Here is a 57,671-nt window from a genome sequence, read left to right on the forward strand (position 1 = left end):
ACCATTGTCGTCCGTATCATCATCACATCTTCCATTCGCTTCGGGCACACCCTTTGCCGATCAGGCATGGGCTGCGCCGGTCCGGTCAGCCAGCCGTCCTTCGACCGAGGCTATCCGCATTGCTGCACCTTGGTCACGGGATCAGGCGGCTGGCATTCGGTAACGGGGGGCGGCAGATCATCACCGGGATCAACACATCCGACAAGCGTCAGGCATATGGCGAGCGTAAAGGCTGTCTTGAGCATTTTCGATCCCGGTAGGTTTTGCCAATCCGCCTGACATATCCGCAGATCGCAATGGAATCCACGGCCATGGCGGCCCTGCCCCGCAAAGACGACGAAAGGCCGGACGTGCCATAGGGACGGGGTCAGTTCAGTTGCTCTTTCAACAATACGCGAACCGACTTGTCGAAGCTGCTCTGGTCATCCGCATCCGCGCCTTGCTCTGCGATGAACGTATCGCGCTTGTCGACAAGACCGGCCAGTTCGGTTTCCAGTTCCCGGCGCTCCTCGAGCTTCTGCTGAAGATGGGCCGCCCGTTCCTCGGTGCTCATGCCGCGCAGCGCGGGGGGCAGTTCCGCCTCCGCCACTCCGTCCAGCGTGATACTGCCATTGTCGATAGCGGCAACCAGATCGCCCCCGCCCGTCACGACCTCGCGCCCGGTCTTCTTGGCATAAAAGCTCGAATTGTCTGCCCGGACCGAAGCGGGTGCCTCGGCACGTTCGGCGATCTTGTCCTCCAGCTCCGATTGCTTGGCCGAGGAACCGTAGGGGACCACCGTCGCGTCGATACGAAGCTGGATCTGGTTGATCTGGTCGTCATAGGGGGTCTGGATCTGCACGACCTGGCCGCCATCCTGCGGGATCGGATGATATCGCCCGCCGCCCAACCGGGCCATCTCCTGCCAGTATTCCCGGGTTTCGGGATCGCTTCCCGCCTGGATCGTGTTGACGATGATGCCCTTGTCGCGCGCGGCGGCGATCACCTCGGCATAGCGGGGCGCGTTGGCGTAATCCATATGCGGAGGCGCATCACCGACAAGGAAGATGATGCGGCGGACGTGATCGCCCTCGGCCCAGTCCTGGCCGCGCACGGCGGCGTCGAGCGCCTCGTTCACGGATTCCGGGGTATCGCCCCCGCCGTCTGCGTTGAAACGGCGAAGCTTCGAATAGAGCCCCTGCACATCGCGCGTCAGGGGATGGGGCTTGACGACATATTCGTCGCCCCGGTCGCGATATCCGATCAGGGCCATGCTGATATCAGCATCGGGATTCACATCGAGGATCGTGTTGGCGATCGACCAGATCTTCTGTTTCGCCCCCTCGATCAGATCCGCCATGGAGCCGGTCGTGTCCAGCACGAAGGCGACCTGCACCTGCTGCGATCCGGTTTGCTCCGTTGCGGACTGATCCTGCTGCGCCAGCGCGCCGGCAGGAGCGAGCACAAGTGTTGACAGGGCGAATACGGTATTCCGGATGATCTGGCGCATAATTTCCTCCGTTTCAAATGCGTTCATGATGCCATGCCTGATCCGTCCATGAAAGCGATGGTTCGGATCATCGGAAGACAAACTCTTGAAAAGATTGTGATCGTGATGGTTAATGGGTGGAAGTCACGTTTCTGCTGCCCCGCCTGAACCAGGAGCCGTCACGAATATGACTGCAGCCATTCCGGCCCCGCCCTGCGACCGTCACGAGCAGGGACGCCGCCCAACCGGCGCGACGATGTCGCGTTTCAATCGAGGGAAGCGACCATGCGCCTTATGACGATGTCCGCCCTTCTTCTCATGGCCTCGCCTGCCGTGGCTATGTCTCGGGCGAGGGACATGTCTATGACGGCCTATGCAACGACAACGGGATCATCCTGGAATCCCGGAACCCGGTCACGCGTTTCATCGGTCAGGGCGCGGCAACCAGGCATCTGACCGGCAAGGAAACCATCTATCTCGGAAAAAGCTGCGACGCTTATTCAGAAGCTTCGGCGAGGGGGAATGGGGCTGGGCGAATGGCGGTTTTCTCATCAATCTGTCCGGCCACAGCATCGGGTTTCCCCGGCAGGAACCGTATTGCCCCGAGAATGGCCCGCAACCGGATTTCTTGGGTTGTCCGCTGCAATGAGTCGATGGACAGTCCCGGTTCGCAAACCGGGTGCCGAGAGAGATGCCGTCTCGTCCTCGGAGCGGCACCGGCCTTCGCCCTGCCATCCCTATCCCGGTGAACCCACTCAATACCGGATCGTCGCCAGTTGGCGCAGTTCCTCTGCCGTTGTCGTCGGATAGCCGAAGAACTCCAGATATGCGGGAATTTGTTCGAACAGCATGTCGGTGCCGATCTGGACCCGGCAACCCCTGCCCCTCGCGGCGGCCAGGAAAGCGGTTTCCTCGCGCTTCATGACCACCTCGCCGACGAAACTGCCCGGATCGAGACGCGTCACGTCCAGGGGCATCGGATCGCCTTCCTGCATCCCCATCGGGGTGGCGTTCACGACAATCTCCCGCCCCGCGGGATCGTTGACGCCTGTCGTGACCTCGATTTCCGGATAGGCCTTGCGCAGGCTGGAGGCCAGCCGTTCGGCCGAGGCGGGGTTGATGTCGTACAGGTCCAACCGTGCCGCCCCTGCCCCGGCCAGCGACGCCGCAATGGCCGAACCGACACCGCCCGTTCCGACCACGAGTACCGACGCCCCCGCCACCTCGCATCCCTTGCGAATGGCACCGCGAACGAAACCCTCGCCGTCGAACATGTCACCGATCAACCGCCCGTCGGGATCGCGACGAACGGCATTGCAGGCACCGCAGATGCGGACGGCGGTGCTGGCCTCGTCAAGCAGATCGACGGTCGCGACCTTGTGCGGCATGGTGACAAGCGCACCCGCGAAATTGCGCAGCCTTGCAACCAGGGGCAGGAAGCCCGCGAAATCCGCGGTTTCGCACCCCATCGGCACCACCACCGTGTCGATGCCCATCGCCTCGAACCATGGATTGTAGATCATCGGCGCCTTGAAGCTTTCGGTCGGCACACCGATATGGGCGATCACCCGAGTATGGCCGGAAATCATCGGTTCATCCTTGCAAATCAGTTGCGTGGCATATCCTTGCCGCGCGTCAGGCGCTTCAGCGCGGCGACGCGGAACGGCGCGTTCAGCGCTCCGTATCCGTCATATCCGCCACGGCGTTCCACGATTTCAAAGAACAGCCCGCAATGCAGGGGCCTGCCATAGAACTGGAAGAACTCGGCCTCGCCTTCAGCCTCGTAAAGGATGTTCCAGCGCCGCAGACGGGCGGCTGTGGCTTCGTCCAGCCCGTAACGGGCGCGCAGATCGGCATAGTAGTTCTCGGGGATCGGCAGGGTCTGGAACCCCGCGCCCGCCATCGCCTCGGCCGAAGCGAAGATGTCGCGTGACGCCAGCGCGATATGCTGCACGGCCGAGCCCATCGAATCGGTCAGAAAGCCCCCGGCCAATGTCCGGTGCGACTGCGCCCCGTTCAGGGTAATCCGGGTTCCGCGATCGGGCGTGGCGATGGCCTGGGATCGGATCAACCCGTCGGGATCGGCGACATCCAGCATCGGGCGCCGTTCCATCTCGAAGATCGAGGTGTAGAACAGGCTCCAACTGAGCATCTCGTCGTAATCCATCGTCTCGGCCAGATGATCCACGCATGTCAGGCCGAAATCGGGGGCCCGGTCTCCGGTCGGCGTGAACTCCACCTGCCACACCTCGTCAAGGCGGCTTTTCGCGTCGATGAAATGGAGGATCGAGCCGCCGACGCCGCGAATGGCCGGGATCTCCAACTCACCCGGCCCCGGGGGCTGGCTGAACAACGTGGCATCCAACGCACGCGCCCGCGTGACGGTAGCCTGCGCATCCGCGACTCGCAGCCCGATATCGCAGACCCCGGTGCCGTGATTGAGGAAAAAACTGTGCGCGAATCCGGTTTCCTCGACATTCACCACGATACGGATCCCGGCCTGACGCCAGACCGTAACCTGCTTGTTGCGATGCCGCGCCTCGCGATGAAAGCCCATCTGCGCCAGCGCCGTCTCGAGATTGGTAGCCTCTGAGGGGCTGGAGGCGAATTCGATGAACTCCACGCCCTCGACACCGATATTGGCAGGCAGATCCGGCAGATCGGCCCGTAATGCCGGCTCGGCCCGGCGGGTCTGGTCCATCAGCCAGATCAGCGAGCGGTGACCGTCACGGGCTATGGTGCCGGGACTGCCGCCGCGAAACTGGTCGTTGAAAATCTCGAGCGACAGCGGTCCGTCATATCCGGTTGCGGCGACGGCCCGGGTGAATTCCACCACCGGCAGATCCCCCTCGCCCGGCATATTGCGGAAATGACGCGACCAATACAGCAGATCCATATCGATCTGCGGCGCATCGGCAAGCTGCACGAAGAATATCCGGTCGCCGGGAATACGCCGGATCGTATCGGGATCGATGCGGCGGCCAAGACTGTGGAAGCTGTCGAGAACCAGCCCGAGCGCCGGATGATCGGCGCGGCGGACGATTTCCCACGCGTCGCGGTGATCACTGACATGCCGTCCCCATGCCAGCGCCTCGTATCCGATCCGCAGCCCCCGCTCGGCGGCGATCCCGGCCAGTTCCGCCAGGTCGTCGGCAGCACGGTCGATCCCCCCCATGGCCTGTGGATGAACCGACGAGCAGATCAGCATCAGATCCGCCCCCAGTTCGGCCATCAGGTCGAACTTGTGCCGGGCGCGGTCGAAGGCACGGGCCCGCAACGGCCCGGGCAGGCCCTCGAAATCGCGGAAGGGCTGATACAGCATGATCTCCAGCCCGTGATCGCGGATCATCGCCCCGACCTCGCGCGGGCTGGCGGCGTCTTGCAGGAAATCCTGCTCGAAGATCTCCAGCCCGTCGAAACCGGCGGCCGCGATCGCCGCCAGTTTCTCGGTCAGGTTGCCCGAAATCGAAACCGTCGCGATCGAGGTTTTCATGGCTTGCTCTCCAACCCCAGCTTCCCGCGAACGCCCCGCCACAGCGGCGTCTGGCTGACGAAGATCAGCACGACCGCCGCCAGCAGCACCAGTGACAGGGGGCTGGTCAGCATGCCCTTGAACAAACCGGCGATGCTGTCCTGTTCGGATATGATCGCCCGGCGCCAGTTCTCGTCCAGAAGCCGCGACAGGATCACGCCGAGGATCACCGGACCAAGCTGGTAGCCGTAGGATTTCATGAAATAGCCCAGCACGCCGAAGCCCAACATCCAGTAGACATCGCTGATCGAGTTGTTGACCGCATAGGCGCCGACGATGGACAGCAGCAGGATCAGGGGGATCAGCACCGCGCGGGGCATCTCGACGATCTTGGTGAAGATGCGGATGCCGGTCAGGCCGAAGATCAGCATGAAGATATTGGCCAGCACCAGCGCCCCGGTGATGAACCAGAACATCTGCGGCTGCTCGATCATCAGCATCGGACCGGGGTTCAGCCCGTGGATATAAAGCGCCCCGATCATGATCGCCGTGACCGCATCGCCCGGAATACCCAGTGTCAGCATCGGGATGAAGGCGCCGCCGACCGCGGCGTTATTCGCGGTTTCCGGCGCGACCAGCCCCTCTTTCGCACCCTGACCAAAGGGGACCTCGGGATCGCGAGTGACGCGCTTGGCGTGATCATAGGCCATGAGCGCGGCGATATCCCCGCCCGTGCCCGGCAGTGCCCCGATGAGAACGCCGATGCTGGACGTCTGCAGCGACAGCGGCAGATACCGGCGGATCGAGGACCAGTTCGGAACGATCCGGCTGATCTTCTGCTTTACGGCGGCCTTGTCCACATGATGCAATTGCATCAGCGCCTCCGAAACACCGAACATGCCGATCATGACAGCGATGAAGCTGATACCACCCCATAGCCCGGTGAATCCAAAGGTGAAGCGTTCCTCGGCGGTCAATGGATCAAGCCCGACCGTGCCGATCAGCAGCCCCACGGAGCCCGCGAAAATGCCTTTCACAAGGCTTTCGCCCGACAGCGAGCCCACCAGCAGGATGCCCAGGACCGCCAGCAGCATGTAGTCGCGCGGCTGGAACACCAGGGCGAATTCGCTGACGGTCGGCGCGGCGATGGCCAGCACGACGATGCCGATCAACCCGCCCACGAAGGACATCACCGTGGAAAGCCCGATGGCCTCGCCCGCCAGCCCCTTTTGCGCCAGCGGATAGCCATCCATCGCGGTGGCGATGGCCGAGGGTGCGCCGGGGATGTTCAGCAGGATCGCCGTGCGCGAACCGCCATAGACGCCGCCCATGAAGATCCCGACCATCAGGCACAGCGCGGGATAGACATCCCAGGTAAAGGTAAAGCCGATCAGGATCGACACCGCCATGGTCACCGACAGGCCGGGGATGGCGCCGACATAGACGCCCGCGAACGTGCCTGCGGCGACCAGGAACAGCAGTTTCAGATCCAGCCACGGAATCAGGAAATATTCGAGCGCCTGCATCACTGGCCTCCTCCGAAGATTTGACCGATGGCGGCGAGAAACTCTGCCTCGGGCACGATCCCGGCGGGCATCAGCACGGTGAAGACGAGCCGGAAGACGATATAGACGAGGATCAGCGCCAGCAGCGACACGGAAACCGCAAAGACCACCCCGCCCCGGCGCAGATAAAGGATCGACAGCACCAGGAAGATCAGCGAGACCGGCAGGAAGCCCAGGGGCACCAGCAGCAACGCGTAGCCGGTGATGAACAGCATCATCACGATGACGGCCGGAGGCAGGATATCCCGCAGGAAGCGGGTCCGGTCACGCTCGGCCTTGCGCCAGCAATCCAGCAGGATCAGGCCCGAGCTTACGGCCATGACGAAGGCCACCGCCATCGGCAATGCCCCGGGCGAACTGAGTGATGAGAAACCCGAAATCCCGTATGATGCCCATAGCAGCACCAGGCTGATGACGAATAATGCGGCATTGAAGACGAGTTCGCCGGCACTGCGGATATGATTGCCATGCATGACCGATCCTCCCTTTGATCTGAATGGTTCCGCTCCGGCAGCAAGGCCGGAGCGGGCGGCCATCACGGTTTCGGGATGCCGAATTCCTCGGGCGACGCCTTGGTTTCGCCGGCGTCATGTAGCAGCCAGGTCGTCAGCGATTGCCATTTCGTCAGGAAATCCTGCGCCTCCTGCCCCGACAGGCTTTCGACGATGTAACCGCGATCCGCCATCAGCTTGACGAAATCCTCGCTTTTTGCACCCTCGGCATAGGCCTCCGTCAGCTTGGCGACGACATCATCGGGCGTGCCGTTCTTGACGAACACGCCGAAGAACGGACCCCAGGGGAAGTAATCGGCATATTCCGGATGCGTCTCGCCCAGGGCGGGCAGGTCGGGCAGAACCTCGGTCGGCTTGTTGTCGATCAGCGTGATCGCCTTGATCCTGCCGCCCCGGATTGCCTCGATGGCGGCGCCCAGCACCGCGGGCATGACATCGACCGCGCCGCCCTGCAGCGCCGTCAAGGCCGGGCCATCGCCGTCATAGGGCACCTGCGTCACCGGCAACTCGGTCTTCGAGGCGATCATCGAGGTCACCACCGATGGCAGCCCCCCCGGTCCGGTCGAGCCGAATTTCACCTCGTTCGGATGGGCCTGGATATATTCGACCATTTCGTCGAACGTATCGAAGGGCGCGTCATTATTGGCGACAAGGATCGGAACGCCCCGCGCCAGGATATTGATCGGCGTGAATTCCGAATAATCAATGTCGCCCAGCCCCATCACCTTGTAAAGCAGCGGGTTCTCGGCCCCCATCAGCAGGGTGTAGCCGTCGGGATTCTGCGCATAGACGAATTTCGTGGCGATCGCGCCGACGCCGCCGGTCATGTTCTTCATGACCACCTTGCCGCCCAGAACCTCTTCGGCATGCGGCGTGACGGTCCGCATCACCGTATCGGTCGAACCGCCCGCGCCCCATTGGATGATACCCTGTATTTCCTTGCCCGGATAATCCTGCGCGAATACCGCGGTGCCCAAGGCCGTGCCCAGTGCCGCCACGGCAGCGAATTTGACAAAAGTTTTCTTCATGATGCTCCTCCCTTGCTCCGGGCGAATCCCGGAACTCCCAAGCTGCATCATCCGGCCATAATGCGTTTACGGCAAATACAAATCCGTCGCCTTCATTAACATGATGTTAACATGCCTGCCTCACCTTGCCTTGCGCTGCTCCCATGGACGCGACTCCGTGGCACGCACCAGTTCCCGCCGCAATTGCTGAATCGCGTATTCGGCGAAACCGGAAAGCACGCGCCCCGACTTGGTCACGACATAGATGGTGATCGGCGCATTCTCGATCAGCGGCAACCTGACGACACCGGGCATATACAGTTCCGCCACGGAGAATTCGTCGATCACCGCCACCCCAAGCCCGTGGCGCACAAGGCTGACCACAGTTTGCGCGAAACGGCCACGCATCGAATACCGTATCGGCAGCCCGGCCTCGCGCAGCGGGGCGGCACAGACCGCGCCGTAGGGATCGTCCGGATCCACACCGATCATCGGGTATTTCACCAGGTCATGGATCGACACCCGCCCGAAGCCCGCCAGCGGGTGATCTTCGGGGACGATGGCCGCCAGCCGGCCCTCGGCCGCGATCTCGTTGCTGATCCCGGCATTCTCTATCGAAGTGCTCATCATCACGAATTCACCGCGTTCCAGCATCAGGTAATCGATGGTCTCCTCGATCTTGAGGATATTCAGGTCGATGAACAGATCCGGATAGCGCTGCCGGACCGTCCGCACCGCCCTCGCAGCAATGAACTGCGCGACGGAGGGCGCCGAGGCGAAGGACAGGTCCACCGCCTCGCCCCGCTGCATGGAGGCGACGGCCCGGTTCAGGTTCTCGACATTGCCGAAGACCCTGCCGATCTGGTCGAAGATCGCGCTGGCCTCGACCGCCGGCAGATAGACACCCCCGCGCCGTTCGAAAAGCCGCAGGCCCAGGGCCTCCTCGGTATGCTTGACAAGCCGGCTGATCCCGGGCGCGGACACGTTCAGCATCCGCGCGGCGCCGCTGATGGTTCCGGTCAGCATCACGGCGCGGACGACTTCGATCTGGCGCAAGGTCAGTTGATGCATGAACCGGACCGCCCGTTGCAGTTGATTTCGACCGGAACCAGCAGGCCAGATTCCCGCCTCGCAGTCCATAGCCGATCATCATCCGGATCGCAGCGAAGCCGGTTTCCCGCAGGTAAATCCCGGTCGGGGTCGCGCTTGCACCATGGGCTGAACCCAGGTCCAGGCAGCCTGCTACATCGATCTGCCCACGGTGGTCCTTGGCGGAGGCAATCATCCGGCAGTTGCAACATCACCTGTTGCGCAATCGTCACGTGATCCCGGATTGGTGACGATATCAGGTTGAACCCGACCATTCATCAAGGCTAACCGGCCGGGATCAGAACACGACGCCCCATCTGACGGGGTTGTCGCATAATCCAGCCAGCCACCAAGCCCATACAGGCAAGGCAGTCAGCTTTCCGGACACTCAACCTGCCTGGGGCTGCATGACTCGACTTATCTTCTCGCCGAACCGGCGCATCCTCCACAACACGACATCCCTGCCATTCCTGGCTCTTTGCGGAATCATGATCTCTCCGGCGGCTGGCCAGCAGGTGCCGGAACAACTGGCCGAGCCGGCGAACAGCGAAGAGGTGATCGTGCTCGATCCGATCGTGCTCGAAGCGCTGCGTCAGTCGCATCCCGTCGCGGCCGTTCCCAACGCGGTCACGATCATCGATGAACAGAACCTGGATAATGAGCTCGCCGTTGCAGGCGACATGTCCACGATCCTGGGAAATCTGGTTCCGGGATATTCCCCGAGTCGCCAGAAGCTGACAAATTCCGGCGAGGCGCTGCGCGGACGCAGCCCGCTTTATCTGGTCGACGGCGTTCCGCAGAGCAATCCGTTGCGGGACAGCTCGCGGGACGGCCAGACCATCGACCCGGATCTTCTGGAGCGCGTCGAGGTCGTCAACGGGTCAAGCTCGATCCAGGGCATGGGCGCGTTGGGCGGGATCATCAATCTGCAGACTCGCGATCTTGCGAAATCCGAGAACTGGGAAGGCCTCTACCGCCTGCGGGTGACCGCGCCGGACAACTTGGAAAAGGAGGGCTTCTCCTACAAGGGCATCTACATGGCCGGGCGCACATACGGCGATCTGGACCTGACCTTCGGGATCACCGCCGAAAAATCCGGCATCTATTACGACGGGGCGGATAACATCGTCGGGCTCGACTGGAGCCAGGGCGACATGGCCGACTCGCTGAGCCGGGATTTCTTCCTGAAAGCGGGCTATGCGATCAGCGACGACCAGCACCTGCAACTCATGATCAACGATTACAGGTCGCGCGGCGATGGCGATTACATGGCCGTGATCGGGGACCGGGCGACCAACCGCTATGCAAGCGCGACCAAGGGGCGCCCGGAAGGGGGCATAGCATTCAATGACGTGACCACGGCTTCATTGGATTACACCGATGACGACCTGTATGGCGGGCAACTGCGTGCGCAGCTCTTTTATCAGGATTTTTCGGCCCTGTTCGGTGGCGGTCGGCTTGAAACGTTCCAGGATCCCAATATCGCCCCGATCGGCGAACTACACGACCAGTCGCAGAACGAATCCCGCAAACATGGCCTGAAACTGACATATAGCCATAGCGACCTTGGTATCCCCGGCTTCTCCGCCGTGGCCGGTATCGACATCCTGAACGACCAGACCCAACAGGTTCTGGCCCAGACCGGGCGTGTCTGGGTGCCCAAGATGGAATACAAGAACTGGGCCCCCTTCGTTCACTTCAATCAGGAACTGCTGGACGACCGGATCACGCTCAGCGGTGGGCTGAGATACGAGAATGCGCGCCTGGATGTGGGCGATTATACCACCCTGTATACCTCCGGCGGTGGAGTTCGGGTCAAGGGCGGATCCCCCGAGTTCAACGAGGTGCTGCCCGATCTCGGTGCAACTTTCAAATTATCCGACAGCCTGACCGCCTATGCCTCTTATTCGAAGGGCTTCACCATGCCCGATGTGGGCCGCGTCCTGCGCGGGATCTCGGAGCCGGGACAGGACGTCGACAACCTGATCAAGCTGGAGCCGGTCATCGCCGATAACCGCGAGGTCGGGATCGATTACGCGGATGGGCGGCTGACGCTTCACGCGGCATATTTCTGGTCCGATTCCGATCTGGGAGAGCGTATCGAGGAAATCGGTGGCGCGTATTTCACCACGCGGGAGCGCACCGAGATCGAGGGTTTCGAATTGTCGGCAGCCTATGACATGTCGGACAGCCTGCGGATCGGCGGCCTCTATTCCCGTCCTCGCGGCAGGTACGATTCCGATGGCGACGGCTCGGTCGATACCGATCTTGGCGGCAACAACATGAGCCCCGACCGCCTGAACCTCTTCGCCGAATGGAACGGAACCGCGGAATTGCCGAAGATCGGGACGACGCCCCTGACCGGGCGGGTGCAGGCTTCGCATTTCTTCGACCGGGATTTTGATGGTCCCGCCGCGCCCGAAGGCCAGGATTTCGACGGTTATACGCTTGTCAGCCTCTCGCTCGGCGCGCAGACGCAGGTCGGAGATTTCACCCTTGGCATCGATAACCTCTTCGACGAGGAATATGTCACCTATTATTCCCAGACCGTGACAACCAAGGATGACCGCTTCTTCGCGGGACGAGGACGGACATTCACCATGACCTACGAGAAACGGTTCTGACCTGGTCTGAAGGGAGTGAAGATCCTTTACAGGTGATATTGGGCGTGCCGTGTTTCGACGCGGCGCGCCTTGCCATACCGAGATCTTCCAATCCAGTTGTCAGTTTCAAACACCGGCATTCTTGATTGATTAAGTCAACTTCTATAGTCGCATCCCCGGGTCAACATCATCGCACCGGACAGGAGTCGGCTTTGAGCGCACGAGACAGTATCCGCCTGGAGGCGCAGGCCTTGTCTGCCGGATATGGCGGTGCGTCGATCCTGTCCGATATCGACCTGACCGTTCCCGCGGCAAGACTGACCGTGCTGGTCGGGGCAAACGGTTCCGGAAAATCGACGCTGCTGAAGACCATGGCCCGGATATTGCGCCCGAACTCGGGCTCGGTCCTGCTCGACGGCAAGTCGGTTCACCGGATCAAGACGAGGGAAATAGCCCGCAAGCTGGGCCATCTGCCGCAGGGTCCGGTCGCGCCCGAAGGGCTGACCGTGCGCGAACTGGTCGCCCAGGGGCGCTTCCCGCATCAGGGATTGTTGCGCCAATGGACCAGCGAAGACGAAGCCGCCGTCACTGATGCGATGGAAACTGCGGATATCGCGGGCTTTGCCGACCGGCCGGTGGATTCCCTGTCAGGCGGACAGCGGCAGCGCTGCTGGATCGCCATGGCGCTTGCCCAGCAAACGGAATTGCTGCTGCTGGACGAGCCGACGACATTTCTCGACCTGAAGGTGCAGGTCGATCTGATGGAACTGCTTGCCGGGCTTGCACATGAACGCGGGCGCACGCTTGTTGTGGTTCTGCACGAATTAAGCCTTGCCGCCAGCTATGCCGATTACCTCGTCATGATGAAAGAGGGCCGTATCGCCTGTGCCGGAACGCCCGGAGAGGTCTTTACGGCCAGCCATATCAAGGACGTGTTCGATCTTGACGCCAAGGTGATCCATGACCTCGACACCGGGCATCTGGTCTGCGTGCCGACCGGCACCCATGCACAACGCAAGACCGTGGAGCAAGTGGCGTGACCGTTCTGGCGGAACAGGCCGGTGTCCGGAGCCGGACGGCAGCCCTGTCAGGCGCACTGGCCGTGACATTCCTGCTTTTCGCCCTGCATGTCGCGGTAGGCAGCAAGACCCTTTCACCCGCGACATTGCTGGAAGCGATCTTTTCCCCGGATGAGAAGGCTTTCGAGCATATGATCGTCTGGCAGCTACGCCTTCCCCGCGCCCTGACCGCGATGAGCGTGGGTGCCGCGCTATCGGTCGCCGGAGCGCTGATGCAGGGCGTCACGCGGAACCCTCTTGCCGATCCGGGGCTGCTTGGGCTGATGGCCGGAGCGTCCTTCGCGGTGGTGATGGCGTCGCAATTCCTGGGCGTCACCGCCTATTCCGCGATACCCTTCATCGCCGTGATCGGGGCGCTTGGCGCGGCCCTGATCGTCGGGCTGATCGCCCTTTGGGTTCCCGGAGGCACCAGCCCGCTTACCCTGACACTGACCGGTGCGGTGATCTCGGCATTCCTTGGGGCTCTCATCGCCATCGCGCATCTTCTGGACGAGGAAAGCTTCGACAGCCTGCGGATATGGCTGTCGGGCTCGCTTTCCGGCAGGGATCTGGACATCTTCGCCATGACCGCGCCATGGATCGGTGCGGGTCTTGTGGCATCGGTGCTGCTGGCTCGGCAGGTGACGGCACTGGCGATGGGCGACGACGTGGCCAAGGGGCTGGGCGTCAGAACCGGCTGGCTGAAGCTGCAATTGCTGCTGACGGTCGTGGTGCTGACCGCAGGGGCCGTCGCCCTGGCCGGACCGCTCGGCTTTGTCGGGCTGGTCATCCCGCATGCGGTGCGGCTGTTCGTGGGCTCGGATTATCGCTGGATCGTGCCCTATTCGATGGTGCTGGGCGCGGCCTATCTGCTGGTTGTCGATATCATTGCCCGAACCGCCATCGCCCCGCGCGAGATCTCGACCGGGATCATCACCGCGATGGTCGGCGCGCCTGTCTTCATCCAGCTTGTCCGCATGAAGGCCAGATGACCGGCGCCCGGCATATCGTCCTGCGTTCGCGCAGCGAGTCGGTTGCGCTGCGCCTGCCGGTCCGCGCCCTTGTCGCGGTGCTGGTGCTGGGCCTGCTTCTGCTGGCGGTCATCGCGGTCAGCCTTGCCAGCGGCAGCTACGCTATCGACATGTCCGATCTGCTCGCCACGCTGAGCGGGAATCCGGCTTCCGACGCGATCGGCAATGTCGTCTGGCAGTTCCGGTTTCCGCGTGCGCTCGCCGCCGCATTGGTCGGCGCCATGATGGGGCTTTCCGGGCTGGCGATACAGAATGTCACCCGCAACGGGCTGGCCGATCCGTCGCTGGTCGGCATTTCCCAAGGCGCGGCATTGGCGGTCGTGCTGGGGATCGTCGCCATGCCGGGGATGGATTACGTCTGGCGCCCGGTCCTCGCCTTTGCCGGAGCGATGGCAGTCGCCGCCATCGTGCAAAGCCTCAGCCACCAGCAACGCGGCAACAACGCCATCCGCTTCATCCTGCTGGGCGTTGGCGTCTCGGGCTTCATATCCTCGATCACATCGGCGCTGCTGACATATGGAGAAATCGACCGCGCCATGTCCGCATTATCGTGGCTGGCCGGCTCGATTGATGCCGCCACCTGGCGCGATGTCGTCATCCTGTCCGTCTGCGGCCTGTTCCTGCTGCCGCTTCTGCTCGGCCTCAGCGTGGCATGTCGGCCCTGCGGATGGGTGAGGAAACCGCAATCGGGCTGGGCGTGCCGGTGAGGCATATCCGCAGCGCCCTGATAGCTGTGGCGGTCGCGCTTGCCGCCGTGGCCACGGCGATTGTCGGCCCCATCGGCTTCGTCGGGCTGATCGCACCCCATGCCGCACGCCGGATCGCTACCGGCGGCCTGGGCCTGCAGATCGTCCTCACCGGACTTTGCGGCGCATTGCTGGTTGCGACGGCGGACCTGGTCGGCCGGGTAGCCTTCATGCCGGTCCAGATTCCCGCGGGCCTCGTCACCTCGGTCATCGGCGTTCCCATTTTCGTCTGGTTCCTGCAAAGAGCCGCAGCGAGGCCTCAATCATGAGCAGTCACGTCTTCTGCCGCGAATTATGCCTGAAACGGCATGAACCATTGGCCGGAACCGGCAAGGTCGCTGCGCGCAGCCTGTTGCTGCACTGGCCACGCGGCAAGTGGCGGGTTCCACGACATGAATCGGCCGGGATGGGAGACCGGCTTCGCGCCGCGCTGAAAAATGCGATGGATGCCGGGATCCATGTCGGCCTTGTCGATGACGGGAATGCCCGCGATGGCGACGGCTTTCTGCTGCAACTCTACCCGCAGCGCGTCAGGCTGGCCTGCATGACCGAGGCGGAACTGGTCGACCAGATCTCCGCATTCTTGGCAGGGGAAAAGATCGGGGGCGAGGCCGAGCCGCGCATCTCGGTCCTGTGCTGCACCGATTCACGGCGCGACGCATGCTGTGCCCGGTTCGGTTTCGCCACCTTCAAGGCGCTGAAAAAGCATGCCGATCCCGCCCGGTTCCAAGTGTTCCAATGCACCCATGTCGGGGGCTGCCGTTTTGCCGCCTCGCTGATGGTGCTGCCACAACGGCAGCGCTATGGCCGCCTGTCGCCCGAGGAAGTGCCAGCCTTTCTGGAGGCAATCGGGGAAGGCCGGGTTTACCTGCCCGCATATCGGGGGCGCCCGGACGCACCGGAACCCTTCCAGGTCGCCGAAATCGCGGCGCTGGACTGGGCTGATCGTCACGGCATTGACCGGCGCCAAGTGCGGATCGACCTGCCTGACGCAAACGAGGCCTTTCGGCCCGGCGACAGGATGACCCTCATCGCACAGGCTGGTGATGCCCGATTGGCAATCGATCTCGCCACCGTCTCGTATCCGGTGCAAACCCGATGCAACTCCGCGGTCAAGGACGAGGACAACCACAGCACACGCTGGCGCGTTTCCGGGATTACCCCCTGCTCCGAAGAACGAAGATCGTATGCCGGAAACGATGAAAGCGCATCTCTCCAGGCAGATACGGGACTGACATCATGAAATTCACATCAGCCGCCATCATCACCATCATGTTCGCCACCTCCCTGCCCTCCACCGCGCAGGAAAGCCGGGTGATGACCGACAGCACGGGAACCGAGGTGACCATCCCGGCCAACCCGCAACGCATCGTATCGCTGCACGATACTTCGCTGACCGTGGCGCTGCTGGAACTGGGCGTGATGCCGGTCGGCAGCCATGGCCGGGTCGAGGATAACGGTGCGCCGTTCATCCGCTCGGGCAAATCGGTGACGGGATATGATTTCGACAACAGCGATATTGAATTCATCGGCAACCTGCCCGCCGATATCGAGGCGGTCACCGCGTTGGAACCCGACCTGATCCTGACCACGAGTTGGCAGACCGCGGGTATCGCGCAGCTGCGCATGATCGCGCCGACCTACATGTTCGATATCGACGCCACCGAGGATTTTGACGTCTATGCACAGCTTGCCGAGGTGACCGGCACAACGGACCGGCAGGAAAAGCTGGAAGGCCGCTACCGGCGGCAGATCGACACGATCAAGCAGCAGATCGACCCTTCGGAGATCAGGGTCAGCGTCATTCAGGGCCAGGGCGGAGAGCTGCATGTCTGGAACACATACGGTTCACTGGGCAAGGTATTGCGCGATGCCGGGTTTACCTTCCCCGAACTGACCGATTCCATCGAAGGCAATTCCCGCCAGGTCTTCTCGGGCGAGGCCTATCCCGGGTTCGATGCCGATTTCATCTTTGTCACCTATCGGCCAGAACGCGGCGAGACGGTTGCCGACGCCCGCGCCGCATTGGACGAGGTTCTGCCCGGATGGTGCGATATCCTGCATGCCTGCCGGAACAATCAGGTGATCTATGTTCCGCGGGAACTCGCTTCATCGGCAACCTATGACTCGCTCTTCGCATTGACGGAGATCGTCAGCAGCCATGTCATCGGACGCGATTTCGTTCCAATGCCGGATTGAGGCTTCTTGATCCCGGATCGGCCGGACTCTTACCGGAACGCTCCAATCCACAGAGATTTCCATCGGCATAAACAGCATGCCGGGCCGTATCGGGTATGATCATTTACCATATTCACGTGCCACGGATAGCGGTACGATGATCGGATTATCGAGGCCATCTACTGCAATCATCCTGCATTGAATGCCGAATACCTGCGCGATGCGTTCCTGCGTCAGGGTGACGCCTCTCTCTCCTTGCGCGACGACCCGTCCCTTGTCGAAAAGCACCACATGATCGGCATAGCGCATGACCAGGTTGAGATCATGCAGCACGATCACGAAGCTTCGGGCATTCTCCCGGTTCAGCCGGTGAATGAGTTCAAGGAGTTCAAGCGCGTGCGAGATGTCCAGATGATTGGTCGGCTCGTCGAGGAAGATCCGCGGGGCGTCCTGCGCCAGTGTCATTGCAATCCAGGCGCGCTGCGACTGTCCGCCCGACAGGTTCCCGATCGGGTGATCGGTGAGATGGGTGATCTCGGTCGCATCGAGCGCCTTGTCGCAGGCCTCGTAATCTTCGACAGAAGGGCCGGAAAACCGGTTCCGATAAGCGAAACGGCCCAGCATCACCAATTCCCGGACCGTCAGCGCATCCGGGGCGCTTGGGGATTGCCCGAGCATCGCGATTTCACGCGCCAGGTCTTTCTTCGACCAGGAGGCGACGGGTTTACCTGCGATCTCGGCCATGCCGGAGCCAGCGCCATGCAGCCCCCGCATCACGCGAAGCGCCGTCGATTTTCCGCTGCCATTGGGACCGCAAAAGGCGATGATCTTGCCCTCGGGCAGGTCCAGATCAATGCCGTTCAATGCCGGGTACCGTCATAATCGGCTGTCAGGTCACGCAATCGCGCCAGAATGTCAGACATGTGCGCCTCGTCCCTTCATCAGCAGATACAGGAAAAGCGGCGTTCCGATGGCTGCCGTTACCGCACCTGCGGGAATCTCCAATGGTTGGGCCAGCAGGCGGGACAGCATATCCGCTCCGACCAGCAGGATCGCCCCGCAGATGGCTGAAGCGAACAGGTATCCCGGCGTGAACTGCCCACAAAGCCTGCGCGCGATATGCGGGGCGATCAGCCCGACATATCCCATGGCGCCGACATGCGAGACCGCCAGCGCCGTCAACAGAACCGCCACCGCCAGCAGCACGGCTTGCGCGCGGGCCAGATGCAGCCCGGTTGAGGCGGCGCTCTGCGGGTCAAGGACAAGCTGCCTGAGCGGAAGGCGAAGCAGGATCAGCACGGGAACCATCGCGCATAGTCCCAGAAACAGCGTGACGACATCGCTCCAATGCGCGGCGCTGACGCTGCCGATCAGCCAGGTCATGGCCTGTGCCGCGCGATGCACAGGCCCAAGGATCATCATCAGCACGACAGCCGCCTTGGCCAGCGCGGCAAGGGAGATGCCGTAAAGGATCATTCGTATCGGCTCCTGTATGCCCCTGGGATCGAGGCGTGTCAGCAGGGCGACCAGAATGGCAAATGCCAATGCCCCTGTCGCAGCAGCAGCAGGCTGCCAGTGGATCGACACGGCCAGCTTGCTGGCCGAATCCGAAAACAGCCACAGGAAGGTCATCACGCCCAGGGCCGCCCCGTCGGTGATCCCGAGGATGGAGGGCGACGCCATCGGATTGCGGGCGACCCGCTGCAGGATCGCCCCGGCGATGGCAAGGGCCATCCCGGCAAGCATTGCCACCAGGACACGGGGCAGGCGCAGCGTCGTGATGATGATCGCATCCGGACCGCTACCCTGTCCGAACAACGCCGCGAGCACCCGGACGGGCGGGATGAAGGACGAGCCGGTGCCCGTGGCGATCACGGCCAGTATCAGCAACCCGATCCCGAGCCGGACCGGACCCGCATGAAGGCGCATATACTTCATCGCGCCAGTGCCCGCTTGCGGCGCAAAAGGCCGATCAGGATCGGAACACCCACCAGTGCCAGCACCGAACCGACAGGCGCTTCACCGGGCGCCACGATCAGCCGGGCGACGATATCGGCAAGCACGGCAATCAGGCCTCCGATCATGCAGGTGAATAGGGCCAGGCGCAGGGTCGGGGCCGCGTCGCCGATCAGCCGCCTGGCCAGATGCGGCGCGATCAGCCCCAGGAATATGATCGGGCCGGACATGGCCACGGCCCCCGCCGCCAATCCGGCGGCCGTGACAAGCGAGGCCACGCGAACGCGGGACACGGAAACCCCAAGCGCTTCCGCTGTCTGGTCGTTCAACCGCAGCGCATCCAGCGATTGCGCCAGGGCTGCGCAGGCTGCATATCCCAGGATCAATGCCGGAAGACCGATCCCGAGAAGGCCGAGATCGCGATCCGCGAACCCTCCTGACAGCCAGAACAACAATGTTTCAAGCGCTGTTTCGTCCAGCAGCAGAATGACCTGTGTCAGCGAGGTCAGAAGTGCGGCGATCGTCACCCCCGCCAGTAGCGTGGTATCGTTGCGCGTCAGCCCCCCAGAGGTGGCAGTCACGCTGAAGACCAGCCCCGTCGTCGCCAATGCGCCGGTAAATGCCAGCAGGCCGATCTGCGGTAATCCGATGCTTCCGAATGCGCTGATCCCCAGAGCAACCGCCAGCCCGGCGCCCGCATTGATACCGATCAGCCCCGGCTCGGCCAGTGGATTGCGGGTAACGATCTGGATCATCAGCCCGGAAAGCGCGAATCCCGCGCCCGCGACCACCGCGATCAGCGTGCGGGGCAGGCGCAATGACCGGATGATGACCGCATCCGTGCCCTCACCATGATCCGCAAGGGCCGCCAACACCTCCCCGGGTCCATAGAGACGCAGCCCCAGATGCAGGCTCGCGATCAGCGCCAGCGCCAGCGCCAGGGCCGCGATAAGAAGCAGTAGCGAACGTGTCATTCCGTGATGATCCCGGCCCCGTTGACATTCGGGATCATTCGCCCGATGCCGGGCTCAATAACCAAGTTATTTTGTCAACTGCAAGTGTTGCTGGATTCGCAGGCGATACATATGAGCACAGGCAATGAGGGACACAGGCATGATGAAACCCGCGAAACTGCTCTGCTGCGCGATCGCGCTAAGCATCCTCACCATCGGGAACATGGCCATGGCGCGCGAGGTGACCCATAGCCTGGGGACGGCCGAGGTGCCGGACGAGCCCCGGCGGGTCGTCGTTCTGACGAACGAGGGAACAGAGGCACTTCTGGCCCTGGGCGTAACCCCGATAGGCGCGGCGAGTTCCTGGAATGGTGATCCCTGGTGGGATCATATCGAGGATCGGATGGCCGATGTCACGCCGCTTGGCAATGAAAGCGCGGTCAACCTGGAATTGGTCGCCGCGCTGCAACCCGATCTCATCCTTGCGACCAGGCTGCGGCACGAGGCGATCTATCCTCAGTTGAGCGCCATCGCACCGACAGTCGTATCCGAACGCCTGCGCGGCGACTGGAAGGAGAATTTCCGCCTTTATGCCGAAGCACTGGGGAAGACCGAAGAGGCAGAGCGTGCGATCAGCGATTATGACGCCGAAGTCGCCGACCTGCGCGAGCGCCTTGGCGATCACCTGCAAGAGAAGGTCTCGGTCATCCGCTTCATGCCGGGCTATATCCGCATCTATCAGTTGGACAGTTTTTCCGGTGTCGTGCTGAAGCAGCTCGGCTTCCATCGCCCCGAGAATCAGGATGTCGAGGAATTCTCGATCCAGGTCGGCACGGAAAGCATTCCCGACATGGATGGCGACCGGATATTTCACTTCACCTGGGATACCGGGAACGGCGACGGGCCGGACATGGCACATGACATCATGTCCAACCCGCTTTGGCAGTCCCTGTCGGCGGTCTCGTCGGGCCGGGTCCATGCCGTCAGCGATGCCATCTGGAACACCGCAGGAGGAATCCTGGCGGCCCGCCTCATGCTGGCGGATATCGCCCGGATCTACGGAGTGGACCAGTAACGGGTCATCCCCGCCATGGGCCGATCCATGGCAGGGATGACAATCACGCTCACCAGGTCATGTTATAGGTCACACGCGCCACGGTGCCCTGTGCGGCGACATGGCTGCTATTGGCGTTGTTGCGCAGGAGTTGCCCGAATACCGTGTGGTATTGGTTGTTGAGAAGGTTCTCGATCCCGACGCTGAGCGTGCCTCTTTCCAGCTCGAACCGGTTGTAGAGATCCAGAACGGCATAATCCTCGACCTCGCGGCCACCGAAGCCGACACCATCCTCGAAGGCCGAATCCCGCCCGGCGGAATAAAGCACCTGAAGCCGCATATCCCACCAGGGTTTCGGGCTGTATTCCACGTAAGCCGTCAGCTTGAGAGGAGAGATGCGATAACTGTTCAGCGCGATGCTGTCGCCGGTCTCGGGGTTCTTGCCAGTGCCTTCCTGCAGGGTAAAGGTGCCGCCGAGGCGCAGCCGGTCATCGACCGTGTAATGCAATCCGCCTTCGATCCCGTAGATTTTCTCTTTCGTCCGGTCCTGCACAAGCGAGAAGTTTTCGACCAGGACACCTCCCAGGTCGGATTTGCTGTAGAATGCCGCGATATCGGCGCTCAGCCTGCTCCAGTTGCCGCGCATCCCGATCTCATAGGTATCGGTTATCCGAGGCGCCAGGTTGGAGTCGCCGACATTGAAGCCTTCTTCCGCCTGGCGCAATTGCACGCCGATATCGGGCAGCTCGAAGGCCTGCGAATAGCTTGCGTAAAGATCGACATTCTGCGTGGCGGCGTAAACCGCGCCAAGGTTGAAGGTCGTCTCGGAATAGTCGATCTCTCCGCCTTCGATGGCGTTTCCTTGCCCCAATGTGGTGAAATCATCGTAAGAGGCATTCACCCAGTCATGCCGGACCCCCGCCCGCAGGGTGAGTTTCTCGGTCGGGAACAGCTCCATCTGGCCGAAGATGCCCGCGGATTTTGTCGTGAGCTCGGGCATGAAGGTGCGTTCGGGATCAATGACCACGAACTGCCTCCCACCCGAAGCATCGTAAGCCGCGCCGTCAAAGACAGTCACCGGCATGCTGGTCTTTTCGTTCTTGATATCGGCGCCCCAGATGAGATTGGCACCATGTGCCGCCAGCCCGTTGACAGGGGTGTTGAACGTGACCTGACCGCCATAGGTCTCGGATTCAAGGAAAGACTGGGCGAGCGCGTTCCAACCGCCATAGGGCCGTCCGTCGAATGGCGCGAAGCGGGTGCTGTAATCGCGATAGTAAAGCCTTGCATCGACCTTGCCACCCCAGAGATCTTCCTTGCTGTAGCTTAGGTTGAGAACCAGGTTCTCGCGGCTGGTCTGGTCGGCCAGTTCCAGCCCTTCGAGCGCGCGCGCCTTGGCATCGCCCGGCGGCAGAGCATCCACGGCCGGGTCCGAGATGAAATCCGTATCCTGTTCGGCATCCAGGTAATTGACCGCAAACTGCAGCCGCTGATCGCCGAAATTATAGCCGAGCTTGCCCATCAGATCGACCGTCCCGGTATCCGACAGATCGCCTTGGCTTGGCTCGGGCGGGATCCGGTCGCCGTCGCCGTCGAAAAAGCCCCGCGTCTGCTCGCGCGAGAAGGACAGGACGTAATCCATGTTGCCCCGCGTCCCGCTGACCTTCTGGGTGATCCGCCCCGATAGCGCATCGCTTCCGAAATTCGACAGGCTGGTTGCGGCGCCGATTGTCGTTTCGAACTCCAAGGGCCTGTCGCTGGCCTGCAGGGTATTGATATAGATGATCCCGCCAGCCGCACCGCCGCCATAGATGGCGCTGCCGCCATGCACGACCTCTATGCTATCGATATTCGAGGGAGAGATGTTGAACAGATCACGTGACACGTCGCGGCTTGTTCCCATCGGCACGCCATCGATGATCACCTGCACATTCCTGCCACGTAATGTCTGGCCGTAATTGGTCAGCGTCTGGCTGGCCGTCGCCATCCCCGGAACCATGCGCTCAAGCAGTTCGGCGGTAGAGCCGACCGTTTCCTGTTGCTGGCTGATATCGTCGCGGTCGATGACCGTGACATATCGGGACTTCGTGTCCAACGCCCCTTCGCGCGACGCGGTGAGGACGATCGGATCAAGAAGGATCGGGGCTCCGGCATCCTGTGCGCCGGCCGTGCCGGTCGACAGGGCCCAGGCCGAGGCGGAAGCAGCAAGTCCATGCATGACCACCCGCCCGAGACTGCCGTGCGAGCTGTTGAACATGGGGAATGCGGGCTTTGGGTGTTTCATGCTGATCTTTCGAGCGAATAATTCCGAGTGTTTAAATCGGATAAATGGAAGGCTCGCTCGAATCAACACGATGACCCAAGGTCAACTGTGCCGTGTTACGCAAACCCCACAGTGAAATGCCCCATCGTCAGTCCATCTCCCATGTCATCGACATCGATCCGTCAAGTTCACGACAGGCTCCACAGGCACGGAAACTCTCGATGCGATCAAGGATGGACATCTGTCTACGGGCTTTTGCGCGCTTGCCGGTATCGGGGAAGTCCCGGCGGAAACCGTAGCTGACGATTTGGCCTCGACCCCGACGATCTCTCCGCGCCGGTTCTCCAACCCGATATCGACCTTATCCCAGCCCTTGTCGCGAGAATGCGGGAACGAATATCTCTGATCGCTTCGGGATGCGATGTCACCGAAGCCCGAAGACCTTCCTGTCAGTCACAGCTTTCGCCGATATGGCGATTTTCTGGCTGTGAACCGGAACAGGTCTCAAACTTGGCGGCAAATGTCGATATGGCTTTCCCCTTGGCCATGACGCGCAGGTCTTGCGAGCCACCAGCGACCAGGGTCTCGACATCCTCGCTACGGGCAATCAGGAAATCCGCCGGTGCGCCCTGCCGGATCCCATGGTTATCCAGCCCCATCAGCCTGGCGGGGATATCGGTAATCATGGAATAGGCGAGTGGCAACTCGTCGCCCTTGAGATGTCCCGCCAGCAAGGTCCAGCGTGCGATTTCAAGCATGTCGCCGGAACCCGTGGGAACGAAGGGATCCTGGATATTGTCCGAGGCGGTCGCGATCGGAACCCCCGCACGGGCCAGTTCGGCGACGCGGGTCAGGCCGCGCGGCGGCATGATGTCCTGATCGCGCCCCTGCAGATAGAGATTCGCCGCAGGCAGTGTCACCACCCCCAGATCCAGTTCGAGGATTTCTGCCATGATCGCTTCGAACCTGTCACGCGGCAAAGCGCTGAGAACCGAGGCATGGCTCAATACCGTGCGTCCCTGCAAGCCGAACCTCCGCACGCGCTCGAAAACATTCGCGAACAGGGGCCGCGTGGGATCGAGATGCTCGTCCAGATGCAAATCGACCGGAAGATCGTGACGGGCGGCGGCTTCGAACAGGATATCGAGATATTGGTCGGGGTCCTCGGCGACGGCAGGCGTGCCGCCCACGGCATCCGCATGTTCAACGGCCCGGTCTATATTCGTGCGGAGCCAGTCGAGATCCTGCCCCGGATGCGGGGTCATGAAGGCGACAAGCTGTATCCGGACCCGGCCGGCCCAACCCTTTCGCAGTTCCGTCAGGGCCTCCATCCCGCTGAAACCGGCATCCTTGTCTACATTGACATGACTGCGGATCGCGGTGGTTCCGTGCAACAGGCATTGAGCGACGGTTTTCGAGGCGCGATTATGCACATCCTCGGGCGTGGCAGTTCGGGCATATTTCGCAAATGCCTCGCGTGCACCCTGCAACGTGCCGGACGGATTGGGCGCGAACCTGAGCACACCGGTCTTGTCGAGATGCTGATGCGCATCGATGAATCCCGGAGAGATGATGCATCCGGCCGCGTCGATCACTTCGACGCCCGCATCGGGTGCGATCTTCGGGGCGATATTGCTGATATGGCCGTCACTGCCAATCAGGATATCGGCGTTTTGCAACATGCCGCGACCGGTTGAAATCTTACCGCCTTTGACCAGACGGGGGGCGGATTGCATCTTTGTCATCAAGAACCTCTTCGGTCGGATTGTTCGAGCTGCGTCGCGGCGGGACTACAGCCCGCCACGGCGCAGCCCCTTTTGTCAGGCAGCGGCAAGGCAGCCGGTCAGTTGCGCCTGCAACGCCTCGCGGTTCAGGTTGCGCCCGATAAAGACCATTCGATTGCATCGCGGCTCATCCGCCCATGGATGGTTGGGCCGGAACTCGATCTGGTCATGCACGCCATGCAGCACATAGCAGTAATCGTCATCCTTGATCGAGAAGATCCCCTTCATGCGGAACAGGTCCCGGTTATCCTGTTTCCTGATGTCCTGCACCCACCGCAGGATGGCCTGCACATCCATGTGACCGGACAATTCGATCCCGACCGAAGTGACCGAGGCGTCATGGCTGTGATCCGCTTTCTTCTCCCACGGAGCCGGATGACGATGATGGTGATCGTGAGAATCCAGATCGATTTCCGCCGCCATCTTGCGATTGCGATCAAAGGCGGCGAGGCCGAGAATACGCTTCAGGTCGATCTGCGCATAGCTGGACTGCACGATTTCGGCGGTTTCGTTCAGCCTTGCGATCCGTCCGGTCACATTCCCGACCTCGTCTTCGGTGACAAGATCGATCTTGTTCAGCACGATCCGGTCGGCACACACGATCTGATCCACGGCCTGATTGTCCAGCGCGTCGATATCCGCATCGTCCAGATGCTGCATGATATGCTTGGAATCCACCAGCGTGATGACCCCGTCCAGATTGGTTTCCTCACGGATCGGATCGTCGAGGAAAAAGGTCTGAGCCACAGGATAGGGATCGGCCAGGCCGCTGGTTTCGATGATGATATGATCCAGCCGGTCGGGACGTTCCAGAAGCTGCCGGATAACCCGCAACAGATCCTCACGCGCTTCCGCGACGCAGCAGACGCAACCATTGGTCATCTCGAAGATCTCTTCGGTGCTGCCGACAACCAGACCGCCATCGATGCCGATCTCTCCGAACTCATTCTCGATCACGGCAATCTTCATGCCGTGATTTTCCTTGAGGATATAATTCAGCAAGGTCGTCTTGCCCGATCCCAGGAACCCCGTCAGCACCGTGACCGGAATCTTGTCCTTGACCGAATTCTGCATGATTACTCTCCCTTCGATGAAATTACGGTGTCTTGACCCAGCGGCGGACTTTCCCCGAGTTCAGGTCGAACAGGTCCAGCACACGGCCAAGACTGTGATCGACCATCTCCGCGATGCTGGATGGTTTGGCGTAAAAGGCGGGCACGGGCGGCGCGATGATGGCGCCCATTTGGGTGACCGTCAGCATATTGCTCAGATGGCTTTGCGTCAGCGGCGTCTCGCGGGCCATCAGCACCAGCTTGCGCCGCTCTTTCAAGGTGACCTCGGCCGCGCGGCTGATAAGGCCGGATGTCACACCCTGTGCGATCTCGGCCAGCGTTTTCATCGAGCAAGGGGCGACGATCATTCCCATGGTCCTGAATGAACCGCTGGAGATGCTCGCCGCGACATCGTCGGCGCGGTAAAGGTAATCCGAACGCGCCTCGATATCCGACAGCTTGTGATCGGTTTCGTGCTGCATGGTCAGCAATGCCGCCCGGCTCACGACGACATGGGTTTCGACATGCAGTTCACGAAGTATCTCCAGCAGCCGCAGCCCATAGACAAAGCCCGAGGCCCCGCTGATGCCCACCGCCATGCGGGGCGGGTGGTCAGGCCGGGGAATGGCGGCGTTCATTTGCGGCTCCCGGTCAGATCACGAAGGATTGCCTGCGCCAGCTTTTGTGCCTGAAGGCTGATCGTCGCGCGGGTGCCGTGGAAATCCGGGCCCCTCGTGGCGTCCAGAGCCAGCCGGGAGGTCGTGCCGTCGGCGCTTGACGACGGGTCCAGCGGGCTTCCCGGCAATCCGTCGATCATGAATAGATCACGATGCGGCTGGAAATGCGTGGCCATCGCCCAGAGAACCTGGCTGTCCTGGGAGACATCGACATCCTCATCCACCGCGATCACGGTTTTCAGATAGGGATCCCAGCCCAGAAGCCCCAGCATCACCTGACGCGCCTCGCCGGGGCGGCTTTGCCTGAGTGCAACATAGCAATGGAAATGCGTGCCCGAGGTCGGATAATGCAGTTGCGTCACCGCCGGAAAGCGGGCTTTCAGCTTTTCGAACATCTCGGCCTCGCGCGGCAGGCGGGCAAGGTTCAGATGTTCGGCGGTCGCGCCCCCTACCACATCAAGCAACCATGGCTCGCGCTTGCGCATGATCGTCGAGACATGGAACAGCGTGTTGGTCGAACGGTCCGAGGAATAACCCGAAAATTCGCCGAACGGTCCCTCGGCCACATGCGCCTCGGGATCCAGATGTCCCTCCAGAACGAATTCGGCGGCTGCGGGAACCCCGATACCATGGCGCGGGGTGCGGACCAGTTCCAGCGGCGCCTGCATCAGCGCACCTGCAACAGCGCGCTCGTCCACGCCGTAAGCCACACGCGCAGATGCCGCCAGCATGAACAGAGGATGTGCCCCCACCACCATGGCAACCGGAAGAGGCCGGCCGGCTTCGCGTGCGTTCTGATACATGCGCCACAAATGACCGCGCGAATGCAGGCTTGTCGCCAGCGCATTCCGGGCATGGCGCATCGAACGGTGATAGCTCAGATTGGAAATGCCGGTCTCGGGATCGGTGGCGACGATGATCGCATTGGTGACATAGGGGCCGCGGTCGCTGTCGAAATGCCGGATCATCGGCAGGTCTTCCAGATCGACTTCGTCACCTTCGTCGATCACCTGACAGACCGGACCGTCATCGACATATACCGGTTCTATCGGCGCATTTGCGCGGCGTTGATATTCGGCATGCAGGTTCCCGGGATCGGTGCCGAGAATACGGGCGATGCGGTCGCGCGACGCGAAGATATTGGTCACAAGCGGCCATGCGCTGCCCGGCACCTGATCGCAGAACAGCATTGGCGCGCGGTTCTGTGCTGCCAGCGCCTCGACCAGTGCTGTGACCTCCTGTCCGTCATCCAGCTGGGCCGGGACATGCAGGATGTCATCGGGAAAGCTGTCGCGGTAATTCCGGGCGAAGGTCTGGAAGTCCTGGTGATCGGTGGTCATGGCGTAGCTATCCCCGATGGGCGAGAAAAAGAAGGTGCGGGGTTGAGGAGCCCCGCACCCCGGCCTCAGACGTAAGTCGCCTTGAGGCGCTTTTCGGCTTCAGCCAGATCGCGCGGAGGCTTGGTTGGCTCGATGCCGATAAGGCGGGCAATGTTGTTGCGAGGTAATCTTCGAGAATATCCTCGCTCAGATTCATCCCCTGCGGTTCGGGCGAGCAAAGAACCTCAAGCTCACGCAGCCACATACCGGGGTTGTTGGGGGGTGAATCCGTCCCGAAGACGATCTTGTGGGGCGGAAGCTGCTTGGCGAATTCCACGATCCGCGACTGGAAGCACCAGCCGGATTCGCAATAGACATTGGGCGTATCCATCCCCATCCAGAAAGCTCGAAGGAATAGTTGCCGCCGGTCTGGATGCCGAAATGGCCGATGATGAAGTTGACCATCGGGAATTCGCGGATGATCGGATAGAATTGCGTCGGGATGGAATATGGGCCGTCGCCGGTATGGATCAGCACGACGACGCCCAGCTCGGCGCATTTCTTCATGGCGGGGCGCAGCCATTCCAGGCAGCGGTCGGGCCGGTAGCCATGCATGTTGGAATGCAGCTTCAGCATCTTGAAGCCGTATTCCTTGACGTGGAATTCCAACTCTGCGGCACCGTTTTCCGGGCCCCAACGCGGATTGAAATTGAAATTGCCGATGAAACGGTCGGGATATTTCTGGCAGAGCTCGGCCACATAGGACATGTAGTCGCGGATCCCCTCACGACCGCGCCGGTTCCCGTCCCGGTAACCGGTATTGCCGGGCGGGGGCTGGATGAAGCCCATATCGATCCGCCGCGGCTTGCCGTTGATCATGTAAGGGCCGTCCATCAGTTTCAGCATCCGCTCGCCAGTAAAAGGCTCGCCCGTATGCCGCCATGCTTCGTCCACCAAGTTGGTGGGATGCAGGTGGGTGTCGATGATCATATGTATTCTCCGCGGTTCTAGACGAATGTCGCCAGGTAGTGCTTGTTCTCGATGCCATGGCGCTCCAGTTCCGCGACTGCATCCTCATATGTGGCGGGGTGGGGTGTCGGCTCGATACCGAGCATCCGCGCGAGGTTGTTGCCGAGGTAATCCTCCAGCGTTTCTTCGTCGAGATTCATGCCCTGTGGCGGCTCGTGGCACAGCACCTCCAGCAGATTGAGCCACATGCCCGGCTCGTTCGGGGGCGTGTCGGAGCCGTAAAGGATCTTGTGGGTGGGCAGGTCCTTGGCGAATTCCACGATCCGCGACTGCAGGCACCAGCTGCTTTCGCAATAGACATTGTCCAGTTCCATCGCCCATTGGAACGGCTCGAATGTATAGACGCCGCCGGTCTGCACACCGAAATGCGCCATGATGAAATTGACCTGCGGATATTCCTTGATGAGCGGAATCCATTCGCTCGGGATGCTGTAGGGGCCATCGCCTGTATGCACCTTCACCAGCACGCCCAGTTCCGCGCATTTGTCCAGCGCGGGACGCAGCCAGTCCTTGGCACGGTCCGGGCGATAGGCATGCATATTGGCCTGAAACTGCACCATGCAGAAACCATGTTCCGTGACATAGCGCTCGATCGCCTCGACGCCGTTCTGCACACCACAGCGGGGATTATAGACAAAGCAGCCGATGAAACGGTCAGGGTATTTCTGAACCATCTTCAGCGTATAGGCCATGTAATGCTCGATGGATTCACGCCCGCTCAACTCGCCATCCGTCCAGGTATAGATCGTGTTGCCTTGCGGGGGCTGGATAAACGCCTTGTCGATCCGGCGCGGCTTGCCGTTGATCGTATAGGGGCCGTCCATCATCTGGATCAGGCGCTCGCCACTAAACGGATCACCGTCATGCTGCCATGCGAGATCGACCACATCGGTCGGATAGCAGCTGGTATCTATAATCATGCTTGGTCTCCTTCTGCTCGGCCCGGTCAGAACCGAATGTCAAGAAAACCTCTGTGCCCTCCCCTCCGCAGATCGGGCGACCGGCCTGCGAGCAAAATGTTTCGACATCAGTGATTTTCCTCAGGGTGACTCTGGCACGGTCAGAACAAGACGTATAATATTCGTTTCATCGGCTGGTGAGAGGTTTTCCATATGGACATGAACGATCTGCGGCAGTTCAACCTGCGCACGCTGCGCTATTTCCTCGTTCTGGCGGAAGAGCTGCATTTCGGCAGGGCAGCAGCCCGGCTGAACATGTCGCAACCGCCGCTAAGCCAGCAAATCCGGCAGTTGGAGGGTGATCTCGGCGTCCAGCTTTTTGCGCGCAGCCATCACAGTGTTGAACTGACCCCTGCGGGCCAAGCCTTTCGGGAGCATGTTCCGCTGATCTTCGAACAACTCGGCAAGGCGGTTTCCGTCGCCCGCATGACCGCGCGGGGATTGGTCGGAGGGCTGGAGATCGGCGTCATCAGTTCTTCCCTTGTGGGGGTGGTGCCAGCCGCACTGGAGGCATTTCGCAATCGCTATCCGAATGTCGAATGGCAGTTGCACGAACTGACACCGCCACTGCAAATCCAGGGTTTGCTGGAAAAGAGGATAGATGTCTGCCTGTTCCGCATGCCTCCTGCGCAAGAAGGGCTGCACCGCGAGATCATCATGCAGGAAGACCTGATGGTCGCCCTGCCGAAATCTCATCCTTTCGCCGATATGCCCACGATCTCGTTGGCGCAATTGAAGGACCAGCCCTTCGTCATGTTCGGCCTGCAGCAATCACGCTTTGCCGATTTCCTGTATGAATGCTGCGTTCAGGCCGGGTTCATCCCTCAGATCCGGCAGCAGGTGGTCGAGGTGCAATCGCTTCTCAGCCTAGTCGGCGCGAATATGGGCGTGGCACTGCTGCCCGCCAGCATGCAAAAGCTTGCCTTGCCGAATGTTGTATTCAAGACGGTGGATCCCGCGCCACCTCAGATACCGCTCTATGCGATTTACCGCGAGGGGGATCCCTCGCCGACGCTCCGGCAGTTCTTGCAGATTATCCGCGAGATGACGCCAGAGACCGGAAGCGGAGATTAACCGTCAGATCGCGGCAAGCACATTCCCGATTTCCGTTAGCAGCCTGTCCGCATCCGCGTCGGAAAACACCAGAGGGGGCCGGATTTTCAGGATATTGGCATGATGCCCCGTGGCCGAGATCAGCACCCGGCGGCGGCGCAAGCCACCCACCACAGCCAGCGCGGTTTCGGGATCGGGCGCCTTGCTATCGCGATCCTTGACGAATTCGACCCCGATATAAAGGCCAGCGCCACGCACATCGCCGATACGTTCGTCACGGGCGGCAAACCGTTGCAGTTCCTGCCGGATCATCGCTCCGATCCGCGCGGCGTTCATTTGCAATCGCTCACGATGGAGCACTTCGAAAACCGCTCGTGCCGCCGCGATCGCCACGGTATTCCCGCCGAACGTGTTGAAATAGCGCATCTCGTTGCCGAAGCGCTCGACCACCTTCCGGCTCACCGCGACCGCCGCGACAGGAAAGCCGTTGCCCATCGGTTTGCCCATGGTGACGATGTCGGGTATCTGCCCATGGCGCTGATAACCCCATAACTTGTCGCCGGAACGCCCGAACCCGGCCTGCACCTCGTCCGCGATCACGACGCCGCCGGCGGCATGGACAACTTCGGCGATGGGTTGCAGGATATCCGTCGGATGCGCGTAGATACCATCCGATGAGAACAGGGAATCCGCAATAAAGGCCGCAATGCCTTCCCCCCGCTGCTCTAGCTGCTCTATCTCCTGCGCGACCTGCCGGGCAAGAACCCGGCCGAGCGTGGCCGGATCCAACCGATAGGAATCCGGTGCGGCAATACGGCATACGTAATCCCCGGCAGGGGCATTCCGGCCGAGCGACGGAGACAGGCTCGCGGTCAGGAATGAATTTCCGGTATAGGCTTCCGAGGTGACGATCACCCCTCTGTGGCCGGTGTGGTGCATGGCGATGCGCAGCGCCAGATCATTGGCCTCGGAGCCGGTGCAGGTGAACATGATATGCTCTATCGGAGCGCCGAAGCTGGGCAGGATCTGCCCGGCGAAATCCAGTATCTCATCTTGCAGATAGCGCGTATGCGTGCAGAGCGTCTGCATCTGTGCATGAACCGCCGCGACCACATCCGGATGGCAATGGCCGACCGAGGCGACATTGTTATAGGCGTCCAGATACTCTTCGCCGTTCCGGCCCCACAGCCTGGTTCCCTGCCCCCTGACGATCTCGACCGGATCGGCATACATCAGGCGATATGCCGGGCCCAGTAGCTTCTGGCGCCGCTGGATCATGTCCCGTGCGGCAGGGTCCAGATCGGCCATGCCGTTAGGGTCAAAACCATTCGCCATGCCGATATTGAGACCGGCCGAGTTCCTCGCAGCCATCGCAACGCCTCCTGTTGTTCGGGTTCACCTGACCCGATCTGCCATGATTTGCGGCATTTTCCCGGAGTTTGCCATACGAAGCGGCGCAACCCTGTACAGACGGGCTTGCGCGACGGCTCCGCGCGTGAACCGGTGCGCGGTCTCATGGCACCATATCGGCGAATACACCGCTGATCCTGTCGAAAGGTTGCCGCAGGAAATATTCGAGTTGTCGCCAGCCCTGATGGCTGTTTCGCAGGATATAGGCGGCGTTATCGGGAAATTGTCCGGCGCGCCATGTGGTAATCAAAGCGCGCGCGATCACCCTCGCCATGACCAGATGGGGCAAGATTTCCATCTCGGTTCGGGTCAGGCATGTTCTTCGCAGATAACCGGCAAGAAGATCGCGGCAATCATCGAAAATCCTGTCATCATCATGTCCGGTCAGTTGATTGAGCAGCGCCGTCGAGACATCGATCACGGCATAGCTGCGCACCACGTCGCCAAAATCGATCACGCCGCTGATGAACTCCGAAGAGGCCGGATCGGCGACAAGATTCGAGCGACTGAAGTCGTTATGGATGACCTGCCGGCGGCATTGTTCCAATGTGGGCTTGATCCGCCTGAACCGATCGAACCCCGCTTCCAGTAAAGCGCGACGGTCAGGCGACCGAATGTCGCCCAGAAGGTATTGAAGCCGCAGCAAATGCTGCACATCCCATGCGATTTTCCGCCCATCCTGAGGATGCGAAAAATCCGCCATCGCGTGTTGTAGCCGGGCAAGCACCGCCCCGATCTTCTCACGTTCCCCGGCAGTGGCCGCTATGCGGTCCAGCGGTGTCCCCTCGATATAGCTCAGCGCGCGCACAAGCCGTTTCTGACCGTGGCTGTCTCGGTAGAGGAATATATCCTTGTTATCCCGGTTACGGATCACGCGAGGGACCAGTAAGTCCGGATCGCGCCGGGAAACATGGTCCAGCGCCGAGATTTGCAGCGAAATTTCAGCCTGGTTTTCATCCGGGTTCGAGAATTTGGCGATAAAACGCGCACCCTTTGGATCCGCCACCAGAAAAGTGTCATCCTTCTCGGTATCTAAACGCGACAGCAGATCGGACATCCCGTAATTCTGCCCGAGCACCGCGAGGGCTTCACTGAACGGGACCGATTTGAACGGCGTGGCAAGGCCACCAGCCGCGAGAATATCAGGATGAAGCATGGCGCCGTTTCCGTCAGATTGTTTAACGAATGTGATTGCCCCACGCGGAATAGGGAGCTTCCGCGTGGGGCTTACCTTGCCGACCGCGAAGGGAAATAGGGTCGGATCAAGGATTCCGTATCCGGTCAGTGTCCCGCTAGATCGCCTGACAGGCCAGCATTACGGGATGGAACTCCGTTGAACAGCAGATTGAGCAACAGGGCCGAAAAAGTCCCGACAAGGATGCCGCTATGGAAAATTCGCTCGATAACATGGGGCAATCGGTCGAAGATATCGGGTGAAACCAGTGGGATCATCGACAGCGCGAGGCTGACGGCCACGATGTGGATATTCCGCCTGTTCCTGACAAAATCGACCCGGGCGAGAATCTTGACTCCGGTTGCCGAAACCATGCCGAACATGACGATAGCCGCACCGCCGATCACGTAGCTGGGGATCGAAGCGCTGATGAAGGCGACCTTCGGCAGGCATCCCAGCAGGATCAGGATCGCCCCGCCTGTTGCCACGGCGAAACGGCTGAGAACCCCGGTGATCTGTAGCAGCCCGACATTCTGCGCATAGGTCGTATAGGTGAAGGTGTTGAAGATACCGCCGATGATATTCCCCAGCCCGTCGGTCCGCAGGCCACGCGCCAGACGATCTTCGGAGATTTCTTGCCCCCCCATATCGCCAACCGCCAGAAACTGCCCGGTCGCCTCGATCATCATCACGATCATCACGGCGCAAAGGGCGACGGTGCCCCAGAAGTTGAAGATCGGTAGCCCAAAGGCGAATGGTGTCACGATATTGAGCCAGCCTGTGTCACCCAACCCGCTGAAATCCACCCGCCCGGCAGCGATCGAGATCGCGAAACCAAAGCCGATACCGAAGAGAACGCCGAGATTGGCGAGGAAACCTTTCAGGAATCGCGTTGTCAGCAGGATGGTCAGCAGAACTATCGCCGCAACCGCGAGGCCGAAAGGCTCGCCATAAGCCGGATTGGGCACCACGCCCTCTGCCGTCTTGATCGTCGGGTTGCCGCCCGCGGTCCAGTTCACCCCGACCCGCATCAGCGATACGCCAATGACCAGCATGACGCTGCCGGTCACCACCGCAGGGAAAAATCGGACCCATTTGCTGAAGAAGGGCGCCGCGATCAGCGTGAATATCCCCGAGGCGATTACCGCCCCGAAAACACCCCTTATGCCCAGATCGGGATCGCTTCCGGTGGCGATGATCGCCGGAACCGCGGTGAAGCTGATACCCATCATGATCGGCAGCCGTGCTCCGATCTTCCAAATGCCAAGACACTGGATCATGGTCACGATACCGCAGCAGAACAAGTCCGCGCTGACGAGCATCGCGACTTCCTCCTTGCTCAGACCGATCGAGTTCCCGACCAGTAGCGGCACCGCAACTGCTCCGGCATACATCACCAGAACATGCTGCAGCCCCAAGGCCGCCAGCTTCGGCGCGGGCAGTCTTTCCTCGATGGGATCGTCACGCCTTTTGTCCGTCGCGCCGGCCATCTCGTTTACGAAATTACTCCCGGAAATCTCGCTCATGGATTACCTCCTCCCCATTGTTGTCATTCTGTTCAGGGTATCGCGCCAACCTCTGCGACCAGATGGGCTCCTCCTCCCCTGTCGCTGATTGATCGCCCGCCGATTCCTCCTGTCTCCCGTATGCTGTGCGGTTACACATTCATTTATCAATCGGCATAGTTGACTTTATTTATTGAGCAACTCTATAAATCATCTTCGCCTCACCAGAGCTATTCGAAGATGGAACCGACCCTAAAACAGTTGCGGGCCTTCGTTGCCGTCGCCGAAAGCGGCCAGTTCACCAGGGCGGCGGAACGACTTGGGCTTTCGCAATCGGCGACCAGCACATTGATAAACCAGCTTGAAGGCAATCTCGGGCTGCGTCTGTTCGATCGCCATACACGTCTGTTGCGGATGACTCAGGCCGGGGAAGAGGCGCTCTCCATCGCCCGGCAGGCGGTGGGCGATATCGACCGTCTGATCGAGAACGCGCAGGAGCTGAACATTCTCAGCCGCGGTCGCGTGGGAATCGCTTCGGGCACACTTCAGGCCGCGCTGCTGTTGCCACGCCTGATCCGGAGTTTTGGTGAAAATCATTCCGGCATCGATATTTCTCTCCACGATGTGTCCGAGCGCGTGATGATCGACATGGTAAAGAACGGAAGCGTGGACCTTGGCCTCGGCACCGTCCCCGACGGGGATAGCGAAGTCGTCGGGACCCGCCTGGCGGCCGATGCCTTCCTGGTCGTGATGCGTCCGGAACATCCGCTTGCCAAGGCGGGGGCGTTGCGGTGGAAGGACCTTGCGGAAGAAACCCTGATCGGTCCGCAACGCGGCAATCCGATCCGCGAACGCCTTCAGGCCGAGCTCGCGCGCGTGGGGATCGAATTGAAGCTGCATCGCTCGTTTCAGGATGTTTCCCTGCCGCTGACCATTATCGGCATGGTCGATGCCGGGCTGGGCGTGGCGATCATGACCTCGACCGTAATCCCGCTGGCGCGATCCATGGGGCTGGTCACCGTGACACCGTCGGATCCGCTGATTGCGCGCGACATCTCGTTGATCCATCGCAGTGACCGTTCGCTGTCTCCGGCGGCACGAAAATTTCGAGACTTCGTGTTGCGGGCGATGAAGTGAACCGCCCGCGCACCGATCCAAGTCAGGCGGGCAACCTCCCGCCGACCTGACCGATGCGCTGCGGGATCGGTGTTTCACGGCTGCTCCCGCCGTGCTTTCAGACCTTTAAGCACATCTTCCGGTGTGATCGGATAATGATGGAACCGAACCCCGATGGCGTCATGGACCGCGTTGCAGATGGCCGGTCCGATGGCGATGATCGGGTCTTCTCCCACGCCTTTCGCACCCCATGGACCACCCGGATCGGGTGCCGCTTCGAGGATGATCGTCTCGATATCCGGCATGTCCATCGAAAGCGGCATCTTGTAATCGACCAGCCCGGCATTGAGCGAGCGCCCGTTGGTGCGGTCGATCACGTAATCCTCGGTCAGGGTGTGGCCGATACCTTGCTGGATTCCGCCTTCGATCTGACCTTGTGCGGCAATCGGGTGAATTACCTTGCCGACATCATGCACAGGCATGACCTTGCGGCATTCTATGATGCCGGTTTCGGTATCCACCGCGACCTCGACGAAATGCGCCGCGAAGGAATAGGATTTCGTCGGCGTGTAACTGCCCGAGGCGATCAGATGCTCGGACGGGACGCCCCGCGTCGGCCCCATGGCTTCGACAAGGGTGATGCTTTGACCGGGATTGCCGCGGACCGTGATGATCCCGTCGACAAGGCCGAGATTTTCGGCGCTTTCCTGAAGCAACTCGGCCGCACGGGCCAAAACGCGCTCACGCAGTTCGGCCGCGGCAATCTTTGCGGCCGAGCCAACCAGATAGGTCGTGTGGCTTGCGAAGGCACCGATGTCCCATGGCACGACATCGGTATCGCCATGCACGACGGAAACCGACTCGAACGTGACACCCAGTTCCTCGGCCACGATCTGCGCCAGCGCGGTATGCGCGCCAGTGCCTAGGCCCGCCGCGCCGGTTAACAGCGTCACGCTGCCATCCTCGTTCATCTTGACGGTGGCATTGCCCTGTTCCTTGATCCCCGGATAGGCGCTAGAACCATGCATCTCGCAACCGATCCCCCAGCCCTTGCGAATGGCCGGATTGCGCGGGTCGCTGCGGTTGGGATTGTTGCGCTTGCCTGCCCAGTCGAAGGCATCGGCGCCATGGCTGATACAGGCCTCCAGCCCACATCCAACGATAGGATGCCCGGAGGGGGCGATATCGCCTTCGCGCACGGCATTTTTCAACCGCATCTCGACCGGGTCTATCCCCAGCCTTTCCGCCGCCTCGTCCATCTGGATATCGAGCGCATAATAGGTCTGCACCACGCCATAGCCACGATAGGCCCCGGAAATGGGAGTGTTGGTATAGACAGCCCGCCCGTCCAACCGGACATTCTCGCATCGGTAAAGCGAAGTCGCGGAGGCGGTGCCGACATTCGTCACCCCCGGGCTGTGCGATCCGTAGGCTCCGGATTCAAAGATGATCTTCATATCCCTTGCGACCAATGTGCCATCCTTGCGGAAACCTTGCTTCAGCCACATCCGGAAGGGATGACGCGAACGGCCTGCAATGAAGGTTTCGCGCCGGGTGAACTCCATCTTCACCGGCCGGCGGCATTGTTTCGCCAGTAATGCACACAGGAATTCATGCTGGAACAGATCCTGCTTGGCGCCGAAACCCCCGCCCATGTGATCGACCAGCACCCGCACCTTGTTCAGCGGCAGGCCAAGCACCTCGGCCAATGCACCGCGAACCATGAAAGAGGTCTGGGTCGAGGTCCAAAAGGTCAGCTTGTTGCTGCCGTCCCAGTCAGCGACGCAAACATTCGGTTCCATATAGGTCGGAACCGGACGTCCGCCCTCGAATTCCCCTTCAAGGATCAGATCGGCTTCGGCAAAGCCACGCTCGACATCGCCGCGCTCGATCCGAACGGGAGGGATCACCAGATTACCCCCCGGACCCACATCATGGAGTTGAGGAGCATCGGGGGCCTGAGCCGTATCGATGTCGTAAACGCCGGGAAGCGGCTCATGCTCGACATCGATCAGGTCAAGCGCCTCGTCGGCCACCTCCTCGCTGATCGCGGCGACCGCAGCGACACCTTCGCCCCAGAACCGCACCCTGTCATCGAGGATATATTGATCCTTGGTGCAGGAAGCAGAGCGCGGATGCGGCGAGCCGTAATGCAGCACGCGCGGCACGTCCCGATGGGTCAATACGGCCTTGACGCCGGGATAGGCCAACGCGCGCGACACATCGATACGGGTGATTTTCGCATGAGCGATCTCGGCCCGCTTGATCTTGCCGTATAACATGCCGGGCATATGGTAATCGCCGGTATATTTGCCTTCGCCGGTGACTTTTTCGATGACATCGGCCCGCTTGACACTTTTGCCGACGATACGGAAATCCTGTTTGGTCATTGGCGTCAGGCCTCCGCTTTGCTGAAATCGGGCGCTTTTGTCCCGTCGCCGGTGCTGGCTGCCGCCATGCGCTTCCCGGCTGTCCGTATCGCGTCGAAGATCTTGGTGTAGCCGGTGCATCGGCAGATATTTCCCGACAGGCCAAAGCGGATTTCCTCGTCCGTGGGATGGGGATTCCGATCCAGAAGACATTTCGCCATGATCAGGATGCCGGGTGTGCAGAAACCGCATTGCGAAGCGCCGTGCTCCATCATGGCTTCTTGCAACGGGTGCAGATCGTCCGGGCTCGATTGCAGCCCCTCGACGGTCGTGATCTCGGCCCCTTGGGCCTCGACCGCCAGAACAAGGCAGGCATTCACGGGCTTGCCATCCATGATGACCGTACAGGCCCCGCAATCCCCGACATCGCAGCCCTTCTTGGTGCCGGTCAGCCCTCCCTCTTCGCGCAAGACGTCAAGCAGCGAACGGTAGCTGGCGACCGCGAGACTGCGTTCCTCGCCATTCACCGTCATTTCCAGAACTCTTTTCGTCATGCCGGTTCCTCCCTGGCAAGTTCGATGGCACGGCGGGTAAGCACGCCCACCATGCTGCGCCTGTATTCGGCAGAGCTACGGACATTGCTGATCGGTGTGCATTCCTGCATCGCCTGTTCCGCGACCCGTTCGACGGTGTTTTGGTCGAAGCTGGAACCGATCAGGATTTCCTCTGCCTTGTGCGCCCGCAAAACCACCGGCCCTACCGCGCCCAGAGCGATACGGGCCCCGGTGCAGATATTGTCCTTTGCATCAAGGCTGACTGCGACGCCGACCGTGGCGAGTTCCATCGCCTTGCGGCGCCCATGCTTGATATAGGAGCGGCCGCTGCCTTGCTGCGGGGGCGGGATGATGATGGCGATGGCGATTTCGCCCTGTTCCAGCACGGTGCGACCGGGCCCGGCAAAGAATTCGGCCAGGGGAATTGTCCGCCCGCCTTCGGGGCGGAAGGTTTCGATTGACGCGCCATCCGCGATCAGCGGCGGGATTGTGTCAGCCGAAGGCGAGGCACGGCAGATATTGCCGATCACCGTCGCCCGGTTGCGCACCTGGATCGAAGCCAGTTCGGCAAGAGCACGGCGCAAATTGGGATAATACCGGATGACGGATGGCTCGGCCTCCAATTCGCCCGCCGTCACCAGCGCACCAAAGCGCAGCCCCGATGTCTCGGAATATTCGATCGCGGATAGATCGGATATGCGCTTGATGTTAATGAGATGTTTCACCTCCCGCAGGCGTTCCCGTATCTCCACGAAAAGATCGGTTCCGCCTGCGAGTATGAAGGCCCCCTCCCCCAGGGTTCCTAGAAGCTCGGAAGCCTCATCGAGAGACTTTGGCTCGTGATACTCGAATCTACGCAATTCGCCCTCCTCTGGCATTGGTCTCAAGCAATGTTTGGACTGCCTGGCCGCTTTCCGATCGGGGCTTCGCCGGGTCTTGTAATTCGGCTCTGATTGCTAGTTCTGGTCCTCCGCGATTTCTTGAAGAAACTCTCGTTCGAGCGCGCGCAGCAATTCGGTATTCATGGCCTCTGCCTGATGGCCGTCACCCTGCAATAGCGCGGCAAGGGTCTTGGTATGGGCTGGCACGCCGGAGAAACCGGACTTGCGGTTTGGCGCATGCGCACCCAGAAGCGGCTGGCAGGCGATCAGTTCCCGCACGAAGCGGGTTATCATCGTATTGCCCGCAAGCTCGGTAAAGGTCATGTGGAACATGCGCGAGAATTGCCGGGCCTCGTTGATCTGCCCCTCGTCATAGCAGGCGGCTTCTTGCCGAAGAATATCCTGTAGCCTGGCAGCGCCTTCCTCATCCAGACGTCCAGCCAGGGCCTGCAAGGCCGCGCCTTCATTGACGATTCGGGCCCGCATGATCTGGCGCGTGGTTTCGGGTGAGCTTTGCATCATCCTGGCCCCGCGATTGGGGGTCAGAATCACCAGCCCGGCCTCGGCCAGCCGCACCAGCGCGTTGCGCACCGCCTGACGGCTGGCATCGGCACCCTCGGAAAGTTCGCGCTCGGTCAGCCGGTCGCCGGGACTGAGCCGATGCGCCTGTATCGCCTCATTGACCAATGCCATGACGCGGTTTTCGGCCGCTTCACCGCTTCTGTGGCGCTTTTTTGTCCCTGAGGATTCGCCAGGCGGCCGGTTTGTGGTTGCTGAATTCATGATCATCCGAATTGTTGACAATCGAGAGAATGCGGCGCTATTCAAATATTGTCAACAATTCAATTTCGGGATCTTGGCGACGCTCTTCATGGCCCCGGCAGTCGAGCTGATCTGTGGAAACAGCAAGCGGAGGGGCACTATGAAACAGGAACTAACCACGTCTGGACAGGTCTGCCAGGCACATCCAGCGCTCGTCGATCCGTGGGAGGCGGCGCTTTCAGCCGGACCCGGAACAGTGATGGCGGTGCTGACGCAGACCATTGGCCCCGCATACAGAAACCCGGGAACGGTCATGTCCATCGCCCCCGATGGCAGTATTGCGGGCGCGTTGACCTCGGGCTGTATCGAGGCCGATCTGATCCTGCATGCCGAACAGGTTCGCGCCAAGGGGATCCCGCGCCGATTGCGCTACGGGCAAGGATCGCCATTCATGGATTTGCGCTTGCCCTGCGGCGGGGCAATCGAGGTGATGCTGTTCCTGATTCGCGATTTCGAGATCTTGGCAGATCTGTCTCGACACCGGGCCGCGCGCCGCCGGGTGTCGGTGCATCTGTCGAAGGCCGGGCGGCTGAGACTGGATAATTCCGGGGAGAACGAGGATTTCACGATCGACTTTCCGGCCCCCACCAGATTCGTAATCTTTGGCGCTGGCCCCGAGGCTATTCTATTCGCCGACCTGGTGCGCTCGCTCGGCTATGAGCATGTTCTTTTATCGCATGAGGATCACAGCCTCGACGCAGCCGCGAAAATGGGCTGCAAGACCTGCAGGCTGGACGCGCTTTCCGATTTCAGGGAACTGGTGGCCGATGATCGCTGCGCTGCGCTGCTTTTTTACCATGACCATGATTACGAACCCGAGATACTTTCTCGCCTCGTGAATGGTCCGGCATACTATATTGGCGCCCAGGGCAGTCGGACCACGCAGGCCAACCGGCTTGCCAGATTGTCGGAAATGGGGGTGCCGCCCGAGAAACTGGCTCGGATTCGGGGACCAATCGGCCTCATCCCTTCATCCCGCGATCCGAAAATGCTGGCGATTTCCGTGTTGGCCGAGGTGATGCAAGCCGCAAGAGAACTGCCATAAGCAGGAAAAAACCACAATAATTTCGATTTTATTATTAATAAATTTGAATAATGAATTTGTAAAAAGAAATATTCCATCCCTATCCTTGCCATGACCGGAACGACGGAAGAGGGGAGCATATGAAGGGCCACGGGTGGAAACCAGCCTTCATCCATGCAGCGGGATCGTCCGAACACCCGGTCAGAAGATCAGGCGCAGCCGAAATCATCAGAACCGCTGCGCTTCCTTGAGCACCACCACCGCAACGAGTGATGCGGTGCAAAAAACTAACGCATTGGGAGGAGTGTAAGGATGAAACCATGTGTATTTCGGCTTGGGGCGGGCCTGGGTGCCGCGCCTTTCCTGCTGGCCGGCATGATGCTTGGAAATGCCGCGTCGGCGGAAGGATTGAAGATGGGACTGCTGGTTCCCGGAAGCGTATCGGAGGAAGGTTGGAACCGGATCGGTTATAATGCGCTGAAGGGGGTGGAGGAACAGCTTGGGGCCGAGGTCAGCTATGTTGAACTGCAACAGAACCCGGCCTCTTTTTCCAAGGCATTCTACGATTATGCCAGCCAAGGCTACCACGTCATCCTTGGTCACGGGTTCGAGTTTCAGGATGCCGCGCTGGAGGTCGCGGAAGAATATCCCGACACCTATTTCCTGATTTCTTCCAGCGACATTCACGAGGGTAAAGTGATCGGGTTGAATACCGATACCAGCCAGCCCTTTTTCCTGATGGGGGTCGTGGCCGCAAAGATGGGCAAGAAGGCCGGGCTTGTCGGTGGCATGGAGATCCCACCCATTCAGCAGGCATTTGCCGGGTTCAAGGCCGGGGCTCACAGCGTCGATCCCGACTTTCCGATCAGCGAATCCTATATCGGCAACTTCACCGACACGACAGCCGCCAAGGAATCGGCACTCAGCATGATCGCCCAGGGCGCGGATTTCGTGGTCCCAAATGCTTCGGGCGCGACGGTTGGTGGCTATCAGGCCATCGCCGAATCCGGTGGCGATGTGAGAACCTTCAGTATCTTCAGCGACTTCACGGAAGTCGCGCCGAACAACATCCTGGGCCTTTACGTGGCCGACTATGCGCAAGGCGTCGTCGAGGTCGTCCGCGACATCCAAGAGGGCAACTCGCCAGAATCGAACGTGATCTTCGGCCTCAAGGACGAGAAAGTGATGCAGTTCACCTTCCGCGATGATGGTCCGGTTTCCGTGCCGGAGGACATCCGCGCCGAGATCGAGGAAATTTCTGCCGGAATCGCAGCCGGAAACATCCAGACATATTCTGACTGACGGGATCGCCGCCGCTGGCCCGCAGGGCCGCGGCGGAACAGGAAAGGTTTTCACGACTATGACACAGGTCGAACAGGGCGGGCGCGGCGATGCCGCGAGCCGGCCGTATTTTCGTATGGGACGAATCCTGACCGGCACGGCCACGGCCATCGCCCTTCCCGCCGCCGCAGTCGCCATCGCGCTCTTGTGCGGTGCCGTATTGCTGACCCTGAACGGGTTCAATGGCACCGATGTTATCAATGTCATGCTGCTGGGCGTGTTCCAGGACATGCGCTCGGTGTCCGAGATCCTGCTCAAGGCAACCCCCCTGATACTGATCGGCACCGGGCTTTGCGTCGCCTTCCGTTGCAAGATGTGGAATATCGGCGCAGAAGGACAGCTTTACGCCGGAGCCGTCGCCGCGACACTTGTCGGTGTCAGCTTCGAGGGCCTTTCACCATGGCTCTATGTGCCCGCCGTAATGATCGCAGGAGCCCTTGGCGGGGCTTTCTGGGGCGGCATCGCCGGTTATCTGAAGGTCAGGTTCCACGCCAGCGAGATCGTCACCACGATCATGCTGAACTACATCGCGCTCATCACGACCAGTTACCTGGTCACCGGACCGATGAAGGATGCAGGCGCGGCCTATCCGCAATCGGCGCGTTTGCTTCGGGAATCCTGGCTGCCCGCTCTGTTCACCGGGATGCGGGTGCATATCGGGATTGTCATCGCGCTCGTCCTGGCCCTGGCGCTTTACGTTTTCCTGTATCGCTCGAGCGCCGGCTACGCCATGCGGGTGGTCGGGATAAATCCGCATGCGGCGCGATATGCGGGCATCAAGCCCGGCCGCAACATGATCTCTGCAATGTGTATCAGCGGGGGCATGGCGGGGCTTGCAGGGGCTATCGAGATCGCGGGCATCACCCATCGACTCTATCAGACCATCTCTCCCGGTTACGGTTTCGAAGCGATCGCGGTCGCCCTACTGGCCGGAAACAACCCGCTTGGAGCAATCGCCTCCGGCGGACTATTTGCCGTGCTTCGGTCAGGGGCCGAACTCATGCAGATCAATTCCCAGGTGCCACAGGTTCTCGTGCTGGTGATCCAGGGAATCGTCATTCTCTCGGTCGTCGCCTTCGCCGCCTTCCGGTGGCGCCCCGGTCGCAAGTCGTAAGGAGCATAATATGCAAGATCTGCTTACTCTCGGTTTCCTGGCGGCGCTGCTGGGTGCTGCCTGGCGCCTCGCAACTCCGCTGATCTTCGCCGCCATCGGAGAGGTTTTCTCCGAACGGGCCGGTATCCTGAATATCGGGCTGGAAGGCACGATGCTGATGGGAGCCTTTTGCGGCTTTGCGGCGACATTCGCCACAGGCCATATCGGCCTTGGCCTCATGGCGGGGATTGCGGCTGGAATGATCTTCGGCCTGATCTTCGCCTTTTTCACGATCACGGTGAAAGCCAACCAGATCGTGGTTGGCGCGGCGATCAACCTGCTGGGGTTGGGGTTGACGTCATTCCTGTTCAGGACCTACTACGTCTCGACAGGGCGAGGCGTCGAAATTGCCGCGCCGGTGCGCATCCCGTGGCTGAGCGACCTCCCCTTCTTCGGGCAGGCAGTGTTTCGGCAGAACCCGATCGTCTACAGCACGGTTATCGTTACCATATTGGCGACGATCCTGCTATACCGCAGCTCCTTTGGACTGACCCTGCGCGCGGTTGGAGATCACCCCAAGGCGGTGGATGTGGCCGGGCGCAGCGTGGCCGCCTATCGCTACGGGGCGGTGCTGTTGGGAACCGGTCTGGCGGGGCTTGGCGGGGCGTTCCTGACCCTTGGCCATTCCAACCAGTTCGTCGAGGGGATCACTTCCGGTCGCGGTTTCATCGCATTGGCCGTGGTGATCTTTGCCCGCTGGTCCCCCGTCGGAGCATTTTTCGTCTCCCTGCTTTTCGGGCTGTTCTACGCCCTGCAATTACAGCTTCAGGCCCAACCGATGGGGAATGTCCCCTATCAGGTTTTCCAGGCGCTGCCCTACCTGATGACCATCATCGCCGTTGTCGTTGTCGGGGGCAAAACTGTAGCACCGCGCAGCCTTGGCGTGCCTTATAACGAAAGGTGAGATTCATGAGCGACAAACCCTTTTTGCGGATGGACAACATCCACAAGTCCTTCGGCGAGATCATTGTCAGCGCCGGAGTGACGCTGGAGATCGAGGAAGGCGAAATCCATTCGCTCCTCGGGGAAAACGGCGCCGGAAAGAGCGTCCTGATGAGTATTCTCTGCGGTATTCTGAAGCCCAATTCCGGGCAGATCATCTACCGGGGCAAGCCGCTGAATATCGGCTCGCCGCGTGAAGCCATCCAGCAGAAGATCGGCATGGTGCATCAGCATTTCATGCTGGTCCCAAATTTGACCGTCGCGGAAAACTACGTGCTGGGCCAAGGCTCCCCGTTGCGGCTAATTCGCAATATGAACGAGGTCCATGCCCGCATCCGCGATATGAGCGAGCGTTATGGCCTGGATGTCCAGCCCGATGCGGTTGTCGAGGATCTTTCCGTCGGCGAACAGCAGCGGGTAGAGATCCTGAAAGTGCTGTTTCATGGTTGCGATCTTCTGATCCTCGACGAACCGACCGCCGTCCTGACCCCGCAGGAAACCGATCGCCTGCTTGATCTCATGCGGGGGCTGGTGAATGACGGGAAAACGGTGATCTTCATCTCGCACAAGCTGGACGAGGTGATGCGGGCCAGCGACCGGATCAGCGTGATGCGGGATTGCCGTGTCGTTCATACAACGCAGGTTTCCGACACTTCGCCCCGCGAACTGGCCCGGCTGATGGTCGGGCGCGACGTCCTGATGGAATTGCCGCACAGCCCCTGTGAGCCGGGGGATACGGTGCTGTCGGTTGAGGGGCTGTCCTGCCGCAACGAACTTGGGTTGCCAGCCCTTCGCGACATCAACCTTCAGGTGCGCAAGGGCGAGATCGTAGGCATTGCGGGCGTATCCGGGAACGGCCAGACAGAACTTGCCCTGGCGCTGTCCGGCTTGCTGCCGGTCGATGCCGGACGGATCGAACTGGCCGGTCGGGACATTACCGGGCTCAGCCCGACCGAAATCAATGCCCTGTCCTTTGCGCATGTGCCCGAAGATCGTCACAAGATGGGGATCCTCATGCCGATGTCGCTTGCCGAGAACGCTATCCTGGAACGCTATGACCAACCGCCGTTCATGGCTCGCGGCCTGTTGCAGCGGCAGAAGATCGCGGCTCATACACGCGACCTTATCGCCCGCTTTAGGGTCAAGACCCGAGATGAGAACGAACCGATTTCCAACCTCTCGGGTGGAAATCAGCAAAAGCTCGTCGTGGCCCGGGAACTGGCCCGCAATCCCGATTTCCTCCTTGTCAGCCAGCTCACTCGCGGCATTGACATAGGTGCTATCGAGTTCATCCTGCAGGAAATGCTCAAGCAGCGCGAAGCAGGCAGGGGAATCCTGCTGATTTCGACGGAACTGGAAGAACTTTTTGCGATCTGCGACCGTATCCTGGTTATATCCCACGGTGAGATCCTGGGGGAAGTGCCCCCCGATCGCGACAGGCTGGAAGAAGTTGGCCTCCTGATGGCGGGAAAGAAGGCGGATCAAAAGGATATGGCTGCGGTCGGACATTAGGAACCAGTTCGGGAAATCATGAACATCACCCTTCGCCAGATTCGCGCATTCCTTGCCGTCGCCGAGCTAGGCCGGTTCAATCTGGCGGCCAATCACTTGGGATTGACGCAATCCGCCGTCAGCATCCTGGTTCGCGAGCTGGAGACGGAGCTGGGGGTGCGGCTGTTCGATCGTCATACGAGGATGGTCAGCCTTTCCGTCATTGGGCGTGAATTTCTGCCCCAGGCCCGCAAGCTGATGGACGATCTGGATCTGGCGACGCGCGATATTCGTGACAGCGCGACGCTGAAGCGTGGTCAGGTCACAATCGCCGCGGCAATCGTGCTGGCCGCAACTATCGTTCCACCTCTGCTTGCGCGGTTCGCGGAACTGCATCCCGGCGTTTCGGTCCAGCTGCGTGATATGCCCGAGGAAAAGATCCGTTCCGCGCTGAAACGCAACGAGGTCGATATCGCCATCGGCACGCTTGTGGATGACGATCCGGAAATCGTGACAACGCCGGTCATGCGTGACCGGCTGATGGTTACCTGCCGGACCGATCACCGTTTCGCGCAAGCCGAAGAGGTGCGCTGGATCGAGCTGGCGAATGAGAAACTGATCGTCCTGGCTCCGAAGAACCCGTTGCGTGACCTTGTGGAGCGGACCATGATCCGTGTCGTTCCGAATTTCCGGCCCAGTCACGAAGTCCGTTTTTCGACCACCGCGATCAGCATGATCTCGGCGGGTCTGGGGATATCGGTTCTGCCCGAGAATTCGCGCCAGCTGGCCCCGGATGTTCTGGTCCGCACGGTAGATTTGGTTGCGCCTCGCGTGACGCGGGAAATATCGATCCTGCAACATCGGCAGCGGAGTCTATCCCCCGCGGCCGAAGGCCTGCGGTCAATCATCCTGGAAAATGCGTCGTCCAGCTTTGTCGCGCCGCACTCGTGACTTCCGCGGAAATGCCACGCCGGATCACGCCACCCTGCCGGGTCGAAAAGACGATGTACGGCAAAGAGGCGGTCGGCAGAACAACTGGCGCATCTCGCCGCTTATATCAAAGCAATTCCGGCCGAACTGGATACCGATTCTGCGCCCGGTCCGATATCTGCCCGAAGCAGGCGCGGATCATCCAACGCACGAACCAGACCAATATCGGCAAGGAACTTTGCCTTCTTCTCCTGTCATTCGGACAGAACCCGCCTGAAAAACTCCTTTACCGGCCCCTGTATGCGCGCACCATCATGTCCGGCACCCGGCACGATCTCGAAGTCAACGGGCACCTCCATTTTCGCCAAACCATCGCGCAAGCTACACAGACGTTCCATTCTCGTCGGCCCCGCATCATTGGCACCGGGCATGGCAAAACTAGAGCCAGGCCCAACGGTAACCCCTTGCGCATTGGTATCCTCGGCACCGATCACCAGTTGCACAGCCACGTTTCGCAGCCGATCAAGACGCAACGGAACACCCAGAACAGTCTCCATGTCGGATGTTCCGACCCACCAGGGCCTACCGCCTTCGGGCAATGTTACCGTCCCCGGCGCGGCAATGGAGACCCCCAGCAACCTGTCGGGATGACAATAGTAAAAACGATGGGCGAATTGCGCGCCGCCGGAAAATCCATGCATGAGGAAACGGTCGCTGCGCAGCGGGAAGATCTCCGAAATCTCGTCGATCATATCCAGCAGGGCCAGGTCGTAACGCAGCCCTCGATAAGCGAGATGCTTGTAATTGTTGAAATCGTCAGGACCGAAAATTCCACAGGGGAAAAGTGGTGCCAGCAGGGCACATTCATGCCTTTCGGCAAAGTCGACGAACTGATCCCGCAGTTCATAGGCATTCCTCAGGCTCCCGTGAACCAGCACGGCCAGCGGATATGTCCGCCCTGCCCCCGGTTCGTAGCTACTCGGCATGTAAGTGCAATAGGCAAAGCGCGGATCGGACTGCGAGGCGAAGATGGCACTCCGGTCGAGACGATAGAAATTCACGATCGGCATTATCTCCTGACCTTCTGACGGATATATTCGGCCAGCTCGGCGATCAGCCGCGACATGGCTTGCTTGAAGTCCGGGTAGTCGGCACTGCGCTCGCGGGTCTCTTCGTTCATGTAGAGACGACGATTGATCTCGAACTGAATGGCATGGCGGCCAATGGCGGGATTCGCATAGGCTTCGGTCAGCTCGGCGCCACGGAAGGGCTTGTTCATTGCGACGCGAAAACCTTCCCGCTCCAATAACTCGCATAGTATGGCAGTAAACTCGGCCCCGGCCGAGACGCCGTGGAGATCTCCGACGCAGATATCGGCGCGCGCACTGCCCGGCCCATCCGAGGACATTGCATGGCCGGCATTGGTCATGGAATGGCAATTCAGGTGATAAACCATCCGAAACTGCGCGAAGGCGCCGTCAAGCAGTTGCCGCAATGCCATATGATATGACAGCCAATAGCGGCGGATACGGTCGCGCGCCTCGGTAATCGCCAGTTTCCGGTCATACATCGGCATTTCAACCCACGCGTTCCGCCAGATCAACCCCATGCCACGGCGGGCCGTATTGCTTTCCCGCAGGTGATAGGGCCAGGCGCCTTCGATCAAAGCCGCGTCCATATCGGCAAGCGATCTGTTTGGATCGAGAAAGCTGCGCGGGAAAAGCGCGCGCAGTAACGGCGCGCCATGTTCGGGAGCTGCCGAGAACAGGTCATTGACATAGGTATCGGCCGAAACGCGAACCGTCTCGGCATCCACAGCGGGATAAAAATCCGCCGGCAGTTCCAACCCACTATGGGGACTGTCGAAAACCAGCGGGATCAGGGGCTCGGTTGGTGGCGATACGCCGAGGACACCGGGTATATTTTCGGGCATCGGCAACAAGAATTCATCGGTTTGCATGACGGTCGCCATTGGTCACTTGCTCCGTTCAGCGAGCAAAGCCCGCTCGATTTCATCCACGACACCGGTGATCGCGCCCAAGCGTTCTCCTGTCTGCAACCGATCCATGGTGCGGGCCACACGCCCCTGCCGCGCGATCGCCGCCTCGGCCTCTGCCGATGCCTCATCGGCGGGCAGAAACATCACGCCCGACGCGTCGGCGAGCACGATATCGCCGGGCAGGACCGGCACATTCCCGCAAGAGACCGGACGATTGAACATGCCGCCAAGCCCCAGGCGGCGTGTAGTCTGAGACGAAACTCCCCTGCTCCAGACAGGCAGTCCCTCGTCGAGAATTTCCTGCATATCCGTCACCGGCCCATCGATCACCACCCCGACGGCACCGGCCAGCTTCGCCGCTCGGGCCACGGCGCCCCCCAGGCAGGCGTGACGGTCATCCCCCAGGCGATCGACGACCAGCATGTCGCCGGGACGCAGATGGCTGACGGCGTAATGCATCAGCGTCGAGCACATGGCAGGCAAAGCGAGCGTCACCGCCAATCCGGCGCGGCAAGGTTGATCCGGCGCAATCGCCTGTATGCGCCGATCGGCGAAACCGGTCAGCCGGACATGGCCGAGTGTCGCGGTCTCGACCTGCTCCAGCCGCGACAGCAATGCAGGATCGGCTGGTTCCGGCAATGGATCGATACGATAGCGGCTCATCAAGGTCTCTCCATATCCACGGATGCGCGGGGGTCGGTTCGTTGCAGATGCTCGATCAGGCGGGCGAGTGTTCCGACGATTTCCCCGGTCAGCCGCTCTCCCGCCCCTACTGAGGCCAGTTCGGCATTCCCGCCGAGCAGGCCATTGGCATCGACCTCATCCGCATCCAGCGGTAGGTTCACTCGAAGATCTCCGAAATTCGCTCCCGATACCCCGCGGACGGGCAGGCCCATGACCTGCCCCCGCAGCGCTTTGGCAACCCGCAGATCGGGACGGCAAAGCGTTGGAAACAGATGCATTGCCACGGATGAGATTGGCTCTCCGCCATGCCCCCGCACGGAGGCGCAGCCAAAGAGTTCCCGCAGCAATCGGTCGGGAACCGCTGTCCACAGATCGATGGAAGGGATTATCACGCCGTATTCACGCCGCAGCTCACGCGCGAGCTGGGAAATCAGCGGGGCATTCCCGCCATGCCCATTCACAATCAGCAAGTGGTGAAGCCCGTGCTGCAACAGGCTTTCCAGCATATCGCGCAGCACAGCCTTGAAGGTTTCGGGTCGCAATTGCATGCCACCGGCAAAAGGCCGAAAGAAATCCGCATAGCCGAATGCCAAACCCGGTGCGACAAGTGCATCCGCCCGCGATGCGGCAAGTTCGGACAACCGCTCGGCCAGGATGTGATCGCCCATCGGGCAATGCGGCCCCTGCACTTCCTGCGAACCCAGAGGGATCAGGATGACAACCGGTTCCCGCGTCCTGCGGGCAAATTCGGATTGCGTCATCTCGGCAAGGCGTATCTTGGTCATGATGCCGCTTCCCGGCGCGCGCCATCGCGCAGCCCATGCAGTGCGGGCAGTGAAAGTTCCGAGGAATTCACGTTTACCTGCCGATGCATTCGCAGCTCGCCATCGCGCAAATAGCAATGCACCGTGTCGCGAAAGGCGGTCTCGACGAAGACCCAATCGAAACTCAATCGCATCCAGCCCTCTGGACTCCCCTTCCCCCAGCTCGCCCAAGCCGCGACCGTGAAACCGTCATCGGCTTCATAGGAATGGTGCAGGCGCGCGCCGGTCATCGTCGTTACGCTTTCTGCACGGTGACCCAGCCCGGCAAGGACACGATGGGTTCCGCGATGATCCTCTTGCAGGAAAACGATATTGTCGCCTTCGCGTTCAATGCTGACAGAGACGATGCCCTGGTCATTGGATTGCATCCTGTATCGGCCTTCCCAGTCAGCGGGAGCCCGTAACCGGTTGGCCGGTGGTGCCGGCCGAAGCTCCAATGATGCCAGCCGGGGCGGCAAGCTGAAACCCCGCCACTGTCCAAGAGCAGGACGAAGCCGCTCATGAATCGCGGTCTGAAAGCGTCGGTCGTTGTCGTCCATCCCCGCAGTATAGGCGACCACTGCGCGCTCATTGGGAAACACAATGCAGCCCTGGCCGAACAACCCGGTCGCGGAATAGCTGTCATTGGGGCCACACCACCATTGATAGCCATATCCATCGCGCCGCTCCGGCTTGGCGTCACCATGTTCCTCTCCGGGTCCGAGATAGTGCTCGCCCGTCAGCACGCCCAGGGTCACTTCCCGGACCTGCTTGGAGGTCGCGGCGCTGACCCAATCGGGATCAAGGATCTGGTCGCCGTTCCAGCGGCCGCCCTGCAAATGCAGAACCCCCAGCTTCAACAGATCGGAGGTCAGACAGGACAGGCCATTGCCGCCGCTATTGACACCTTCCGGGCTGAGATCCCAGCAAAGGCGCCGCGACATGCGGAGAGGGTCGAAAACCCGCTGGCGCAGATAGTCATGAATGGTCTGACCGACGGCGCGCTGGACGATGGCCGACAACATGTAACTGCAGGCGCTATCATATACGAAGACCTCACCCGGGACATATTGCAGGGGCCTGGCAAGAAAATCCGCGGCCCAGCTTGATCGCAGCTTGCGCCAGGCACCACCGGAAATCCCATGACCATGACCGCTGGTCATGGTCAGCAGGTGACGCAGGCGCATGGCCTCGATTCCATCGGCAGCCAAATCCCGAAATTCGGGGAAATGGTCGATGACACGGCCGTCCGGATCCAGCTTGCCGTTGGAGATCGCCAGACCGACGGCCATCGAGGTGAAGCTTTTTGTCACCGAATGCATCATATGCAACCGATCTGCCCGATACGGCGCCCAGTAGGCCTCGCCGATCAGGGCACCGTCATGCCAGACAAGCAGGCTATGCATCTCGATCCCGGTCCGGGCGATCTCGTCCAGAAGATCGACAATCGCCATGGGGTCGGTGTTGCGCTCTTGCGGTGCCGCGCGTTTCAGGCCGTCGAAATGGTTCATTGGGCGCCCTCGCGCAGCGGATCATTCGCTCCGAAACGCCAGTTCAGCACAGCCCCGGTCGCTGTCCGCTCCAGCTTGGGAATGGCGGCCAGAAGCGCCCGGGTATATCCGCTTTGCGGTCTGTCAAAGACGGTGTCTCGCGGCCCCTCCTCGATGATCGCACCGTCGCGCATGACCACGACGCGATCCGCCAATTGCTCGACCACGCTCAGGTCATGGGTGATGAACAGACAGGAAAAGCCATGCTGCCGCTGCAATTCCGACAACAGTTCCAGAATCTGCGCGCGCACCGTAACGTCAAGCGCCGAGACGGCCTCGTCGGCGATGACGAAATCCGGACGGCCGATGACGGCCCGGGCTATCGCGATGCGCTGCCTCTGCCCGCCGGACAATTCATGAGGCAGACGATCCAGATGGGCGTCTTCCAAGCCCACCTCGCGAACGGCTGCTCGGATACGGTCGTCGCGTTCCGCCGAATCCAGGTTACGCTGGTAATACAGCGCCTCGGCCAGCAAACGGCGAATAGTGAAACGCGGATCGAGAGAGCCAAATGGATCCTGAAAGATCATCTGGCAGTTCAAACGGTAATCCATCCAGTTCGCATCATGCTTGCCAATGGGAAGTCCCCGGAACAGGATATCGCCACCGCTGGCCGGTATCAGGCCCGCGACTGCCCGCCCAAGCGTCGTCTTGCCCGACCCCGACGCGCCAACCAGTGCAACCACCTCGCCGCGACGTATCCTCAGGTCGATCCCATGCAACGCTTTCTTCCGCGAGGTTCTGGCTAGGAACCCCGTCCGCGAGCGATATTCGACCTCCAGCCCCCGCAGTTCCACCACGGGCGTTGTGCTATCATCGAAGCTGCGGACCGGTCCGCGTTCGGGCATGGCCTGCAGCAGCCTGCGGGTATAGTCATGTTGCGGCGCCGCGAGGAGGTCATCTGCGCGGCCGGACTCGACGATCTCGCCATCACGCATGACCAGCAGCCTTTCACAGTAGCGCGCAATCATCGGCAGGTCGTGGCTGATCAGGATCAGCGCCGTCCCCTCTTGCCGCGTCAGTTCTATCATCAGTTCCAGAACGTCGCGCTGCACGAGCGCATCCAGCGCTGTCGTGGGTTCGTCCGCGATCAGCAAGGCCGGTTTCAACAGCATCGCGGAGGCCAGCATGATCCGTTGGCGCATCCCTCCGGAAAACTCATGCGGATAGTCGTCAAGCCGGTCACCCGGCTCGGGAATGCCGACACGTTCCATGATGTCGAGGATGCGCGCCCGCCGTCTGGCCGTGTCGAGCCTTGTGTGCTGACGCAGGGGCTCTTCCAACTGCCTGCCGATGGTCATCGAAGGGTTGAGCGACGTCATCGGTTCCTGAAAGACCATCCCGATCTCGGATCCGCGTAACCGGCGCAGGTTCCGGGCGCTCATCTTGAGGATCGAGCGGCCTCGAAACACGATATCCCCACCGCGTGGCGTGATGGCTCCAGGCTGCAGGCCGATGATGGAACGGCCCAGCATCGTCTTGCCGGAGCCCGACTCCCCCACGAGTCCCAGCACTTCACCCGGGCGCAAATCGAAGCTCGCCTGCCTGACGATCAGGTTCGATTCATCATGCACCAGGCCAAGCTCCAGATCCTTCACTTCCAGAAGCATGTCGGTCATCTTCGTCACAGCCCCCTCATGCGCGGATCGAAACGGTCTCGGACGTAATCGCCAAACAGGTTGATCCCCAGCAATGTCAGCGAGATGCACAATCCGGGAAACACTCCCAGCCAAGCCGCCCGATCCATGTAAGGACGGGCGCTGGCCAGCATATTGCCCCAGGTCGGCGCGGGAGGCGGCACTCCGAGGCCCAGGAAGCTCAGGGCGCTTTCTGTCAACAGGACCGAGCCGAACATCGAGGTCGCGATGACAATGATCGGGGCAAGGCAATTCGGCACGATGTGGCAACGCATGATGTAGAATGCCGGGTGCCCCATCAGCCGCGAGGCTTCGATAAACTCGCGCTCACGCAGCGACATCACTGCCCCGCGCACGACCCGGATCACCGTCGGCAGATAGGCCAGGCCGAGGGCAAGGATGACGCCGAACATGTTGGCACCAAGGATCGACAGCAATGCCAGCGCCAGCAGGATCGACGGAAAGGCCAGCAACGTATCGGTAAGCAGCATGATGACCCGGTCGATCCATCCTCGGGCGTAACCGGACAGGGTGCCGAGGATCAGGCCAAAGAATACCGCAAACGTCACTGTCAGAAGCGAGATCGAAACGGACGATCGCGCGCCCAACAGAAGGCGGGACAACACGTCGCGCCCATATTCGTCGGTGCCCAGCCAGTGCTGCCCCCCCGGCGGAAGAAGTTTGCCACCCAGGCTGATGGCCAGAGGATCATAAGGCGTCCAGAAAAGACCGACCAGCGCCGCGATCAGGAAGCAACCGATCAGGAAGCCGCCAAGATATCTGTTGGTGCCGTGAATGCTCATTGGGCTTTTACCCTTGGGTCGAAGATCGGATAGCAAAGATCCACGATCAGGTTGACGATCACATAGGTTGTCGCCACGAAAAGAAGACATCCCTGCAATACCGGGTAGTCGCGGCCATAGATCGACTCGACGATCAACCGGCCAAGCCCCGGGATGGTGAAGACGGTTTCCACGACAGCTACCCCGCCCAACAGGTTCCCGAGAATCAGCCCAAGCAAGGTCCATGTCGGTCCAAACGCGTTCCGCGCAACATGCCGGATCAACACCGTTCCCTCGCTCAATCCCTTGGCGCGGGCATGGGTGACGTAATCGAGCCGCAGCACATCCAGGGTGGAGGCTCGCGCCATGCGCACCAGGATACCCGCCTCATGCAGGACCAGCGAAGCAACCGGCATCACCAGATAGACCAGTCCAGACCAGAAATCATCGGCGATCGAGACATAGCCCAGCACCGGCAACCAGCCGAGATTGAGCCCCAGAAAAAGCAGGAGCATCAAACCAAGCCAGAAGGTCGGGATCGACATCAGCGCAGTGGCGCCGGTGATCACGGCCAGGTCGAACGCGCTATTCTGCCGCCACGCCGCCAGCATCCCCAGAGGCACGGCGATGACAGTTGCGATCGCCACGGCGATCAGCACCAGTTGCGCGGACACGGCAAACCGATGCAACACCAGCGACAGCACCGGCTGCCCGGTCGTGATCGAGTTGCCCAGGTCGCCCTGCAGCACCGCCTTGAGCCAGGTAAGAAATTGGACGACGATAGGCTGATCCAGGCCAAGACGCTGGCTCATCGCTGCATAGGCGGCCTCGTCGGCATTGTCGCCAAGCATCAGGCCTACCGGGTCGCCGGGAACGAGCCGGATCAGCGTGAACACCGCGATGGAAACCAGAAGCAATGTCGGCGCAGCCGTCAATAATCGCGAAAACACGAATCTGAGCATAATTTTCCCGTCCCCTCTATCCGGCTGGCTATTCCGTGACGCCCACGCCCCAAAGACGGGTGAAACCGTTCCACGTCCGATAACCGGTGACATGTTCGGCCGCGACCGACACATCGAGCCCATTGCTCAGCATCAGCATCGGCACGTCGGTGAGAAACAGTTCGTGCAACTGATCGAACACCGCCTGACGGTCTTCACCGTCCGGGGTCTGCAGCGCCTTCTTCAAAAGCTCGACGGCTTCGGGATTGTCCCAGATGACACTGCCACGTTCGTCCTTGGAGCCGATTATCGCGCTATATGCCAGCGCGGGATCGTCCCGGTTCGAGTAATTGAAGGCCGAGAGCTGGAACTTACCGTTGCGGAACCGGTCAAGCTGGGTTGCCCATTCCAGCACCTCAATCCGCGCATTGATACCGCTGGCCTGCAACATTGCCTGCGCGATGACAGCGACATTCTCGTTTATCGGATTGCGGCGATTGGTCTGGATGACAATCTCTTCGCCGCCATATCCCGCGGCATCAAGCAGTGCGGCAACCTCTTGGGGAGCATAGGCGATCTGTTTGTCCTGAACCCCGTCATGATAGGCCGATGCGGTCGAGACCAGCGAGGCATTGGGCACGCCCATACCGTGGGTCGCCGCTTCGACGATCTGTGAAACATCCAGCGCCTTCGCGATGGCCATGCGCATCTTGGGCGAAGACAGGACCGGATCGGTTGTCTGCATCAACAGGGTAATCATGCCGCCATGCGGCTCGGCCACGACCTGAAAGCCGGGCTCATTCATCAGTTCGGCGGCTTCTCCTGGCGGCAGATAGGGCAGGATGTCCAGGTCCCCGCTGCGCAAAGCGGCAACGGCGGTGGATTTGTCCGGCGTGACGATCAGATTGACGTCATCGATCAGCACCTCCTTGCGCCCGGCGTAGCGTCGATCACTTCACCCTGCGGCTGATAATCCGTGAATTTGGCAAGGTGAATACGCTCGCCGCGCACCCAATCCTCGAACATGAACGGACCGGTGCCGACAGGGTGATCCCAACTACCGTCCTCGGCATAACTGTCGGGATGCATGATCGCCATGCCGCCGCATTGCGATTGAGCCGCATATTTCAGGAACATCGCATCCGCCTTGTCGAGCGTGAACACCACGGTATCCTCGTCCGGCGCCTCTATCGTTTCTACCGCCGCTCCGCGGCTACCATCGAAATAGGACGCGCAGTTGAACTCCGGCGCGGCCATCAACGCTTCCCAGCTTTGCTTCACGATATCGGCGGTCAGATGTGCACCGTTGTGAAAGACGACATCGTTCCGGAGATCGAACCGATAGACCCGCCCATCCTCGGATATGGTCCAGCTTTCGGCGAGCATCGGCCTGACCTCGCCCCCCTCACCGAAAGCGACGAGGCCTTCACCGACATTCAGTGCCACCGAATCCGATAGCGAATCGCGATTCACCCCGGGCTGCGAGCTTCGGATATCCGCCGAGATCTGCACGTTGAGCGTCTGCGCCGACAATGCAGACGCGCCAAGCAATGTCGCCCCCACCATCGCCTGCATACGCATGATTGCCGGTTTCATGATGCCTCCTCGCCCTGTCATGTATTGCATTATGATTACTTATAATACAATATAGGGCATGCAAATCAGGTCAAGTGGAAAATGGTTCATGCAAGCAGACCCGCATTCCAGGCCGGAGACGGGCAGTTTCGCATTGCTC

General features: G+C 60.8%; 48 protein-coding genes and 2 pseudogenes (1 of these 50 cut by a window edge). 15 read left to right on the forward strand and 35 right to left on the reverse strand.

What is annotated here, in order from left to right:
* The 8 genes from A7A09_RS22045 to A7A09_RS06595 form a co-directional block, all read right to left on the reverse strand.
* Positions 1 to 68, reverse strand: the beginning of a protein-coding gene (locus tag A7A09_RS22045; RefSeq protein WP_366465566.1) for a putative hemolysin. The gene continues 202 nt to the left of window position 1, outside the view; the window shows 68 of its 270 coding nt (coding positions 1-68); it begins with the start codon at positions 66 to 68; its stop codon lies beyond the left edge, outside the window.
* A 299-nt stretch (positions 69 to 367) separates the two neighbouring features.
* Positions 368 to 1,489: a vWA domain-containing protein gene (locus tag A7A09_RS06565; RefSeq protein ID WP_106690788.1), complete on the reverse strand. Its 1,122-nt coding sequence runs from the start codon at positions 1,487 to 1,489 to the stop codon at positions 368 to 370.
* 734 nt (positions 1,490 to 2,223) lie between these two features.
* Positions 2,224 to 3,057 (reverse strand): shikimate dehydrogenase family protein, encoded by an 834-nt coding sequence (locus A7A09_RS06570; RefSeq protein ID WP_106690613.1) that lies wholly within the window; start codon positions 3,055 to 3,057, stop codon positions 2,224 to 2,226.
* A gap of 17 nt (positions 3,058 to 3,074) precedes the next feature.
* Positions 3,075 to 4,961, reverse strand: a complete 1,887-nt coding sequence (locus A7A09_RS06575; RefSeq protein WP_106690614.1) for a bifunctional sugar phosphate isomerase/epimerase/4-hydroxyphenylpyruvate dioxygenase family protein — start codon at positions 4,959 to 4,961, stop codon at positions 3,075 to 3,077.
* Positions 4,958 to 6,466, reverse strand: coding sequence for a tripartite tricarboxylate transporter permease (locus tag A7A09_RS06580; protein WP_106690615.1), 1,509 nt, complete (start codon positions 6,464 to 6,466; stop codon positions 4,958 to 4,960). The genes A7A09_RS06575 and A7A09_RS06580 overlap by 4 nt, the downstream gene beginning before the upstream one ends.
* Entirely contained in the window at positions 6,466 to 6,978 is a 513-nt protein-coding gene (locus A7A09_RS06585) for a tripartite tricarboxylate transporter TctB family protein (RefSeq protein ID WP_170167032.1), read from the reverse strand. The genes A7A09_RS06580 and A7A09_RS06585 overlap by 1 nt, the downstream gene beginning before the upstream one ends.
* A 62-nt stretch (positions 6,979 to 7,040) precedes the next feature.
* A complete protein-coding gene (locus A7A09_RS06590) occupies positions 7,041 to 8,045 on the reverse strand; it encodes a Bug family tripartite tricarboxylate transporter substrate binding protein (RefSeq protein ID WP_106690617.1) in 1,005 nt (334 codons plus the stop codon).
* Between the two features lie 120 nt (positions 8,046 to 8,165).
* A complete protein-coding gene (locus A7A09_RS06595) occupies positions 8,166 to 9,095 on the reverse strand; it encodes a LysR family transcriptional regulator (protein WP_106690618.1) in 930 nt (309 codons plus the stop codon).
* A 425-nt stretch (positions 9,096 to 9,520) separates the two neighbouring features.
* On the opposite strand from A7A09_RS06595, the gene A7A09_RS06600 reads away from it, so the two are divergent.
* The 6 genes and pseudogenes from A7A09_RS06600 (at position 9,521) to A7A09_RS06625 (ending at position 16,750) form a co-directional block, all read left to right on the forward strand.
* Positions 9,521 to 11,737: a TonB-dependent receptor gene (locus A7A09_RS06600; RefSeq protein WP_106690619.1), complete on the forward strand. Its 2,217-nt coding sequence runs from the start codon at positions 9,521 to 9,523 to the stop codon at positions 11,735 to 11,737.
* A gap of 191 nt (positions 11,738 to 11,928) precedes the next feature.
* Complete coding sequence (locus A7A09_RS06605) at positions 11,929 to 12,756, forward strand: ABC transporter ATP-binding protein (protein ID WP_211341056.1); 828 nt, start codon at positions 11,929 to 11,931, stop codon at positions 12,754 to 12,756.
* Positions 12,753 to 13,766 (forward strand): FecCD family ABC transporter permease, encoded by a 1,014-nt coding sequence (locus A7A09_RS06610; protein ID WP_106690620.1) that lies wholly within the window; start codon positions 12,753 to 12,755, stop codon positions 13,764 to 13,766. The genes A7A09_RS06605 and A7A09_RS06610 overlap by 4 nt, the downstream gene beginning before the upstream one ends.
* Before the next feature lie 149 nt (positions 13,767 to 13,915).
* Positions 13,916 to 14,820, forward strand: a pseudogene (locus A7A09_RS06615) (FecCD family ABC transporter permease).
* Positions 14,817 to 15,794 carry a sucrase ferredoxin gene (locus A7A09_RS06620; RefSeq protein ID WP_106690621.1) on the forward strand — a complete coding sequence of 326 codons (978 nt, stop codon included), beginning with the start codon at positions 14,817 to 14,819 and terminating at the stop codon, positions 15,792 to 15,794. The pseudogene A7A09_RS06615 and the gene A7A09_RS06620 overlap by 4 nt, the downstream one beginning before the upstream one ends.
* Positions 15,791 to 16,750, forward strand: coding sequence for an ABC transporter substrate-binding protein (locus A7A09_RS06625; RefSeq protein ID WP_106690622.1), 960 nt, complete (start codon positions 15,791 to 15,793; stop codon positions 16,748 to 16,750). The genes A7A09_RS06620 and A7A09_RS06625 overlap by 4 nt, the downstream gene beginning before the upstream one ends.
* Before the next feature lie 99 nt (positions 16,751 to 16,849).
* On the opposite strand, the gene A7A09_RS06630 is transcribed toward A7A09_RS06625, so the two are convergent.
* The 3 genes from A7A09_RS06630 to A7A09_RS06640 are packed head-to-tail and all read right to left on the reverse strand — an operon-like array spanning position 16,850 to position 19,659.
* Entirely contained in the window at positions 16,850 to 17,593 is a 744-nt protein-coding gene (locus A7A09_RS06630) for an ABC transporter ATP-binding protein (protein ID WP_245999188.1), read from the reverse strand.
* Between the two features lie 51 nt (positions 17,594 to 17,644).
* The gene (locus A7A09_RS06635) at positions 17,645 to 18,658 is read right to left on the reverse strand and encodes a FecCD family ABC transporter permease (protein WP_106690790.1); all 1,014 of its coding nucleotides are present in this window, start codon (positions 18,656 to 18,658) and stop codon (positions 17,645 to 17,647) included.
* A gap of 5 nt (positions 18,659 to 18,663) precedes the next feature.
* Complete coding sequence (locus A7A09_RS06640) at positions 18,664 to 19,659, reverse strand: FecCD family ABC transporter permease (RefSeq protein WP_106690623.1); 996 nt, start codon at positions 19,657 to 19,659, stop codon at positions 18,664 to 18,666.
* 139 nt (positions 19,660 to 19,798) lie between these two features.
* On the opposite strand from A7A09_RS06640, the gene A7A09_RS06645 reads away from it, so the two are divergent.
* Entirely contained in the window at positions 19,799 to 20,713 is a 915-nt protein-coding gene (locus tag A7A09_RS06645; RefSeq protein WP_245999189.1) for an ABC transporter substrate-binding protein, read from the forward strand.
* Between the two features lie 49 nt (positions 20,714 to 20,762).
* Here A7A09_RS06645 and A7A09_RS06650 read toward each other — a convergent pair whose 3' ends face one another.
* The 7 genes and pseudogenes from A7A09_RS06650 to A7A09_RS06680 form a co-directional block, all read right to left on the reverse strand.
* Entirely contained in the window at positions 20,763 to 22,976 is a 2,214-nt protein-coding gene (locus A7A09_RS06650) for a TonB-dependent receptor (RefSeq protein WP_211341057.1), read from the reverse strand.
* Positions 22,977 to 23,404: 428 nt separating this feature from the next.
* Positions 23,405 to 24,700 carry an amidohydrolase family protein gene (locus A7A09_RS06655; protein ID WP_211341058.1) on the reverse strand — a complete coding sequence of 432 codons (1,296 nt, stop codon included), beginning with the start codon at positions 24,698 to 24,700 and terminating at the stop codon, positions 23,405 to 23,407.
* Positions 24,701 to 24,775: 75 nt separating this feature from the next.
* Positions 24,776 to 25,813, reverse strand: coding sequence for a CobW family GTP-binding protein (locus A7A09_RS06660; RefSeq protein ID WP_106690625.1), 1,038 nt, complete (start codon positions 25,811 to 25,813; stop codon positions 24,776 to 24,778).
* A gap of 22 nt (positions 25,814 to 25,835) precedes the next feature.
* Complete coding sequence (locus A7A09_RS06665; RefSeq protein ID WP_106690626.1) at positions 25,836 to 26,429, reverse strand: UbiX family flavin prenyltransferase; 594 nt, start codon at positions 26,427 to 26,429, stop codon at positions 25,836 to 25,838.
* On the reverse strand, positions 26,426 to 27,808 hold the full coding sequence (locus tag A7A09_RS06670; protein WP_106690627.1) for a UbiD family decarboxylase: 1,383 nt from the start codon (positions 27,806 to 27,808) through the stop codon (positions 26,426 to 26,428). The genes A7A09_RS06665 and A7A09_RS06670 overlap by 4 nt, the downstream gene beginning before the upstream one ends.
* Before the next feature lie 7 nt (positions 27,809 to 27,815).
* A pseudogene (locus A7A09_RS22055) lies at positions 27,816 to 28,777 on the reverse strand (amidohydrolase family protein).
* A 17-nt stretch (positions 28,778 to 28,794) separates the two neighbouring features.
* Positions 28,795 to 29,736 carry an amidohydrolase family protein gene (locus A7A09_RS06680; RefSeq protein ID WP_106690628.1) on the reverse strand — a complete coding sequence of 314 codons (942 nt, stop codon included), beginning with the start codon at positions 29,734 to 29,736 and terminating at the stop codon, positions 28,795 to 28,797.
* A 192-nt stretch (positions 29,737 to 29,928) separates the two neighbouring features.
* On the opposite strand from A7A09_RS06680, the gene A7A09_RS06685 reads away from it, so the two are divergent.
* Positions 29,929 to 30,849 (forward strand): LysR substrate-binding domain-containing protein, encoded by a 921-nt coding sequence (locus A7A09_RS06685; RefSeq protein ID WP_106690629.1) that lies wholly within the window; start codon positions 29,929 to 29,931, stop codon positions 30,847 to 30,849.
* Between the two features lie 3 nt (positions 30,850 to 30,852).
* Here the strand turns inward: A7A09_RS06685 and A7A09_RS06690 are convergent, their stop codons facing one another.
* From A7A09_RS06690 to A7A09_RS06700, 3 genes are all read right to left on the reverse strand, one after another.
* A complete protein-coding gene (locus A7A09_RS06690) occupies positions 30,853 to 32,199 on the reverse strand; it encodes an aspartate aminotransferase family protein (RefSeq protein ID WP_245999190.1) in 1,347 nt (448 codons plus the stop codon).
* Positions 32,200 to 32,341: 142 nt separating this feature from the next.
* Positions 32,342 to 33,394: a phosphotransferase gene (locus tag A7A09_RS06695; RefSeq protein ID WP_106690631.1), complete on the reverse strand. Its 1,053-nt coding sequence runs from the start codon at positions 33,392 to 33,394 to the stop codon at positions 32,342 to 32,344.
* 125 nt (positions 33,395 to 33,519) lie between these two features.
* The gene (locus A7A09_RS06700; protein WP_245999191.1) at positions 33,520 to 34,938 is read right to left on the reverse strand and encodes a nucleobase:cation symporter-2 family protein; all 1,419 of its coding nucleotides are present in this window, start codon (positions 34,936 to 34,938) and stop codon (positions 33,520 to 33,522) included.
* A gap of 219 nt (positions 34,939 to 35,157) precedes the next feature.
* Here A7A09_RS06700 and A7A09_RS06705 point away from each other — a divergent pair, with 219 nt between their 5' ends.
* Positions 35,158 to 36,054: a LysR family transcriptional regulator gene (locus A7A09_RS06705; RefSeq protein WP_106690633.1), complete on the forward strand. Its 897-nt coding sequence runs from the start codon at positions 35,158 to 35,160 to the stop codon at positions 36,052 to 36,054.
* A 74-nt stretch (positions 36,055 to 36,128) separates the two neighbouring features.
* Here A7A09_RS06705 and A7A09_RS06710 read toward each other — a convergent pair whose 3' ends face one another.
* From A7A09_RS06710 to A7A09_RS06725, 4 genes are all read right to left on the reverse strand, one after another.
* Positions 36,129 to 38,423: a xanthine dehydrogenase family protein molybdopterin-binding subunit gene (locus A7A09_RS06710; RefSeq protein ID WP_106690634.1), complete on the reverse strand. Its 2,295-nt coding sequence runs from the start codon at positions 38,421 to 38,423 to the stop codon at positions 36,129 to 36,131.
* 5 nt (positions 38,424 to 38,428) lie between these two features.
* Positions 38,429 to 38,956 carry a (2Fe-2S)-binding protein gene (locus tag A7A09_RS06715; RefSeq protein ID WP_106690635.1) on the reverse strand — a complete coding sequence of 176 codons (528 nt, stop codon included), beginning with the start codon at positions 38,954 to 38,956 and terminating at the stop codon, positions 38,429 to 38,431.
* Positions 38,953 to 39,834, reverse strand: coding sequence for an FAD binding domain-containing protein (locus tag A7A09_RS06720; protein WP_211341059.1), 882 nt, complete (start codon positions 39,832 to 39,834; stop codon positions 38,953 to 38,955). Before A7A09_RS06720 ends, A7A09_RS06715 begins: the two co-directional genes overlap by 4 nt.
* A gap of 78 nt (positions 39,835 to 39,912) precedes the next feature.
* Positions 39,913 to 40,530: a GntR family transcriptional regulator gene (locus A7A09_RS06725; RefSeq protein ID WP_170167033.1), complete on the reverse strand. Its 618-nt coding sequence runs from the start codon at positions 40,528 to 40,530 to the stop codon at positions 39,913 to 39,915.
* Between A7A09_RS06725 and A7A09_RS06730 the strand changes: the two genes are divergently transcribed.
* The 6 genes from A7A09_RS06730 to A7A09_RS06755 all read left to right on the forward strand — a co-directional run bounded on the left by A7A09_RS06730 (position 40,517) and on the right by A7A09_RS06755 (position 47,561).
* A complete protein-coding gene (locus A7A09_RS06730; protein WP_245999192.1) occupies positions 40,517 to 41,704 on the forward strand; it encodes an XdhC family protein in 1,188 nt (395 codons plus the stop codon). The two genes, A7A09_RS06725 and A7A09_RS06730, sit on opposite strands and share 14 nt — an antisense overlap.
* Positions 41,705 to 41,995: 291 nt before the next feature.
* Positions 41,996 to 42,985, forward strand: coding sequence for a BMP family protein (locus A7A09_RS06735; RefSeq protein WP_211341060.1), 990 nt, complete (start codon positions 41,996 to 41,998; stop codon positions 42,983 to 42,985).
* A gap of 58 nt (positions 42,986 to 43,043) precedes the next feature.
* Complete coding sequence (locus A7A09_RS06740) at positions 43,044 to 44,138, forward strand: ABC transporter permease (protein WP_106690637.1); 1,095 nt, start codon at positions 43,044 to 43,046, stop codon at positions 44,136 to 44,138.
* A gap of 10 nt (positions 44,139 to 44,148) precedes the next feature.
* Positions 44,149 to 45,081 carry an ABC transporter permease gene (locus tag A7A09_RS06745; protein WP_106690638.1) on the forward strand — a complete coding sequence of 311 codons (933 nt, stop codon included), beginning with the start codon at positions 44,149 to 44,151 and terminating at the stop codon, positions 45,079 to 45,081.
* A gap of 5 nt (positions 45,082 to 45,086) precedes the next feature.
* Positions 45,087 to 46,631, forward strand: a complete 1,545-nt coding sequence (locus tag A7A09_RS06750; protein WP_106690639.1) for an ABC transporter ATP-binding protein — start codon at positions 45,087 to 45,089, stop codon at positions 46,629 to 46,631.
* Between the two features lie 18 nt (positions 46,632 to 46,649).
* Positions 46,650 to 47,561, forward strand: coding sequence for a LysR family transcriptional regulator (locus tag A7A09_RS06755; RefSeq protein WP_106690640.1), 912 nt, complete (start codon positions 46,650 to 46,652; stop codon positions 47,559 to 47,561).
* Positions 47,562 to 47,794: 233 nt separating this feature from the next.
* On the opposite strand, the gene A7A09_RS06760 is transcribed toward A7A09_RS06755, so the two are convergent.
* From A7A09_RS06760 to A7A09_RS21040, 10 genes are read right to left on the reverse strand one after another with little or no spacing between them, the layout of a single operon-like run.
* Positions 47,795 to 48,610, reverse strand: a complete 816-nt coding sequence (locus A7A09_RS06760; protein ID WP_106690641.1) for an alpha/beta hydrolase family protein — start codon at positions 48,608 to 48,610, stop codon at positions 47,795 to 47,797.
* A complete protein-coding gene (locus A7A09_RS06765; RefSeq protein ID WP_245999194.1) occupies positions 48,610 to 49,473 on the reverse strand; it encodes an N-formylglutamate amidohydrolase in 864 nt (287 codons plus the stop codon). The genes A7A09_RS06760 and A7A09_RS06765 overlap by 1 nt, the downstream gene beginning before the upstream one ends.
* A gap of 42 nt (positions 49,474 to 49,515) precedes the next feature.
* Positions 49,516 to 50,202, reverse strand: a complete 687-nt coding sequence (locus A7A09_RS06770; protein ID WP_106690642.1) for an RraA family protein — start codon at positions 50,200 to 50,202, stop codon at positions 49,516 to 49,518.
* Entirely contained in the window at positions 50,202 to 51,008 is an 807-nt protein-coding gene (locus A7A09_RS06775) for a creatininase family protein (protein WP_106690643.1), read from the reverse strand. Before A7A09_RS06775 ends, A7A09_RS06770 begins: the two co-directional genes overlap by 1 nt.
* Entirely contained in the window at positions 51,005 to 52,537 is a 1,533-nt protein-coding gene (locus A7A09_RS06780; RefSeq protein ID WP_106690644.1) for a serine hydrolase domain-containing protein, read from the reverse strand. Before A7A09_RS06780 ends, A7A09_RS06775 begins: the two co-directional genes overlap by 4 nt.
* On the reverse strand, positions 52,534 to 54,195 hold the full coding sequence (locus A7A09_RS06785) for a dipeptide ABC transporter ATP-binding protein (RefSeq protein WP_106690797.1): 1,662 nt from the start codon (positions 54,193 to 54,195) through the stop codon (positions 52,534 to 52,536). Before A7A09_RS06785 ends, A7A09_RS06780 begins: the two co-directional genes overlap by 4 nt.
* A 5-nt stretch (positions 54,196 to 54,200) precedes the next feature.
* Positions 54,201 to 55,016: an ABC transporter permease gene (locus A7A09_RS06790; protein ID WP_106690645.1), complete on the reverse strand. Its 816-nt coding sequence runs from the start codon at positions 55,014 to 55,016 to the stop codon at positions 54,201 to 54,203.
* Positions 55,013 to 55,957: an ABC transporter permease gene (locus tag A7A09_RS06795; RefSeq protein WP_106690646.1), complete on the reverse strand. Its 945-nt coding sequence runs from the start codon at positions 55,955 to 55,957 to the stop codon at positions 55,013 to 55,015. The genes A7A09_RS06790 and A7A09_RS06795 overlap by 4 nt, the downstream gene beginning before the upstream one ends.
* 28 nt (positions 55,958 to 55,985) lie before the next feature.
* Positions 55,986 to 56,861 carry an ABC transporter substrate-binding protein gene (locus A7A09_RS21035; RefSeq protein ID WP_211341061.1) on the reverse strand — a complete coding sequence of 292 codons (876 nt, stop codon included), beginning with the start codon at positions 56,859 to 56,861 and terminating at the stop codon, positions 55,986 to 55,988.
* Positions 56,855 to 57,532, reverse strand: a complete 678-nt coding sequence (locus tag A7A09_RS21040) for an ABC transporter substrate-binding protein (protein WP_211341062.1) — start codon at positions 57,530 to 57,532, stop codon at positions 56,855 to 56,857. The genes A7A09_RS21035 and A7A09_RS21040 overlap by 7 nt, the downstream gene beginning before the upstream one ends.
* Positions 57,533 to 57,671 lie beyond the last annotated feature (139 nt).

The sequence above is a fragment of the Paracoccus methylarcula genome (assembly GCF_003007735.2).
GTDB lineage: Bacteria > Pseudomonadota > Alphaproteobacteria > Rhodobacterales > Rhodobacteraceae > Paracoccus > Paracoccus methylarcula.

Excerpts from the sequence above, each read along its gene's own strand:
- A7A09_RS06775 (WP_106690643.1), bottom strand. The coding sequence starts at position 51,008 with ATGACCAAGATACGCCTTGCCGAGATGACGCAATCCGAATTTGCCCGC.
- A7A09_RS06710 (WP_106690634.1), bottom strand. The coding sequence starts at position 38,423 with ATGACCAAACAGGATTTCCGTATCGTCGGCAAAAGTGTCAAGCGGGCC.
- A7A09_RS06585 (WP_170167032.1), bottom strand. The coding sequence starts at position 6,978 with ATGCATGGCAATCATATCCGCAGTGCCGGCGAACTCGTCTTCAATGCC.
- A7A09_RS06715 (WP_106690635.1), bottom strand. The coding sequence starts at position 38,956 with ATGACGAAAAGAGTTCTGGAAATGACGGTGAATGGCGAGGAACGCAGT.
- A7A09_RS06780 (WP_106690644.1), bottom strand. The coding sequence starts at position 52,537 with ATGAACCATTTCGACGGCCTGAAACGCGCGGCACCGCAAGAGCGCAAC.
- A7A09_RS06755 (WP_106690640.1), top strand. The coding sequence starts at position 46,650 with ATGAACATCACCCTTCGCCAGATTCGCGCATTCCTTGCCGTCGCCGAG.
- A7A09_RS06570 (WP_106690613.1), bottom strand. The coding sequence starts at position 3,057 with ATGATTTCCGGCCATACTCGGGTGATCGCCCATATCGGTGTGCCGACC.
- A7A09_RS06665 (WP_106690626.1), bottom strand. The coding sequence starts at position 26,429 with ATGAACGCCGCCATTCCCCGGCCTGACCACCCGCCCCGCATGGCGGTG.
- A7A09_RS06650 (WP_211341057.1), bottom strand. The coding sequence starts at position 22,976 with ATGAAACACCCAAAGCCCGCATTCCCCATGTTCAACAGCTCGCACGGC.
- A7A09_RS06785 (WP_106690797.1), bottom strand. The coding sequence starts at position 54,195 with ATGACCGACATGCTTCTGGAAGTGAAGGATCTGGAGCTTGGCCTGGTG.
- A7A09_RS06645 (WP_245999189.1), top strand. The coding sequence starts at position 19,799 with ATGATGAAACCCGCGAAACTGCTCTGCTGCGCGATCGCGCTAAGCATC.
- A7A09_RS06670 (WP_106690627.1), bottom strand. The coding sequence starts at position 27,808 with ATGACCACCGATCACCAGGACTTCCAGACCTTCGCCCGGAATTACCGC.
- A7A09_RS06600 (WP_106690619.1), top strand. The coding sequence starts at position 9,521 with ATGACTCGACTTATCTTCTCGCCGAACCGGCGCATCCTCCACAACACG.
- A7A09_RS06565 (WP_106690788.1), bottom strand. The coding sequence starts at position 1,489 with ATGCGCCAGATCATCCGGAATACCGTATTCGCCCTGTCAACACTTGTG.
- A7A09_RS06595 (WP_106690618.1), bottom strand. The coding sequence starts at position 9,095 with ATGCATCAACTGACCTTGCGCCAGATCGAAGTCGTCCGCGCCGTGATG.
- A7A09_RS06575 (WP_106690614.1), bottom strand. The coding sequence starts at position 4,961 with ATGAAAACCTCGATCGCGACGGTTTCGATTTCGGGCAACCTGACCGAG.
- A7A09_RS06705 (WP_106690633.1), top strand. The coding sequence starts at position 35,158 with ATGGAACCGACCCTAAAACAGTTGCGGGCCTTCGTTGCCGTCGCCGAA.
- A7A09_RS06745 (WP_106690638.1), top strand. The coding sequence starts at position 44,149 with ATGCAAGATCTGCTTACTCTCGGTTTCCTGGCGGCGCTGCTGGGTGCT.
- A7A09_RS06795 (WP_106690646.1), bottom strand. The coding sequence starts at position 55,957 with ATGCTCAGATTCGTGTTTTCGCGATTATTGACGGCTGCGCCGACATTG.
- A7A09_RS21040 (WP_211341062.1), bottom strand. The coding sequence starts at position 57,532 with ATGAAACCGGCAATCATGCGTATGCAGGCGATGGTGGGGGCGACATTG.
- A7A09_RS06720 (WP_211341059.1), bottom strand. The coding sequence starts at position 39,834 with ATGCCAGAGGAGGGCGAATTGCGTAGATTCGAGTATCACGAGCCAAAG.
- A7A09_RS06690 (WP_245999190.1), bottom strand. The coding sequence starts at position 32,199 with ATGGCTGCGAGGAACTCGGCCGGTCTCAATATCGGCATGGCGAATGGT.
- A7A09_RS06760 (WP_106690641.1), bottom strand. The coding sequence starts at position 48,610 with ATGCCGATCGTGAATTTCTATCGTCTCGACCGGAGTGCCATCTTCGCC.
- A7A09_RS06750 (WP_106690639.1), top strand. The coding sequence starts at position 45,087 with ATGAGCGACAAACCCTTTTTGCGGATGGACAACATCCACAAGTCCTTC.
- A7A09_RS06695 (WP_106690631.1), bottom strand. The coding sequence starts at position 33,394 with ATGCTTCATCCTGATATTCTCGCGGCTGGTGGCCTTGCCACGCCGTTC.
- A7A09_RS06660 (WP_106690625.1), bottom strand. The coding sequence starts at position 25,813 with ATGCAGAATTCGGTCAAGGACAAGATTCCGGTCACGGTGCTGACGGGG.
- A7A09_RS06625 (WP_106690622.1), top strand. The coding sequence starts at position 15,791 with ATGAAATTCACATCAGCCGCCATCATCACCATCATGTTCGCCACCTCC.
- A7A09_RS06765 (WP_245999194.1), bottom strand. The coding sequence starts at position 49,473 with ATGCCCGAAAATATACCCGGTGTCCTCGGCGTATCGCCACCAACCGAG.
- A7A09_RS06620 (WP_106690621.1), top strand. The coding sequence starts at position 14,817 with ATGAGCAGTCACGTCTTCTGCCGCGAATTATGCCTGAAACGGCATGAA.
- A7A09_RS06740 (WP_106690637.1), top strand. The coding sequence starts at position 43,044 with ATGACACAGGTCGAACAGGGCGGGCGCGGCGATGCCGCGAGCCGGCCG.
- A7A09_RS06640 (WP_106690623.1), bottom strand. The coding sequence starts at position 19,659 with ATGACACGTTCGCTACTGCTTCTTATCGCGGCCCTGGCGCTGGCGCTG.
- A7A09_RS06735 (WP_211341060.1), top strand. The coding sequence starts at position 41,996 with ATGAAACCATGTGTATTTCGGCTTGGGGCGGGCCTGGGTGCCGCGCCT.
- A7A09_RS06680 (WP_106690628.1), bottom strand. The coding sequence starts at position 29,736 with ATGATTATAGATACCAGCTGCTATCCGACCGATGTGGTCGATCTCGCA.
- A7A09_RS06770 (WP_106690642.1), bottom strand. The coding sequence starts at position 50,202 with ATGAGCCGCTATCGTATCGATCCATTGCCGGAACCAGCCGATCCTGCA.
- A7A09_RS06635 (WP_106690790.1), bottom strand. The coding sequence starts at position 18,658 with ATGCGCCTTCATGCGGGTCCGGTCCGGCTCGGGATCGGGTTGCTGATA.
- A7A09_RS06685 (WP_106690629.1), top strand. The coding sequence starts at position 29,929 with ATGGACATGAACGATCTGCGGCAGTTCAACCTGCGCACGCTGCGCTAT.
- A7A09_RS06790 (WP_106690645.1), bottom strand. The coding sequence starts at position 55,016 with ATGAGCATTCACGGCACCAACAGATATCTTGGCGGCTTCCTGATCGGT.
- A7A09_RS06590 (WP_106690617.1), bottom strand. The coding sequence starts at position 8,045 with ATGAAGAAAACTTTTGTCAAATTCGCTGCCGTGGCGGCACTGGGCACG.
- A7A09_RS06700 (WP_245999191.1), bottom strand. The coding sequence starts at position 34,938 with ATGAGCGAGATTTCCGGGAGTAATTTCGTAAACGAGATGGCCGGCGCG.
- A7A09_RS06655 (WP_211341058.1), bottom strand. The coding sequence starts at position 24,700 with ATGACAAAGATGCAATCCGCCCCCCGTCTGGTCAAAGGCGGTAAGATT.
- A7A09_RS06580 (WP_106690615.1), bottom strand. The coding sequence starts at position 6,466 with ATGCAGGCGCTCGAATATTTCCTGATTCCGTGGCTGGATCTGAAACTG.
- A7A09_RS06725 (WP_170167033.1), bottom strand. The coding sequence starts at position 40,530 with ATGGCATTGGTCAATGAGGCGATACAGGCGCATCGGCTCAGTCCCGGC.